Here is a 56,494-nt window from a genome sequence, read left to right as displayed (position 1 = left end):
ATCGCTGATCTTGTCGACGATGTGCGGGCGGCCTTCGGCCACCTTGTTCACCCGCTCCACCGGCAGGCCCTGTTCGGCGAGGTATTGCGCCGTGCCGCCCGTGGCGATCACGTTAAAGCCGAAATCCACGAGCTGCTTCACGGATTCGGCGGCACCTGCCTTGTCGCTGTCCTTCACCGATACGAACACCGTGCCAGACTTGGGCAGGACGCTGCCCTCGGCGATCTGCGACTTGGAATAGGCGGTGGGGAAATCGCGGTCGATGCCCATCACCTCGCCGGTGCTCTTCATTTCTGGCGTCAGGACCGGGTCGGAGCCGGGGAAGCGGGCGAACGGGAAGACCGCTTCCTTCACCGCCACCCAGTCCAGCTCTCGGCGGATCTTGGGCAGGTCGGCGAGCATCTCGCCCGCCATCACGCGCGCGGCGATCTTGGCGATCTGCGAGCCGCTGGCCTTGGCGACGAAGGGCACGGTGCGGCTGGCGCGCGGGTTCACCTCGATCAGGTAGACCTCGCCATCCTTCACCGCGAACTGCACGTTCATCAGCCCGCGCACCTTCAGCGCGTGGGCCAGTGCCTCTGCCTGGCGTTCCATCTCGTCGATGATGTCCTGCGGCAGGCTGTAAGGCGGCAGCGAGCAGGCGCTGTCGCCGGAATGGACGCCCGCTTCCTCGATGTGCTGCATGACGCCCGCGATCACCACGTCCTTGCCATCGCACAGCGCGTCGACATCGCATTCGATGGCATCGCGCAGGTACTGGTCCACCAGCACGGGGCTGTCGCCGGACACTTCCACGGCGGTGTTGATGTAGTTGATGAGTTGCGCGTCGCTATCGACGATTTCCATGGCGCGGCCGCCCAGCACGTAGCTGGGGCGCAGCAGCACCGGGTAGCCGATGCGATGCGCCACGGCGAGCGCTTCCTGCTCGGAATAGGCAATGCCGTTGTCGGGCTGCTTCAGCTTCAGCTTGTTGACCAGCTTGGCGAAGCGCTCACGGTCCTCGGCAAGGTCGATCGCATCCGGGCTGGTGCCCAGGATCGGGATGCCCGCCTTCTCCAGCGCGCCGGCCAGCTTCAGCGGGGTCTGCCCGCCGAACTGCACGATCACGCCTTTCAGCGTGCCCTTGGAATGCTCCACCCGCAGGATTTCCAGCACGTCCTCTGCCGTCAGCGGCTCGAAATAGAGACGGTCGGAGGTGTCGTAGTCGGTCGAGACGGTCTCCGGGTTGCAGTTGACCATGATCGTCTCGTAGCCCGCTTCGGAAAGCGCGAAGCAGGCGTGGACGCAGCAGTAGTCGAACTCGATGCCCTGCCCGATCCGGTTCGGACCGCCACCGAGGATCACCACCTTTTCGCGATCCGACGGCCAGGCCTCGTTCTCCGGTTCCCCGAAGCTGGGGGCCTCGTAGGTGGAGTACATGTAGGGCGTGATCGCCTCGAACTCGGCCGCGCAGCTGTCGATGCGCTTGTAGACCGGCAGCACGCCCAGCTTTTGGCGCAGCTTGCGCACCTCGTCCTCGCTGGTGGCGCCCGCCATGGCGCGCAGGGCATCGTGCAGCAGGCCGGAGCGCTTGGCCTGCGTCTCGGCAAGGCCGCCCGCTACACCCACGGAGCGCACGGCTAGGGTGGCGAGGCGCCGGTCGGAGAAGCCCATGGCCTTGAGACGGCGCAGTTCCTCGGCCGTGTTCGGCAGCCCCTCGGCTCCGATCATCTTCTCCTCGTAGATGATCTCCTCGATGTGGCGCAGGAACCACGGATCGTAAAAGGTGATCGCCTGCACCTCTTCCACGGTGAAGCCTTCGCGGAAGGCCTGGGCGATGTTGAGGATACGGTCCGGCGTCGCGCGCGAGAGCGCGGCGGTGATGACGTCGCGGCTCTTGCCTTCCAGCTCGGGCATGCGGTTGAAGCCGTCGAGACCGGTCTCGAGGCCCCGCAGTGCCTTCTGCAGGGATTCCTTGAAGTTGCGCCCGATGGCCATGACCTCGCCCACCGACTTCATCGCGGTGGAGAGGAGCGGTTCGGCGCCCTTGAACTTCTCGAAAGCAAAGCGCGGGATCTTGGTGACGACGTAGTCGATGGTCGGCTCGAAGCTCGCGGGCGTCGCGCCGGTGATCTCGTTGGTGATCTCGTCCAGCGTATAGCCCACCGCCAGCTTGGCGGCGACGCGGGCGATCGGGAAGCCGGTGGCCTTGGAGGCGAGCGCGCTGGACCGCGACACGCGCGGGTTCATCTCGATCACGATGAGGCGGCCGTCAGCGGGATTGACTGCGAACTGTACGTTCGAACCCCCTGTTTCCACGCCGATTTCGCGCAGCACCTGGATGCTGGCGGTGCGCATGATCTGGTATTCCTTGTCGGTCAGCGTCAGCGCCGGGGCCACGGTGATGGAATCGCCGGTGTGCACGCCCATCGGGTCGACGTTCTCGATGGAGCAGACGATGATGGCGTTGTCGTTCTTGTCCCGAACGACCTCCATCTCGTATTCCTTCCAGCCGAGCAGGCTTTCCTCGATCAGCACTTCGGTCGTGGGGCTGGCGTCGAGGCCGCTTTTCACGATCCGCTCGAACTCGGCTTTGTTGTAGGCGATGCCGCCACCGGTGCCGCCCATGGTGAAGCTGGGGCGGATGATGGAGGGCAGGCCGGTGCGTTCGAGCACGGCGAAGGCCTCTTCCATGTTGTGCGCGGTGCCGCTGCGCGCGCTTTCAAGCCCGATCTTGTCCATCGCATCGCGGAACCTGAGGCGGTTCTCGGCCTTGTCGATGGCATCGGCGCGGGCCCCGATCATCTCGACACCGTGTTCCTTGAGGACGCCCATCTCCTCCAGCTTCAGCGCGCAGTTCAATGCCGTCTGCCCGCCCATGGTGGGCAGCAGCGCATCGGGCTTTTCCTTGGCGATGATCTTGGCGACGATGTCCGGCGTGATCGGCTCGACATAGGTCGCGTCGGCGAATTCCGGGTCGGTCATGATGGTGGCCGGGTTGGAATTGACCAGGATGACGCGATAGCCGTCCTCCTTCAGCGCCTTGATCGCCTGCGTGCCGGAATAGTCGAACTCGCAGGCCTGCCCGATAATGATCGGACCGGCGCCAATGACGAGGATGGAGGAGATGTCAGTGCGTTTGGGCATTATTGGTCCCGTTGAGCAGAGTGGTAAACTTGTGGAATGTCTTTGGCCGGATAGCCGATTGGTTCGTATGACCAGCCGTCAAGGAAAGCCCCAACCTCCGAACCAATTGCGTCGAGTTCAGAAGCACGTTTCTTAAGCCATTCAAGGTTCGGCGATGCATGGTCCCAAACCTCAAAACTTCCGTATGACACAGTCACAAGCTCAGAAGGTGGCTCGATCACGCGACCGAACGCTCGTTTGACCGGATCATAAAAGGTCTTGTCAAAAGGATCGTCGAGAGAATTTTCTGCCTCAAGGCGCCAACAGAAACGATCTTGCGGTTCATGCGCTTTGGAGATTCTTTGGGCGGCAGCCAGTTCAACGCCACTCAAATCGAGCAGCTTCTCGACTGTTGGCCTTGGCGACGCGTTGCTCACCCCAACATCCCCACGAACTTCTCGAACAGGTAGAAGCTGTCCTGCGGTCCCGGCGATGCCTCAGGGTGATACTGCACTCCGAAAGCCCGCTTTCCGCTGATCGATATGCCGCAGTTGCTGCCGTCGAACAGCGATACATGTGTCTGCTCCACACCGTCAGGCAGGCTGTCAGGATCGACCGCAAAGCCGTGGTTCATCGAGGTGATTTCGACGAGGTCGCGGGTTTCGCCCCAGCTATCGCCCACGCGCTGAACCGGGTGGTTCGCGCCGCGGTGGCCCTGGTGCATCTTGGCGGTCTTCGCGCCCGCGGCGAGGCCCAGCATCTGGTGTCCGAGGCAGATGCCGAACAGCGGCATGTCCTTGTCCAGCAGCGCCTTGATCACCGGCACCGCGTATTCGCCCGTCGCCGCCGGATCGCCGGGGCCATTGGAGAGGAACACGCCGTCGGGCTTCAGCGCCAGGATATCCTCCAGCGAGGTCTTCGCCGGGACCACCGTGACCCGCGCGCCCGCCTTCACGAGATTGCGGAAGATGTTGTCCTTCGAGCCGTAGTCGATGGCGACGACGTGCGGCTTGCCCTCACGCTCCGCCTGGCCATAGCCATGCCCCAGCTTCCAGTAGCCGCCTTCCCAGTCCTCCTGGTGTTCGCGGCTGACCTGCTGGGCCAGGTCCATGCCTTCCAGCCCCGGCCATTCCTGCGCGCGTTGCAGCAGCGCGTCGATATCGAACCGGCCCTTGGGATCGTGCGCGATCACCGCGTTGGGTGCGCCCGACAGGCGGATGCGGCGAGTGAGTGCGCGGGTATCCACGCCCGACAGGCCGATCTTGCCGTTTTTCGCCAGCCATTCCACGAATTCGCCTTCGCTGCGGAAGTTGGACTGGCGCGTCACGTCCTCGCGAACGATGCAGCCCACTGCGCCTTCCACGCGGCTTTCCACGTCCTCGGTATTCGCGCCCACGTTGCCGATGTGGGGAAAGGTGAAGGTGACGATCTGCGCAGCGTAGCTGGGATCGGTCATCACTTCCTGGTAGCCGGTCATCGCGGTGTTGAAGCAGACTTCGCCCACCGCGCTGCCCACGGCGCCGAAGCCCCTTCCCCAAACGATGGTTCCGTCCGCCAGGACGAGAACGCCTGTCGAGCCTTGAGGTTGCGCGCGCGAAGAGGCGAGAAAGGCCATGGGGGCTCCCGTTGAATCAGTTGACCGGCAATGTGTGCTAAGTCCCAGCGGCTAGGGCCGGCAGGCGTTCCCGTCAAGCGGAACACTTGGCTTTGTGATGCATCGCGTTAATGGAGGGGCCAATTGATCCACAGGAAAGAACAGGAACCATGCTGAGGGACGACATCAAGGCCGAGACGGTCACCGCCATGAAAGCCAAGGACAAGGAGCGCACCGCCGCGCTGCGCCTCATCTCCGCCAAGATCAAGGACCGCGACATCGAGCTGCGCGGCAAGGACGCGGGCGACGACGATGCCATGGTGATCGACGTGTTGCAGAAGATGGCCAAGCAGCGCCGCGAATCGATCCAGATGTACGAGGAAGGCGGTCGCACCGAACTGGCCGACCAGGAAAAGACCGAACTCGCCGTGATCGAGGAATTCCTGCCGCGGCAGATGAGCGAGGCCGAAACGAAGGCCGCGATCGAGCAGATCAAGGCCGATACCGGCGCCGAGGGCATGAAGGACATGGGCAAGGTGATGGGCGAACTGAAGGCGCGCCACGGAACCCAGCTCGACATGGGCCGGGCCAGCGGCTGGGTGAAGGAATCGCTTTCGTGAGAAAAGTCGCGTTCGCCCTTCCCTTTCTCGGCATGTTGACCGCCTGCGGCTCGGAACCCCAGCCCGAGCCGACGCCATCTCCCACCCCCACCGTGGCGGGCCCCCGCACGCTTGTTGCATCCGGCTTCAACGACATGGAACTCGGCCCGCGGATTTCAGGCCCCCAGGGGACCGAGGTGGAAAGCGAGCTGGTTCTGGACGGGCGAGCGATTGCCGATATCGTCAGCTTCGTCACCTGTCCCGCCCCTGCCGAGGGCGATGCACCGGCCGAGGAGTGCGTGCCCGGCGAGCAGCCGGAAGACACGGTCTACACCTATGTCCACCGGGTGACGCCGAAGGAGATCGTCGATCCGCTAGACACGCCGGTCGCGTTCCGGACCACGCGCCGTGCCGCCGGCTTTGCCAACAATATCGGCTTCGATCGCACGCAGGCCGAGGCCGTGCTGGGCGAAGGCTATGTCCTGCGCGTGCAGGAGGACAATGGCGCGCTGGTGTGGCGCGTGGAGATGAGCGACGGGTGGACGGAGGGCGAGGAACTCACCTTCTTCTGGCAATCCACCCTCCCCCCTGACGGGCCGGCAGAAGCCTACGCCGTGGGCACGGAGAACGGCCGCGCGACAGGCACCGGCCCTTTCCCGCCGGAAGAACAGGACGAGGAAGAGATCTCTGGAGAAGGAGCCGGGGCCGACTAGCCGAATCGCCCGTTTGTGTGACACACTCGCGCAATGGCGCTTTCCCCCGCATGGCTGGATGAACTCAAATCGCGGATAACCTTGTCCGCGCTGATCCAGCGCACGGTGAAACTGCAGCGCGCCGGACGCGAGTGGAAGGCGTGCTGCCCGTTCCATTCGGAGAAGACACCCAGCTTCTACGTCAACGACCAGAAGGGGTTCTACCACTGCTTCGGCTGCCAGCAGCATGGCGGCGCGATCGACTGGATGATGGAGCAGCACGGCCTGCCCTTCATGGATGCGGTAAAGGAACTGGCGGCGGAAGCGGGCATGGAAGTGCCCACCCCCGATCCCCGCGCGGCACAGCGGGCCGAACAGCGCGCCACCCTGCACGACGTGATGGCCGCGGCTCAGGACTGGTTCGTTGCCCAGCTCGCTTCTCCTGCCGGGGCAGAGGCGCGCGCCTACCTGGAACGGCGCGGCATTTCCGAACACACCGCCCATCGTTTCGGCTTCGGCTGGGCTCCTGACGACAAGCAGGCCTTAAAAATGGCCCTCTCCCATTTTGACGAGGCCCTGCTGATCGAGGCGGGTCTGCTGATCGAGGTGGAGGACAAGGTCCCCTACTCGCGCTTTCGCGGCCGCGTTATGCTGCCGATCCAGGATGCACGCGAGCGGGTGATCGCCTTTGGCGGACGCATCCTGCAGGACAGGGACGGAGTCGCCAAGTATCTCAACAGCCCGGATACGCCTTTGTTCGACAAGGGCCGCACGCTCTACAACATCCACCGCGCCGCCGCTGCGAGTCGCAAGACCGCGCGCGTGATCGTGGCCGAGGGCTACATGGACGTGATCGCCCTGGCAGCGGCCGGGATCGAGGATGCGGTCGCGCCCATGGGCACCGCCCTGACGGAGCAGCAGGTCGAACTGCTGTGGCGCATGGCGGACAAGCCGGTGCTGTGCTTCGATGGCGACAATGCCGGACGCCGCGCCGCCATGCGGGCCGCCACGCGCGCCCTCCCCCTGCTGCGCCCCGGCAACTCGCTGCAGATCGTGCAACTGCCCGCAGGTCTGGACCCGGATGACCTGATCAAGCGCGACGGTCGCAAGGGAATGGACGCGCTGCTGGCAAATCCGATGTCGCTGCTCGATCTCGTCTGGGAGCACGAGCGCGACGCAGCCCCCCTCGCCTCTCCGGAAGACAAGGCCGGGCTGAAGGCGCGCCTGCTGGCGCACGTCGATGCCATCCAGCATCCCGACATCCGCTCGCTTTACCGCCGCGAACTGCTGGATCGCTATGGCGCGTTCGCCTTCCCGCCGCGCCAGTTCCGGAAGGACGGCGGCTTTCGCAAGAACGGACCCGTGCGCACTTCTCCGCAGGTTACGCAGCGTCTGCGGCAGGCGACTGCCGGGGCCTTTCGCGACGTGCTGGTTGCCGCCGTGCTTCATGGCCTGGCCCGCCATCCGCGCGAAATTCACCGCCATGCCGATGCCCTGTTGTCCCTCGATTGCGAAGGCGGGCCACTGGCTCGTTCGGTGAATTTTCTGCTCGATCATGCCCAAGAGCTTGAAGCCGCCGACAATTCGCCCATATCGGTTCACGACACCCTGCCGCCCGCACCGGATAACACCCGTTTCTCCTTCCTGATGGAAGGTCCCGATCCGGACGAGGCGAGGCAGGATCTGGCCGAAGCCATTGCCCTGCTGGTCGAAAGGCCAGCGCTCGATGCGGCAATTGCGGAGGCCACGCGTCGCTTCGATACAGACCCGGAGGGTGCGTTTGCCGAGCAACAGCGCCTGCGCAAACGAAAGCTGGAAATCGATTCGCGACTCGGGCAAATGACAAGGAAACGCGCCGCTTCAGAGGCGTTTGACACACAAGATCAGGCAGCCGCCGACAGGCAGGTCGCCGAACAGGAAACGGATTGACGCGCAAAATGGCATCCGAAGCCAAGACCAAGCAGAACGACGACGCCCCTCTGATCGACCTCAACGAGGCGTCGATCAAGAAGATGATCGCGAAGGCAAAGCGCAAGGGCTACATCACCTACGATGAGCTCAACGAGGCGCTGCCTTCGGGCGAGATGAGTTCTGACCAGATCGAGGACATCCAGTCCGCACTGTCCGACATGGGCGTGCAGATCGTGGAGAACGACGAGGAAGCGCAGGAGGAGGACGACGACGACGGTCCTGAAGAGATCGCGCCGACCGGCTCCGAATCGCAGGCTTCGGACAACAAGCAGAACGTCCCCGAAAAGAAGAAGTCGACCGCCGGCGAAGGCCGCACCGACGATCCGGTGCGCATGTACCTGCGCGAAATGGGCGCGGTGGAGCTGCTCAGCCGCGAGGGCGAGATCGCCATCGCCAAGCGCATCGAGGCCGGTCGCGACACGATGATCATGGGCCTGTGCGAAAGCCCGATCACCTTCCACGCCATCATCACCTGGTCCGAAGCCCTGAATTCCGAGGAAATGCAGCTGCGCGAGATCCTGGATCTCGACGCCATGCTGTCCAAGGAGCCTCCGGTCGACAAGATGGAGGAGGACAACGACGACGACAGTGGCGAGATTTCGGAAGAAACCGCCGGGCCGACCATTCGCGACGACGACGATGATGTCGACGACGACGAGGATGAAGACGGCGAAGAGGGCGAGGACGGCGAAGGCCGCAAGCGCGACGACGACGAGGAAGAGGACAACACCATGTCCCTCGCCCAGATGGAAGCCGCGCTGAAGCCCGATGCGCTGGAACGCTTCGCCCGCATCACCGACCTGTTCAAGAAGTTCGAGAAGCTGCAGGCCGAGCGCGTCGACGTGCTCGCGCGCGGCGAGGAATTTCCGCAGGCGAAGGAAAACAAGTACGAGAAGCTGCGCGAGGATCTTACCGCGGAAGTCGAATCCGTGCAGTTCCACGCCCAGAAGATCGAATACCTCGTCGACAATCTCTATGCGTTCAACCGGCGGCTGACCGCGCTCGGCGGCCAGATGCTGCGCCTTGCCGAAAGGCACAAGGTGAAACGCAAGGACTTCCTCGACGCCTACGTCGGCAACGAGCTGGACGATGCCTGGCTGACCGACCGTGCGAAGAAGGACAAGAAGTGGGCCGCCTTCGCCGAGAAGGAAGCCGACGCGGTGGAACGCATCCGCGCCGAGATCGCCGACATCGCCAGCCAGACGGGCATGAGCCTCGAGGAATTCCGCCGCATCGTGAACATGGTGCAGAAGGGCGAGCGCGAGGCGCGTATCGCCAAGAAGGAAATGGTCGAGGCGAACCTGCGCCTGGTGATTTCCATCGCCAAGAAGTACACCAACCGCGGCCTGCAGTTCCTGGACCTTATCCAGGAAGGCAACATCGGCCTGATGAAGGCGGTCGACAAGTTCGAATACCGCCGCGGCTACAAGTTCAGCACCTATGCCACCTGGTGGATCCGGCAGGCGATCACCCGGTCGATCGCCGACCAGGCACGCACGATCCGTATCCCGGTCCACATGATCGAGACGATCAACAAGCTGGTGCGCACGAGCCGCCAGTTCCTGCACGAGCAGGGCCGCGAGCCGACGCCGGAGGAAATGGCCGAGCGCCTTTCCATGCCGCTGGAAAAGGTGCGCAAGGTGATGAAGATCGCCAAGGAACCGATCAGCCTCGAGACGCCCATCGGCGACGAGGAAGATTCGCACCTGGGCGATTTCATCGAGGACAAGAACGCCATCATCCCCGTGGATGCGGCGATCCAGGCGAACCTCAAGGAAACCGTCACGCGCGTGCTGGCATCGCTCACCCCGCGTGAGGAACGCGTGCTGCGCATGCGCTTCGGCATCGGCATGAACACCGATCACACGCTGGAGGAAGTCGGTCAGCAGTTCTCGGTGACGCGCGAACGTATCCGCCAGATCGAAGCAAAGGCGCTGAGGAAGCTCAAGCACCCGAGCCGGTCGCGCAAGATGCGGTCTTTCCTCGATCAGTAACGGTATCTGCGTGTCGGACGTGAAGGATCTCGGTGAACGGCTCTACAAGGCTCTTGGATCGGGTGACATCGACACTTTGATGAACATGATGCACTCGGAGTTTCGCGGCGATCTCACCCCCGGCTTACCGCTGGGCCTTGGTGGAATTTTCGATGGCCGCGAAGCGATGATGCGCGATTGCTGGGGTGTCATCGGCGAGAACTTCGACATGCATTCGGATGTCGAGAGCCTTTCCGCCACCGAGGACAGTATCGTGGCCTTTGGCGTCTATCGTGGGACGGCGCGTGAAACCGGAAAGCCGATCGCGGCTCGCTTTGCCCACACGTGGCCTGTTCGTGATGGCAAGCTGATGGGCGTTCACCAGACCACTGATTCTGCAGCGTGGCATGAGGCGCTGACCGCCTAGGTCAGGGGAAGAAATTGCCCCGCCTGATCCTCTTCAACAAGCCGATGGGCGTGCTATCCCAGTTCACCGACCGGGGCAGCCCGACGCAGCGCGCAACGCTGTCCGACTTCATCGACGTGCCCGGCGTCTATCCCGCCGGAAGGCTTGACCGGGACAGTGAGGGTCTCCTGCTCCTTACCGACGACGGCAGGCTCCAGGCGCGCATTGCCGATCCGAAGTTCAAGCTGGCCAAGACCTATCTGGTGCAGGTCGAGGGCGAACCTGACGATGCTGCCCTCACCCGGCTCGCACAGGGCGTTGAACTGAAGGACGGACTCACCCGCCCCGCCCAGGCCGAAAGGATCGCAGATCCTGACCTTTGGCCGCGCGATCCGCCGGTGCGTTTCCGCAAGACGGTAGCCGACAGCTGGCTGCGCCTCACCATCCGCGAAGGCCGCAACCGGCAGGTTCGCCGCATGACCGCCGCCGTGGGCCATCCCACGCTGCGCCTGGTGCGCTGGAGGGTGGGCGACTGGAGCCTGGACGGCATCGAACCCGGCAAATGGTGCAATGCAGCAATCGAATGATGGACGCGCCGCCTCGCAGGTGACATAAGCCTGAGCCGGAGAGGAGAGGCCGGTCTCTCGTTCAGGAGCGTTCTCTCGTGTCAATTTCCAAACCCAAGGTCATCGCCGTCGTCAGCCAGAAGGGCGGATCCGGAAAGACCACGCTTGCCCTGCATCTCGCAACGGTCGCCGTGCAGAACAAGATGTCGGCCTGCGTCATCGACACCGATCCGCAGGCCACCGCTGCCGCCTGGGGCGACTGGCGCGGCGAATTCCTGCCCACGGTCGTCACCAGCCCGCCTGCGCGCCTTTCACGCACCATCGACAATGCTGGCCGCGAAGGCATGGATATTGTTGTCATCGACACTCCGCCCCACGCGGAGGCCGCCATGCGCGAAGCGGTGAAGGCGGCGGACCTGGTGCTGATTCCCACCCGTCCCCGCGCCTTCGACCTGCATGCGCTGGAAGGCATTGCCGACATGGTTAGTTTCACCGACACGCCGACCCACGTCGTACTGAACGGCGTACCGGCAGGCGCCACGAAGATGGTGGCCGACGCAAAGGTGGCGGCAAAGGAACTGGGGCTCGACACCTGCCCGATAACCTTTGGCGACAGGGCCGACTTCCACCGATCCTCGTCGAAGGGCGAAGTGGCCAGCGAGATCGACGCGGAAGGCAAGGCGGCGAAGGAGGTCAAGGCTCTCTGGAAGTGGGTGAAGAAGGCCCTTTCCTGAACAATTACAAAAATCCACACTCTCCCGGCGCTTGCGCGGGAACCACATGGGGGCATCGTGCGCTCTTGCCGCGTGAGGAGAGGAGGGACTTTTCCGTGAGCGTTACCATTGCCGATTGATTTCGAGGCATTGTTGGGCAGTTCGCCCAATCCTTATGTCATCATGGACCCGGATTTCACACTCGTCTGGATGAACGAGGCGTACCTGCGCGTGACCATGCGGTCGCGCGAGGACATTATCGGGCGCAAGATGTTCGACGCCTTCCCCAGCGACCCGGATACCGACAGCTTCCGCCAGCTCGATGAATCGCTTCGCCGCACGCGCGAGACCGGCGAGACGGACGAGATCGCCCTGATCCGCTACGACATCGCCCGCCCCGATGGCAGCATGGACGTGCGCTACTGGAGCGCCACGCACACGCCGCTGCTGGATGATGCAGGCAGGGTGGAATACATCCTGCAGCACACCGTCGATGTCACCGAACTTCACAACCTGCGCCGTCTGCGCGACGAGATGAACGTGGTCCGCCGCGCGGACGCGGTCGAAGCGCGCAACCGCAGTCTGCAGGCGGAGTGCCGCCGCATGACGGAAATGTTCGAGCAGGCTCCCGGCTTCGTCGCCGTGCTCGAAGGTGACGACCATCGCTTCCGCATGACCAACGAGGCCTATCTCGACCTTGTCGGGCGAAGGGACATCATGGGGCTGAGGGTGCGCGACGCCCTGCCCGAAGTCGTCGACCAGGGCTTCCTCGACCTGCTCGACCGCGTGCGCTCCAGCGGCGAACCCTATGTCGGCAGGCGCGAGATGGTGTTGCTGGACAAGGAGGCGGATGCCGAACCGGCCCGGCTCTACCTGAATTTCATCTTCCAGCCGATCTTCGCGGACGACGACAGCGTGACCGGGATCATGATCCAGGGCTACGACATAACCGAGGAAGTCGAATACGAACAACGCCAGCGTCTGCTGATCAACGAACTCAACCACCGGGTTAAGAATACTCTCGCCATCGTCCAGGGGCTCGCCAGCCAGTCGTTCAGCACGGTGGAAGGCACAAGGGGCGCGCAGGCAATCTTCAACGCCCGGCTGCAGGCACTGGCCGCGGCACACAATCTGCTGACCCAGACGAGCTGGGGTTCCGCGAGGCTGGCCGACATCGTTGCCAGCTCGGCCGAGGCGACCGCCGGGGACAAGATCGACCGCTTCGACATGGAAGGTCCCACGCTCACACTGCCCCCGCAGGTTTCGGTCTCGCTGGCCATGATCATTCACGAACTTTGCACGAACGCCATCAAGTACGGCGCCCTGTCGAACGAAACGGGGCGCATCGCGATCGAGTGGTCGATCATCGACGGAAAGGGAGATCGCAAATTGACACTGCAGTGGCGCGAAACCGGAGGGCCGCCCGTGGAAGAGCCCAAGCGTTCCGGGTTCGGCACCAGGCTGATCGCACGCGGACTTTCGAGCGAAGACGGCAGCGTGGACATGGATTTCCGGCCGGAAGGCCTTGTCTGCACGATCGAAACGGTCCTGCCGGAAGAGGCTCAATGACGATCGAGGGAAAGCGCTTCCTGCTTGTAGAGGACGAACCCATCATCGGCTTTGCTCTGGAGGACATGATGATCGACGCCGGGGCCGAGACCCGGTTTGCCTCCTCGCTGGATCAGGCGATGAAGCTCATCGCGTCCGAAGCATTCGATGCCGCCGTGCTCGATGTGAACCTGCACGGCCGCGAAAGCTACCCGCTGGCCCGCGAACTGCGCCAGCGCAGCGTGACGGTGGTCTTCGCGACCGGATACGGGGTCGAACCCCTGCCGGAAGACCTTTCCGAAATGGAGACCATCGCCAAGCCCTATGACATCGATGCCATTCGCGGCGCGCTGGAAAAGGCAGCAAACAAGGCGGGCTAGCCACCACAGCCACGCTTGTGGGGGAGAAAGCCTTTTTGCGCCCCTTTTCGGGTAGCGAAGAGCAGCCTGCATGATTATGTGCGGGACCATGAAGATTGCCATCGCCTCCGATCATGCCGCGCTCGACCTGAAAGCCGATTTGCGGGAATGGCTTATCGAACAGGGGCATGAAGTTGCCGACCTCGGCCCCGATACGGCCGACTCGGTCGACTATCCCGATTACGGCTACAAGATTGCCCAGGTCGTCGCGGAAGGCACGGTGCAGTTCGGCGTCGCGCTGTGCGGTTCGGGTCTTGGCATTTCGATGGCCGCCAACCGCAACCCGGGCGTGCGCTGCGCCATGGTATCCGAACCGGTTTCCGCGACTTTCGCACGCTCGCACAACGATGCGAACATGATCGCCATGGGCGCGCGCATGATCGGCCCGGAAATGGCCCGCGCCTGCGTTACCGCCTTCCTCGAAACGCCGTTCGAAGGCGGACGGCACCAGCGCCGCGTCGACAAACTGTCAAACCCGTCCTGAAGGACCATAGATGACCACCGCACCCCAAACCGCCGCATCGAACTCTGCCGACAGGGCCTGGCTTGACCGCTTCTGGAGCGACAGCCTGGAAGACGCCGACCCGGAAGTCGCCGCCATCATCGGCCGCGAACTGGGTCGCCAGCGCGACGGCATCGAACTGATCGCCAGCGAGAACATCGCCAGCCCCGCCGTGCTCGAAGCCTGCGGCAGCGTGTTCACCAACAAGTACGCAGAGGGCTATCCCGGCAAGCGTTACTACGGCGGCTGCGAATACGCGGACCAGGTGGAGACGCTGGCCATCGAACGCGCGAAACAGCTGTTCGGCTGCGATTTCGCGAACGTGCAGCCCAACTCGGGCAGCCAGATGAACCAGGCCGTGTTCCTGGCGCTGCTCAACCCCGGCGATACCTTCATGGGTCTGGACCTCGCCAGCGGCGGGCACCTGACGCACGGTTCGCCGGTGAACATGAGCGGCAAATGGTTCAACGCCGTGCCCTATGGCGTGCGGCGTGACGATAGCCGGATCGATATGGACCAGGTCCGCGCACTGGCGCACGAACACAAGCCCAAGCTGATCATCAGCGGCGGCACGGCCTATCCGCGCACCTGGGACTTTGCCGAATTCCGCAAGATCGCCGACGAGGTCGGTGCCTACCTGCTGGCGGATATCTCGCACTTTTCCGGACTGGTCGTGGGCGGCGTCCACCCGTCGCCCTTCCCACACGCCCACGTGGTGACGAGCACGACGCACAAGAGCCTTCGCGGCCCGCGTTCGGGCATCATCCTGTGGAACGACGAGGAACTGACCAAGCCGCTCAACATGGGCGTCTTTCCCGGCCTGCAGGGCGGCCCGCTGATGCACACCATCGCCGGCAAGGCAGTGGCTTTCGGAGAGGCGCTGCGCCCCGAATTCCGCACCTATGCACGCTCGATTACCGAGAACGCGAAGGCGCTCGCATCCAGCCTGTCGGAAGCGGGGATCACCATCGTCTCTGGCGGGACGGACAATCACCTGATGCTGGCCGACCTCACGCCCAAGGACGTGACCGGCAAGGCAGCCGAAAAGGGCCTCGATCGCGCCCTGATGACCTGCAACAAGAACGCCATCCCGTTCGAGCCGCGTTCGCCCTTCGTCACCAGCGGCGTTCGCCTGGGCACCCCGGCCGGCACGACGCGCGGCTTCGGCCCGGCGGAGTTCCGCAAGATCGGCGGCCTGATGGCCGAGGTTATCGACGGCATGGCACGCAATGGCGAAGAAGGCGATGCGCAGGTCGAAGAGCGCGTGCGACGCGAAGTGGGTGAACTGTGCGGGGCGTTCCCCGTCTATCCCGGGAGGTAGGACATGACCGATCCTGAAAAGCCGATCGACAATCGCATTCTCGCCGACGCCGTCGACGAGGTGAAGGCCATGGGCCGCGACGGGTTGGCACATCCCTCTTCCAAGCCGGTACTGGCCGGAGCCGCAGTCGGCGCCCTGGCGGCCGGTCTCCTGCCGGTCGTCACATGGCCGATCGGACTGGTCGCGGGCGCTGGATTCATGATCTACAAGCGGATCCGACCCTGACCCATGCGTTGCCCATTTTGCGCGCATGACGACAGCCAGGTAAAGGATTCGCGCCCCACTGAAGACAACACGGCGATCCGCCGCCGCCGCCAGTGCGAGGGCTGCGGCGCGCGCTTCACCACGTTCGAACGTGTCCAGCTTCGCGACGTCACCGTTCTGAAATCCACCGGCGAAGGCACCCCGCCCCGGCGCGAGAGCTTCGACCGGTCCAAGATCGAGCAGTCGGTCGCCCTGGCTTGCCGCAAGCGCGGGATCGAGCAGGAACGCGTCGACCAGCTCGTGTCCGGCATTCAGCGGCAGGTCGAGACAGCGGGCGACAGCGAAATCCCCTCCGCCCGCATCGGCGAAATGGTGATGGAAGGCCTGCGTCAGCTCGATCCCGTGGCCTACATCCGTTTCGCCAGCGTCTACCGCGACTTTTCCGAGGCCCGCGATTTCGAGGAATTCGCCAGCACCGTGAACCAGGCCGGCGGCGATGAGCGAAGCTGAGGCCCCTTCCCCCGTCATCGTCCTCGTTCGACCGCAGCTGGGCGAGAACATCGGCAAGGCGGCGCGGGCGATGCTGAATTTCGGCCTCACCGAGATGCGCCTCGTCGCGCCGCGCGACGGGTGGCCCAATCCCGCCGCGGGCCCGGCGGCAGCGGGGGCCGATATCGTGCTCGAAAAAGCGCAGGTGTTCGAGACCACGGCGGAGGCCGTGGCCGACTGCGCGCACGTCTATGCCACCACGGTGCGCAAGCGCGGCGTCACCAAGCCCGTGCACACGCCCGAAGAAGCTGCGCGCGAAATGCCTAGCCAGGCCGGGCGGAGTGCGATTCTCTTCGGGCCGGAACGATCGGGTCTGGAAACCTCCGACGTCGCGCTTGCCCGCGCGATCATCACCGCGCCCATCAATCCCGAGTTCGGTTCGCTCAACCTCGCGCAAGCGGTGATCCTGGTCGCCTACGAGCTGTCGAAGCACCGGCAACTGGCCATGCCGCCGAGGGAAGATCTCCTGCCGCCAGCGCCGCAGTCCGAACTGGACGGGCTGGTCGAGCACCTGGAGCGCATGCTGGAGCCGAACGGCTATTTCCTCCCGGCATCCCGCACCGAGGCGACGCGGCGTACGTTGCGCGGCGTGCTGACCAAGCCGGGCTGGAACCACCTGGAAGTGCGCACGCTGCGCGGAGTCCTCTCGTCGCTGGAACGCGAACCGCGAGAGGGCCGAGATTAACGCAGCGTTCATCGGCGAAAGAGGACCTTGCCGCTCTCTTGACCTGGGAGATTGCAGATGAGCCTGGCCCTTGCCGCCGCCGTTGTACTTGTACCCGTGGCACTGGACGATCCCCTGCTCAGTCGGGAGGATACCTTCATTTCCGAGCAAGCGGCCTCAGCCGTGGCGCAGGGCGAAGTCGAACAGCTGCACTGCCTCGATCTGCCGGAAAACCACCCCGATGGCGCTCAAGCCTGCCTGACGCACGGGGAGTGGCAGGCCGTGTTCGACCACGTTCGGCACGAGGAATCGGTCAAATGGCGCGAACGCGCAATTGGGTTGGCCCACTATTACAGCATGGGGGGCCGGTAAGGCCCGGATCGCGCCGGACATCGTGAAGTGCGCAAACACCTGGGTACCCTGGTCCCGGTGGAAGGATCGGGAAAACAGCGTCTTGTTGACCGCTATTGGCATATAGGACACAATGCGCTCACGAAATCAGCGGAATTCGCAGGCGGAAACCAGCCCTAGATCAGAGGTCCGGACACGGGCTCGATAACGGCCTGAGGGGAGATTGGCATGAGAAAATCGATTTTGGCCGCAGCCTTCCTGGTAGCTGGCGGATCGGTTGCCTTCGCTCAGGACGCGGACCGCGAGGGGCAGGAAGCCAAGACGACCCAGACCACCAACACCGAGAACCAGGACGCTGCCGAAGCGCAGGAAGACGAGGCGATGCAGGAAATCGTCTGCCGCCGCGAACGGGTGACGGGTTCTCTCACGCGCGTTCGGCGCACCTGCCTGACCCGCGCCGAATGGGCGCAGGTTGAGGCAAACACACGCGACGACATGATCCGCTCTGGCCGCAATGCCTCGGGTGGGAAGGAATGCGTGATGGACCAGTTCGGCGGTTGCTGACGGTTTTACGGGCGGCAACACCTCAGCGCCCCTCAGGTTGGAGGATTTGATGAACAAGTCGATTTTTGCAGCATTCCTGCTGGTGGCAGGCAGTTCGGCTGCAATAGCGCAGGACGCCGACCAGGAGCGCGAGGAAGCAACCAGCGTTCAGGCGGCAAACAGCCAGACCGAGGACGATGCCGCGGCGCAGGAAGACGAAGCTTCCCAGGAAGTTATCTGCCGCCGCGAGCGGGTGACCGGGTCGCTCACGCGCGTGCGCCGCATCTGCCTTACGCGGGCCGAGTGGGACGCGGTGGAAGCCGATACCCGCGACGGGATGATCAGTGCGGGTCGCAACGCCTCGGGCGGCCAGTGCGTCCCGGTGGACATGTCGGGCCGCTGCTGACACCCTTGACTTAATCGCGCGCACCGCTAAATGCGCGCCTTCGCTGAAATTGGCTCCGCACCCCGGTGAAGCGGCAGCCGCGCCTGGCAAATGGTCAGGCGGTGCGATGCCGGGTTGAATGGTCACCGATGGGGTGATCCAGCAATTTGAAGGATACGACTTATGTCGAAGCGCACGCGCGCCAAGCACAAACTCGACCGCCGGATGGGCGAAAACATCTGGGGTCGTCCCAATTCTCCGGTGAACAAGCGTTCCTACGGTCCCGGCCAGCACGGCCAGCGCCGCAAGGGCAAGATGTCGGACTTCGGTCTGCAGCTGCGCGCCAAGCAGAAGCTGAAGGGCTACTACGGCGACGTCACCGAAAAGCAGTTCCGCGCCACCTACAAGGATGCCACCCGCATGAAGGGTGACACCGGCCAGAACCTGATCGGCCTGCTGGAGCGTCGCCTGGACATGATCGTCTATCGCGCCAAGTTCGCGCCGACGATCTTCGCCGCCCGCCAGATCGTCTCGCACGGTCACATCAAGGTGAACGGCGTGAAGTGCAACGTGGCCTCGCGCCGCTGCGACGTCGGCGACGTGATTTCGCTGGGCGACAAGGCCAAGGAAATGGCCCTGATCATCGAAGCGCAGAGCCTGCCCGAGCGTGACATTCCCGATTACGTCGCCCAGGAAGGCAACGACTCGGTCACGTTCAACCGCGTGCCCTCGCTGGACGAAGTGCCCTACCCGGTACAGATGGAACCGAACCTGGTGGTCGAGTTCTACTCGCGCTGATCTCAGGCTCTTCCACACCAAAAGGGGCGGTCCTTCGGGGCCGCCCTTTTTCGTTTCGGTTCAGCGCTTTGGCGGGAACCGGAGGGAATTTTGAGCGTCCCATTTTTCGGCATGAGACAATACCGCTTCATCACCCCTCACCGGAAAGGCAAATGGTACGATCGCCTGTCGCAGGCGCAGGCGTTTGCAAACCGGATCGGGGCCGGGTTTCTCGACGCGAGCGGCCAATTCGTCCCCTATCGCGGGACCGTGCTGGAGATCCGCGGAAAGCCGTCGGACCAGGCGGGCTGGCGCTAGTTCAGGCTTGCACGCAGGAACGCCTCGGCCTCGCGCAGCATGGTGCTGCGGGCCTGGCCCTCCCACAACGAGTGACCCAGATCTTCGAAGCGGAGCAGACGGGCGCTTCGCCCCGCGTCCTTCAGCGCATCCTCCATGATTTCCGAATGGCGAATGGGTACAGGTTCATCCAGTTCGCCATGAACAAGCAGCACGGGTGCCGTGATCTCGTCGGCGCGACGGGCAGGTGAACCCGTATCGATGTGCGAACCGTTGCCCAGGAAATCGCTGATGATCGGGTAACTGGCATAGTTGCGGCTGTCGTCGCGCAGCTGGCCCAGATCGGTGACAGGCGCGATGGCCACCACGGCCTTGAAAAGGTCGCTTTCGATGGCGCTGGCCTGCAAGGCGGCATAGCCGCCGTAGGACCAGCCCAGCACAGCCAGTTTCGACGGGTCGGCCACGCCTTCGGCAATCAGCCAGCGACCGCCATCGGCCACGTCTGCGATGGCGGTCTGCCACGACTGGAACCCGTTCTCCATTTCCCAGGCAGTGCCGTACCCGGTCGAACCGCGGAAATTGGGCTGCAACACAGCATACCCGCTCTGGGCAAAGAACTGGGCCAGCCAGTCGAAGCCCCATTCGTCGCGAGAGGCCGGTCCGCCGTGCGGCATGACGATGGCCGGCAGGCCGCGCGCGTCGTCCATGCCGGGCGGCAGCGTCAGGTAGCCGGGAATTTCCACCCCGTCGCGCGCGGCATAGGTGACGGGGCGGACCCGCGAATGGTCCAGCCCTTCCAGTTCGCTGCGAAGGGGCAGGATCTGGTCCATGCGCAGCGTCTCGCGATCCAGCAGGTAGAGGATGCCGGGATCGGTATCGCCGTGCGCGAATACCAGGAGGCGGCGCTCATCGGAGCTCGCATCGAGAAATTCGATCAGCGGGTTGCCCGGCAGGGCATCCGTCAGGTCCTGCGCCAGGCTGCGCAGTTCGGGATCGAAGTATTCGTAATGACGCCTGTCCGTGGCGAACGTGGCCCCGACCACGCGATTGCTGCGCCCAAGCTGCAACACGCCGTCAATATCGTATCCGTCCCGTGACAACAGTTCCTCGATAGTGCCGCGCTGGTCCAGCGTGATCGAATAGAGCGAACGGTAGCCGTCCTTCTCCGCGGTGAAATAGGCGAGGTCGTTCTCGCCATCCACGCCGACGTAGAAGACGTCTTCCATATCGCGCTCGTGCTCCAGGGAATGGAATTCGGAGCCGCCCGAACCGCGATAGGAAAACTCGATATCGTCGTCGTAGATGCGCCCCCCGCTGCCACGGGAAATGGTGCCCATGATGCGGATGTCCCCGGCATCACCGGCAAGGTATCCGACCGATTCCATGCGAGGGCGCATCACCTGCTGCGAAGCGAGCGAGCGCAAGTCGATCTCGTCGACACCGACGCCTGCCTCCCCCCTGCCGGCGATGGTCCCGGTCTGCTTGCGCACGCCGGTGATGCTCTGCAACAGGATCGAATTCGGCTTGCCCGGCACATCCAGCAGCAGCACGCTGCCGTCGGACTGGTTGTAGCTCAGCGAGCGATAACGCGAATTGTCCATCTCGCGCACGCCGCTGCCATCGGCGGCAACCACCAGCAGGCGATTGAAGCCTATGCGGTAACGGCCGAATTCCTCCGTGCCGCGAAAATTGCAGACGAGATATTCCTCGCTTCCCCAGTCGCAGTTGGTGATGAAACCGTTGGTGTTGGAATCCACTGCGACCGTGCGCTGCGCACCGTCAGGCCCCAGTTCGATCACATGGATCATCTCTTCCATCGACTCGCCGGGAGTGACGAGGGCGATTCTCTCGCCCGATGGGGAAATACTGATATCCAGAACGCCGGGCCGGGCTCCGTAGCGATCGGCAAGGTCCGCTCCCTGCGCCAGGGCGGGTGGCCCCGCCAGAAGCCCCGCTACTCCCCCAAGAACACAGGCCGTCCGACGCCACTGCACCATATCGATATCCCCCCTTGCCCTCATGGTACTCAGGCAGGATCGTGGATCAAGTGGCGTAATTCTCTCTGAATTTCCGGGCGAAGGATGCCAGTTCCCCCCTCCCGATGGCATCGCGCATGGCCTGCATCAGCTGCTGGTAGAATGAAAGGTTATGCTCGGTGACCAGCATGGCCCCGAGGATTTCCGACGACTTGTGAAGATGGTGGAGATACGCGCGAGTGTAGTTGGCGCAGGTGGGGCAGGAACAGCGTTCGTCCAGCGGGCCAGTATCCTCCGCATGGCGCGCGTTGCGCAGGTTGACGGGGCCGTTCCAGGTAAACGCCTGCCCGTTGCGTCCCGACCTGGTTGGCAGCACGCAATCGAACATGTCCACGCCGCGCTCTACCGCGCCGACGAGGTCATCCGGCTTGCCCACCCCCATCAGGTATCGCGGCGCATCCTCGGGCAGCTGGCCCGGGGCATAGTCGAGCACGCCGAACATGGCTTCCTGCCCCTCCCCAACGGCCAGGCCGCCTATCGCATAGCCGTCAAACCCGATTTCTCGCAGCGCCTCGGCCGAGCGCGCGCGCAGGCTCTCGTCCAGCGCGCCCTGCTGGATGCCGAACAGGGCGGACGAGCGGGCGTGAGCGCCCCCGGCATCGAACGCCGCGCGAGATCGCTTCGCCCAGCGCATCGAAAGCTCCATGCTCGCCTCGATCTCCTTGCGCGGACGATCGGCGCGTGGACATTCATCGAAGCACATCACGATGTCGGAACCCAGCAGCCGCTGGATTTCCATGCTGCGTTCCGGGGTGAGCATGTGCTTGGAGCCGTCGATATGGCTGCGGAATTCCACGCCCTCCTCCGTCAGCTTGCGCAGGTCCGACAGGCTCATCACCTGGTAGCCGCCGCTGTCGGTCAGGATCGGGCGATCCCAGCGCATGAACGCGTGCAGGCCGCCCAGCCTCGCAACCCGCTCCGCCCCCGGGCGCAGCATCAGGTGGTAGGTGTTGCCAAGGATGATGTCGGCGCCAGTCGCCCGCACGTCCTCCGGTTTCATCGCCTTCACCGTGGCCGCCGTGCCCACCGGCATGAACGCCGGGGTACGAATCGTGCCGCGCTGCATGGCGATGGCGCCGGTACGCGCCTTGCCGTCCGTGGCGCTTACGCTGAACGCGAAGCGAGGGCGATCAGAAGCCATAGACGAGCGTGAACCGGGTAAGCGTATCGGTGCTGACGGCACCTGCAGGCGGATTGCTGTCGTATTCGATGGTCCACGAAAGCCGGGCGCGCAATTCGCCGGTAAGGCCCGCCTCCAGCCCCGTGGTGGCAGAAAGGCTGGTAGTGGACGAATCCACGATCACCAGCGCCTGTCCCCCGGTTTCGAGAGTGGAATTCGCATCCTGCGTCAGCTTGAGGGTGTCGGATATGTTCCAGTCGAAATCCAGGCCGAACAGCGCTGCAAGGCGGCTGGACTCGCTGCCGTCGACGAACTGCGTCACACGGTATGCGGGTCCGGCCTTGATCGACAGATCGATCTCGTCATCGTCGATTATCTTGTAACCGATGCCGCCTGAAACCGCATAGCGCGAGGAATAGCCCTGCCGCCGATCGCGCTCGTACTGCGCAAGGCCATAGGCGAACAGGCGTTCGTTGATCTGGAAGCGCGGTTCGTACTGAGCGAGGAACTGCTCGCGCGACGTGACGCCGTCCTGCCGGCGATAATCGGCGGTCAGGCGCAGGTGATGCTCCCAGTCGATCCCCTCCCGCTCCAGCTGCAGCGCGGCGGTGACGCCGAATTCGTCGGTATTGCCGGAAGACTGGAAAGCACCGATCTGCCCTTCCCCGCTCCATTCCTCGAACAGGCCGGCCTGGCGGATTTCCGCTTCCTTGCGCGCGGCCTCTGCAGCGGCGCGTTCCGATACGTCGGCCTGGTAGGCAGCCCAGATGGCATCGATTTCCTGGCCCTCGTCCGGAAAGGCGACGCGCGCGGTTTCGATCACGGCCTCGACCCGCTCCGCATCGCCCGATGCGATTGCGGCATCGATCATCGTGCGCGCGGCTTCGGGCAGGTCTTGTGCCGCAGCGGGAGAGCAAACCAGTGCCAGCGGCGTGGCGAAAATGGCAATCTTTCTCATGCGCGCTCCGCTAGCGCGTCATTCGCGCAATCGCCACCCTGTCTTGAAAATCCACCCGATAATGCCGACGCAGATCAGCAGGAAGACCAGTGTTGCCCCGAACGAGAGCCAGATGGGGAAATCCGAGGAGCCCAGGAACGTCCAGCGCAGACCGCTGACGAGGTAGACCACCGGATTGATCATCGCGACGGTCTGCCACGGCCCCTCCAGCGCACTGATCGGATAGAAGGTGCCGCCCAGGAACGTCAGCGGCATCAGCACCAGAAGGGGCACGATCTGCAGTTTCTCGAAGCCGTCGGCCCACAGTCCGATGATGAAGCCCAGCAGCGAGAACGATGCCGCCACCAGCACGATGTAGCCGAAGGCCAGCAGCGGATATTCGATGCGATAGTCCACGATCAGCGCGGCCGTTCCCAGGATGATGGCCGCGAGGATCAGCGATTTCACCGCTGCTGCTCCGACAAAGCCGATCAGCGTTTCGGCCACCCCCACGGGCGCCGACAGCAGTTCGTAGATCGCGCCGGTGAACTTGGGCATGTAGATGCCGAAACTGGCATTGCTGGAACTCTCCGAAAGCAGGGTCAGCATCAGCAGGCCGGGCACGATGAAGGCGCCGTAGTCGACACCGCCAAGGTCCATCCGCTCGCCCATCGCCGCGCCGAAAACAACGAGATAGAGCGAGGTGGTGATAACCGGTGAGAGGATCGAACCGAAGATCGTGCGGAACATGCGCATCAGTTCGTTCTTGAAAATGGCGAAGGCGCCGCGCGCGTTGAAGGTCATGCCTGCACCTCCGGTTCGTTGAGCAGGTCGACGAAGATGTCCTCCAGCGTGCTCTCGCGGGTTTCAAGGCCCGTATAGGCGATGTTCTCGCGCGCCATCACCTGGGCGATTTCCGCCACCTCGCGCTTGCCCTTCCCGGTCCCGTCGCCGCCCCGGTAGACGAGCGAAGTGCCGCCGTTTTCAAGGTGCAGCGGGTAGGACGAAACGGCAGCGGGCACCGCGGTAAGGGGGTCGTCGAAAGTGAAGAGCGCCTCCGTCCGGCCGAGCTTGGCCATGATCGCGTCCTTCTCGTCCACCAGAAGGATCTTGCCCTTGTTTATCACCCCGACCCGGTCGGCCATTTCCTCGGCCTCCTCGATGTAGTGGGTGGTGAGAATGATGGTGACGCCGCGTTCGCGCAGCATGCCGATCTGGCGCCACATGTCGCGCCGCAGTTCGACGTCCACGCCCGCAGTCGGCTCGTCAAGGAACAGCAACTGCGGATCGTGCGCCAGCGCCTTGGCGATCATCACGCGGCGCTTCATCCCGCCGGACAACTCGCGAATGGCGCTGTCCCGCTTATCCCACAGCGAAAGGCTGCGCAGTACTTCCTCGATGCGGTTCTCGTCCGGGGGGCAGCCGAACATGCCGCGCGAATAGCGAACCTGGCGGATCACCTTGTCGAACATGTCGAAGCTGAGTTCCTGCGGCACTAGCCCGATGTCGCGGCGCACGTGCTTCCACTGGCTCGCCAGATCCTTGCCGAAGACGTGTATCGTGCCGCCGGTGGGGCGCACCATGCCGCAGACAGAACCGATCAACGTGGTCTTGCCCGCCCCGTTCGGCCCCAGCAGGGCGAATATCTCACCGCGCTGGATAGTCAGATCGACGCCGTCGAGCGCCTTCACCCCGCCCTTGTAGATCTTTTCGAGGCCGCGGATGTCGAGAATAGGGTCAGGCATTCGGCGCAGATCAGCCAAGCTCCTCTGATTTGCAAGACGCATGTGGAGAAATTCGCTTGGCAAAGTGTTTTATCGTTGCAATACACTCAGCGGGACTGGGCGCAAAGTTGCGCCGAAAGAAGGAGCAAGATCTTGAAAATCAACACTCCCGTGTTCCGCATCGCGCTGGGCGGCGCTTGTCTGGCAGTCCTGCTCACCGCGCTCCGCTACTTTATCGGCGGATGGTATGACGATCTGCCAAACACGCTGGCCGGCTTCGGATCCGCCGCATTGGTCGGCGCGGCGCTGGGAACCTACGTTGCGCTCATGACGAAGAAGTACGGAAAGATGCGCGCGCTCACCCAACGACCCTGACAGGGCGCTCTCGTTCCTGCGCTGCAGTTCAACGTGGAGGCAGCAGCAGGCTGGAATCCCCGTAGCTGTAGAAGCGATAGCCCTCGGCGATCGCGTGGGCGTAGGCCGCCTGCATGCGCTCCGTCCCCATAAGGGCGGAGACCAGCATCATCAGCGTGGATTTCGGCAAGTGGAAATTGGTCATCAACCCGTCCACCGCGCGGAAGCGATAGCCCGGTGTGATGAAGATGTCGGTGTCGGCCGAGAACGGATGTATCGTGCCGTTCTCGTCCGCCGCGCTTTCCAGCAAGCGAAGACTAGTCGTGCCCACGGCGATCAGGCGTCCGCCCGCCTCGCGTGCAGCGTTCAGGCGGCCTGCCGTAGCGGCGTCGATCGTGCCGAATTCGGCGTGCATGCGGTGATCGTCGGTATCCTCGGCCTTCACCGGCAGGAATGTGCCCGCGCCCACGTGGAGGGTAAGCGTCTCGCGGCGGATCCCGGCCGCGTCCAGCGAATCCACCAGCCGATCGGTGAAATGTAGCGCGGCCGTGGGGGCGGCGACGGCGCCATCCTCGCGCGCGAACATGGTCTGGTAATCCTCGCGGTCCTGCGCGTCGGTTTCGCGCTTGCCGGCGATGTAGGGCGGGAGCGGCATGCGCCCGGCGCGCTCCAGCAACACCTCCACGGGCTCCTCGCCCTCGAAGGCCAGCGTGAAGCTGCCATCCTCGTGCCGGTCTTCCGCAATCGCCGTTACCCCGGCACCGAATTCGACCCGGTCGCCCGGTTTCAGGCGCTTGGCATTGCGGATGAAGGCCTGCCAGCGGCGCAGGTCAAGCCGCTTGTGCAACGTCGCGCCGATCCGCGCTTCGCCTCGACGGCCTTCCAGCTGGGCGGGAATGACGCGGGTGTCGTTGAACACCAGCACGTCACCGGAACGCAGCAGGTTCGGCAGGTCGAGCACGCCGCAATCCGCAAACGGCTCGTCACCGCGCACCACGAGCATGCGCGCCGCATCGCGCGGGCGCGCGGGGCGCAGCGCGATCAGCTCCTGCGGCAGGTCGAAATCGAAAAGGGCGACTTTCATGAAAGCCGGTCCCGATTACCCTGAGACTGTGGAAGGGCCCGCATGGGGCGGATGCATCACTCGACGGTGCTGCCGGTCAGCATGTCGAGAGTGATCCGGTCCGATGCATTGTCCGGCCCGGGCATCATCTGCTCCACGTTGTCGGAAGCGATGCTGGCCTGCAGGATGCGAGTGGGATTGCTGGGCGGCTCGCCCCGCTGGATCTCGTCCACCGCGGCCATGTTGGAAATCACGCGGCCAAGGTTGGTATAGCGGCGATCCAGCGCGAAGCGCGGATAGAACACGATGAAGAACTGGCTGTTGGCGCTGTCTTCGTCCTGCGCGCGCGCCATGGACACCGTGCCGCGCACGTGGGGAAGGAAGTTGAACTCCTCTTCCAGGTCGGGAAGCGTTGAGCCGCCCTGCCCCGTGCCGGTCGGGTCTCCGGTCTGTGCCATGAAGCCGTCGATCACCCGGTGGAACGGCACGCCGTCGTAGAAGCCGGAACGCGTGAGCATCTTGATGCGCTCCACGTGATTGGGCGCCCATTCTGGAACGAGGCGGATGGCCACGCGCTCTCCGGTCGACAGGTCGAGCAGGAGGATGTTCTCCCGGTCTTCCTGCATGTCGAAATTCACGCGGATGGGCAGTTGCCGGTTTTCCTCGTTCGTCGCATCGGTGCTTTCCACCGCAGGCGAAAGGGAAATGTCCTGCGCGGCGGCGGGTGCGGCGGTAAAGGTGAATACGGCAGCGAAGGCCGACAGCGCGATGTGGCGGATCATGGTCCCGTCCGAAAGTGATAGGTGATTTGCCATGCGGCCCTATCGTGTGGCTGCTGACAGTTCAATGAACATGTATGCGACTATAATTCGCCGCGCCGACCGATTTCGGCGACGCGCGCCGTAACCTGCTCCTTCACCGCGGGGCTGACGAAGGGCGAAATATCCCCGCCGTAGATTGCGATCTCCTTCACCAGCTTGCTGGCGATGGGTTGCAGCGATATATCGGCCATCAGGAACACCGTCTCGATGGAATCGTCGAGCTGCTGGTTCATCCCGGCCATCTGGTATTCGTATTCGAAATCCGCGACGGCGCGCAGGCCGCGCACGATCATGCTGGCCCCGACGTGCTCGGCGAACTTCATCAAAAGGGCGTCGAATCCGCGGATCTCGACGTTCTTCAGACCCAGCCGGTCGATCTCGGAGCGCATCATGTCCATCCGCTCGTCCGGCGTGAACATGGGATTCTTGCTCGGATTGGTGGTGACGCCGATCACCAGCCGGTCCACCAGCTTGGCGCCGCGCCGGATGATGTCGGCATGGCCCAGCGTGCAGGGATCGAATGTGCCGGGATAAAGGCCGATGCGTTCCGCCATCAGCAATCCCGCTCGACGATAAACCGCGCCAGCGCCCGGAGCAGGTCTGCTTCCTCGCCGTGACCCGCAAGGTGGCCGATGGCCTGTTCGGACAGCGCGTGCGCCTGGGCTCGCGCACCTTCCACGCCCATCAGCGAAACGAAGGTCGCCTTGCCCTGCCCTGCATCCTTGCGCAGCGCCTTGCCGGCCTTTTCCTCGTCGCCTTCCTCGTCCAGCAGGTCGTCCGCGATCTGGAAGGCGAGACCGATGTCGCGGGCGTAGTTGCGCAGGTGCGCCCTGCCGTCCGCGGGAACCTTGCCGAGAATCGCGCCCATTTCCACCGCCGCGCCCAGCAATGCGCCGGTCTTGAGCTGCTGCAGGCGGGTAACGCCATGCAGATCGAACTGCCGTTCCTCCGCCGCCATGTCCATCACCTGGCCGCCCGCCATGCCGTTATGGCCACTGGCCGCAGCCAGGGCGTGGACCAGTTCGGCGCGGATGAAGGGATCGGTGCTGACCATGGTGCCGCCCAGGATCTCGAACGCCAGCGCATGGAGCGAATCGCCCGCCAGCACGGCTGTCGCCTCGTCATACTTGCGGTGCAGCGTGGGCTTTCCGTGGCGCAGGTCGTCATCGTCCATGCAGGGCAAGTCGTCGTGGATCAGGGAATAGACGTGGATCGATTCGATCGCGCACCCGGCCCTAACGGCGGCATTGCGGCTGGCACCGTACATCTCCGCCACGGTGACGAGCAGCATCGGCCTCACCCGCTTGCCGCCGTCGATCGTGGCATAGCGCATCGCCTCTACCAGGGGAGCGCGGGCATCGTCGGGAATCGGCAGCAACTGGTCGAAACAGGCATCCACCTCGCGCTGGATGCGCTGCAAGCCCCTGCCGAGAACGTCGTCCGCCACAACCAGTCCCATCGCGCCTATCCTGCGTCGAAGGGCGCGGTGCCCGTCGGCTTGCCGTCGGGGCCGGCGACGATCTTCTCGATCCGTTCCTGCGCGGCATCAAGCCGGGCCTGGCAATGGCGACGCAGTGCCTCCCCACGTTCGTAGAGCGCGATGCTTTCGTCGAGCGGCACTTCGCCGCCTTCCAGCCTGCGCACCACGTCCTCAAGGCTTTTCAGGGCCTCCTCGAAGCTCATTGCCGAAATGTCGGAACCGTCCTGTGCCATGGGGCGACCATTGACGCTGGCAGGGCGCAGGGTCAAGTTGCGGCTCCTGCCGGAGAGCCATGATGACGTGGATTATCGCCTATATCGCTGCGGGCGTGGCCTTTGTCGCGCTGGATGCGGTGTATGTGCGCTGGGCGGCGGAGAGCCTCTACCGCCCCGTCGTCGGCGACATCCTCGCGGAGGAATTCCGCAAGGGCGCGGCGGCAGCGTTTTACCATATATATATCTCCGGAATGCTCTGGTTTGCGGTGCGACCGGGTGTGGAGGAGGGCAGCGTGGCCACCGCCCTGCTGAACGGCGCGCTGCTGGGCGGGCTTTGCTATGCCACCTTCGACCTCACCTGCCAGGCGGTGATGAAGGCCTGGTCCACCCGTGTCAGCGTAATCGACATCGCCTGGGGTGCCGCCGCCACGGCACTGGCCAGCGGCGCGGCGTGCTGGGCCGCGCTTCGGCTGGGCTGAAGGCGAGCGGTGAAAATCGCGCCCTCCGGGACTAGCGAAGCGCAAAGAGCGGGGCTAAGGCGCGTGCCATGTCAGACCATACGCCCACCATTACCCCCGAAGTCGTCGAACAGCATGGCCTCAGCGCCGAGGAATACGAGCGCGTCCTGCACGCACTTGGCCGCGAACCCAACCTTGTGGAACTGGGTATCTTCTCGGTCATGTGGAGCGAGCACTGTTCCTACAAGTCCAGCCGCTTTCATCTGAAGAAGCTGCCGACCGAAGCGCCGTGGGTGATCTGCGGCCCGGGCGAGAACGCGGGCGTCATCGATATCGGCGATGGCCAGGCCGCGATCTTCAAGATGGAGAGCCACAACCACCCCAGCTACATCGAGCCCTACCAGGGCGCGGCAACCGGCGTGGGCGGCATCCTGCGCGACGTGTTCACCATGGGCGCGCGCCCTGTCGCGAACGCCAATGCGCTGCGTTTCGGTCGACCCGATCATCCCAAGATGAAGCACCTGGTGCAGGGCGTGGTCGCGGGCATCGGCGGCTACGGCAACTGCGTGGGCGTGCCGACCGTGTGCGGCGAGACCAATTTCCACCCGGCCTACGACGGCAACATCCTGGTCAACGCCATGACCGTGGGCGTCGCCGATGCCGACAAGATCTTCTACTCGGCAGCAACCGGCGTCGGCAATCCGATCGTCTATGTCGGCTCCAAGACCGGGCGTGACGGTATCCACGGCGCCACCATGGCGAGCGCCGACTTTGCCGAGGATGCTGAGGCCAAGCGCCCCACCGTGCAGGTGGGCGACCCCTTTACCGAGAAGCTGCTGATCGAGGCCTGCCTCGAGCTGATGGCCACCGATGCCATCGTCGCCATCCAGGACATGGGCGCGGCCGGCCTGACCAGCTCCAGCGTGGAGATGGCCACCAACGGCAAGGCGGGCATTCGTCTCGACATGGACAAGGTGCCCTGCCGCGAGGAAGGCATGACGCCGTACGAGATGATGCTGAGCGAGAGCCAGGAGCGCATGCTCATGGTGCTCAAGCCCGGCAAGGAAGAGATGGCCGCGGCGATCTTCGAAAAGTGGGAACTGGATTTCGCCGTGATCGGCGAAGTCACCGATACGCAGCACATGGTTCTGGAATTCGGCGGCGAGGTCGTCTGCGACATTCCGCTGGGCCCGCTGGCGGCCGACGCTCCGGAATACGAGCGGCCCTACCTCTCGAAAGAGGATTACGCGAAGTGGGCAGGCATCGCGCCGATGACCAACCGCCCCGACAGCGACGACGTGGGCGCGGACCTGCTGAAGCTTCTCGCATCTCCCAACCTCGCCTCTAAGAGCTGGATTTCCGAGCAGTACGACAGCCAGGTGGGTGCCGATACGCTGCAGACCGGCGGCGATGCCGGCGTGGTGCGCGTGCACGGCACGAAAAAGGCGCTGGCGATCAGCACGGATTGCACGCCGCGCTACGTCCATGCCGACCCCTACGAAGGCGGCAAGCAGGCCATCGCGGAGGCCTATCGCAACCTGTGCGCGGTGGGCGCTCGTCCGCTGGCCGTCACCAACTGCCTCAACTTCGCCAATCCGCAGCGGCCGGAGATCATGGCCCAGTTCGTCCACGCGCTGGACGGGATGGGGCTGGCCTGCCGGGTGCTTGATTTCCCCATCGTGTCGGGCAACGTCTCTCTCTACAACGAGAGCAAGGCGACCGGCGGCGGGTCCGCGATCCTGCCGACGCCCGCGATCGGCGGCGTCGGCATCATCGACGACTACGACGCGATGATGACCATGGGCTTCAAGGCGGCTGGCGAGACGATCTACCTGATCGGTGCCGAAGCCTGGGCCACGCCCGACCCCGAACGATCCCACCTCGGCAAATCGCTGTGGCTCGATGTCGTGCATGGCCGTGACGAGGGCCGCGCCCCGCCCGTCGACCTGACGCTGGAGAAGAACGCCGGCAAGATCGTGCGCCAGCTGATCGCAGACGGCCTGGTGAGCGCGGTACACGACGTTTCCGACGGCGGCCTGGCCGTGGCGCTGGCCGAAATGGCTATGGCCGGAGGCATCGGTGCGAAGGTGGAGGCTAACGAAGCCTATACCGCCGCGCAGTGGTGGTTCGGCGAGGACCAGGGCCGCTATGTCGTCACCGTGCCCGATACCCAGGCGCTGAACCGCGCGCTGGCTGAAGGCACCGAGGACGAGGACACCGCCCGCGTCGGCTTCCGCCGCATCGGCACCACCGGCGGCGACAGCCTGCTGGGCGTTGCGCTGGACGACCTCAAGAAAGCCCACCGCAGCTTCTTCAAGGACTGGATGGAGGCGTGAGCGAAGGGCACCAGCCCTTCCCGCCTCTACCCGAACTGTCGGACGAAGCGCGCATTGCGCGCGCCCGCGCAGCGTTCGAACGCCTGAAGACGCGCCATTCGTGCCGCGCTTTCGCCGACACGCCCGTGCCGCGCGATGTGATCGAATATGCCATCCGCGCTGCCGGAACCGCGCCCAACGGGGCAAACCACCAGCCCTGGCATTTCGCCGTGATCGGTTCGGCGGACAAGAAGCGCGCCGTGCGCGAGGCCGCCGAGGAGGAGGAGCGCCGTTTCTATGGCGCGGATGGCGAGACGCCGAAGGCGAGCGAGGAATGGCTCGATGCCCTCGCCCCGATCGGCACCGATGCCAGCAAGCCGTTCCTCGAAACCGCGCCCTGGCTGATCGCCTGTTTCGCGCAGCGCACCGGCGGGATCGAGGAAGACGGCGAAACGCAGAACTACTACGTCAACGAAAGCGTCGGCATCGCCTGCGGCATGCTGATCGCCACCTTGCACGAAGCGGGCCTTGCAACCCTGACGCACACGCCTTCACCCATGGGATTCCTCCGCGACCTGTGCGGGAGGCCGAAGAACGAAAAACCGCTGATGATCGTGGTGGTGGGCCACCCGGCGGGCGAAGCGAAGGTGCCGGAGCACGCACTGAGGAAGAAGCCCCTCGGCCAGATTTCCAGCTGGCTCTAGGCCACCCAGTCCTCTTCCCGCACTTCCAGCAGCTTGAGCAGCGCGGTCAGGTCGCCGCGATCCACCCAGCCGTTTGCCGCGGCCCGCGCCTTCGGCTTGGCGCGGTAGGCGATGCCGTAGGTTGCGCTCTCGATCATGGGAATATCGTTCGCGCCGTCGCCCGCCGCCATGGTGACCGCGCCCTCGCCCAGCTTGCCGCGTTCTTCGCTGAGGACGTCCTTCTTCGTTCCGCTGTCGGTGATGCCGCCGACAAGGCCGCCGGTCAGCTTGCCGCCCGATACCTCGAGCCGGTTGCCGACCACCCGTTCGAACCCGATCTGCTCTGCCACCACGTCGGCGAAATGATGAAATCCGCCTGTCACCAGAACCGTGCGGCATCCCCGCGACTTGAGAGTGTTGACGAGCACCCGCGCGCCTTCGGTCGGGCGAATGCGTTCGTCCAGACATTGGGTGATGGCATCTTCCGAAAGACCATCCAGCAGAGAAACGCGTTCGCGCAGGGCAGCCTCGAAATCCAGTTCGCCCTGCATCGCGCGCTCGGTGATGGCTGCGATCTTTTCCTTCAGCCCCGCGTAGTCGGCCAGTTCGTCGATGCATTCCTGTCCGATCATGGTTGAATCCATGTCGGACACGAAGAGGTCGGGCACGCGGAATTCGTCGCGGGCGATTATGGCATCGCTGGTCTCGAAATAGCCGTCGAGTGCATTGCGCAGCGCCGCCACATCGTCGCCCGGGCTTTCCAGTTGCAGCACGTCGCCGCAGAAATCGAGCATCGCCGCGTGCGCAATGGGCACCTCCGTATCGGCCAGATCGGCAGTCATGGCGTCTAGCCGCCTTTCCAGTGTGGCGGGGTCTGCTATCAGCCGGGCAATGAGCAAGTCTGCAACTCCTGTCGGAAAACCGCTGGCGCTCATCGCAGGACCGACAGCCAGCGGCAAGAGCGATCTGGCGGTGAACCTGGCGCTGGCACTGGAACGACGCGGCACGCCCTCGGTGGTCATCAACGCGGACAGCGCGCAGGTCTATGCCGACTTGCAGGTCCTCAGCGCCCGGCCGAGCAGGGAGGAGATGCGCGGGGTGCCGCATCGCCTGTTCGGCGCATGGGACGGGGCGCAGCCCTGTTCGGCGGCGGACTGGGCCGATGCCGCCAAGCGCGAGATCGAGAACGCGCAGCTGAGCGGCGCCGTGCCGATCCTGGTGGGCGGCACCGGCCTTTATATACGCACGCTGCTGGAAGGCATCGCGCCCATCCCGGAGATCGACGAGGGTATTCGTGCACAGGTCCGCACGATGCAGGGCGAGGACCTGTTTGCCGCCGTGGAGCAGGAAGACCCTGTCTCCGCGGAAGCGCTTAACCCCGGCGACACCCAGAGACTGGCGCGCGCGCTGGAAGTGGTACGCTCCACCGGGAAGACACTGCGCGAATGGCAGCGGGTGAAGACCGGGGGCATCGGCCACGCAGTCACCCTCGCCCCGCTGATCCTGCTGCCAGACCGCGAATGGCTGTACGAACGCTGCGACCGGCGGTTTGCGCGAATGATGGATGAAGGCGCGGTGGAGGAAGTCGAACGCCTGCTGGCGCGGGGCCTCCATCCGGACCTGCCTGTCATGCGCGCCATCGGCGTGCCGCAGATAGCCGCTTGCCTGCGCGGCGACCTTTCCCGGGAGGAGGCTATTGCGCTGGGGCAGCAGGTGACGCGCAACTACGCCAAGCGGCAATATACCTGGCTGCGACACCAGCCACCGGAGGCCTGGACGCGTAAAGAGCCCATAAATGTCGATTTTGAGGCTGAATTTGAAATAATATTCTCGGATTAGGTGTTGACAAGACAGATTCTAACCCATATGCCCATCCCCGGTGAGTAGGAGAGGAATAGCCCGGCGCAAGCGATTGCGCCGGGTTAATCTTTTCAGGAACGCAGGAGAGTACCGTGTCCGATGAACGCAGCGGAGCTGCGATACTGGTGGAAAGCCTGGTGCGACAGGATGTCGAATTCGTCTTCGGCTATCCCGGCGGCGCCGTACTTCCCATCTACGACGAACTGTTTTCAGACTCGCGCATTCGACACATCCTGGTGCGGCATGAAGCGGGAGCCGCCCACGCGGCGGAAGGCTACGCCCGTTCCACCGGCAAGCCCGGCGTGGTGCTCGTCACCTCCGGCCCCGGCGCGACCAACGCCATCACCGGCATCGCCGATGCCTTCCTCGATTCAATCCCGCTGGTGGTGATCACCGGGCAGGTGCCCACCAACCTGATCGGCACCGATGCCTTCCAGGAAGCCGATACCATCGGCCTGACGCGCCACTGCTCGAAGCACAATTACCTGGTGAAGGACCCAGCGGACCTCGCCGCGACGATAGAGGAAGCCTTCGAGATTGCCTCCACCGGGCGGCCCGGTCCCGTGGTGGTGGACATTCCCAAGAACGTGCAGATCGCGACGGCCGAAATGCCCGAAGGCGCATCGCAGCGTCGCAAGCGCTACCAGCCCCGCACCGTCGCCGCGCCCGAGGAGATCGCCGAAGCGGTGGACCTCATCGCCAATGCGGAGCGCCCGATCCTCTACACCGGCGGCGGGGTGATCAATTCAGGCCCGGCGGCCTCCGCTGCCTTGCGCCGATTCCAGCAGCTTACCGGCGCACCGCTGACCTCCACCCTGATGGGCCTTGGCGCCTTCCCGGCAGACCATCCCGACTGGCTGGGCATGCTGGGCATGCACGGTACGCTGGAAGCCAACATGGCGATGAACCAGTGCGACGTGATGGTGTGCGTTGGCGCCCGCTTCGACGACCGCGTGACAGGCAGGTTGGACGCCTTCGCGCCCAATTCGAAGAAGATCCACATCGATATCGACCGCTCCAGCATCAACAAGGTGGTGCCGGTGGACCTTGGCATCGTGGGCGATTGTGGCACCGTGCTGGAACAGATGATCGAGTGCTGGGGCAAGCGCAAATCCGCCGATCTGGGCGAATGGAAGGCGCGTATCGCCGGGTGGAAAGCACGCGACAGCCTGGCCTATCCCCAGCGCCAGGATTCGCTGATGCCGCAGAAGGCGGTGGAAACGCTGTTCGCCATGACGAGGGACCGCGATCCCATCATCACCACCGAGGTGGGCCAGCACCAGATGTGGGCGGCGCAGTATTTCGGCTTCATGGGTCCGAACAAGTGGCTCACCAGCGGTGGCCTCGGCACGATGGGCTACGGCCTGCCGGCGGCCATCGGCGCGCAGCTGGGTAATCCCGATAGCCTTGTGATCGACATTGCGGGCGAGGCGAGCATTCAGATGAACATCCAGGAACTGGGCACCGCCAGCCAGTTTCGCCTGCCGGTGAAGGTGTTCATCCTCAACAACGAATACATGGGCATGGTTCGCCAGTGGCAGGAACTGACCTATGAAAGCCGCTATTCGAACAGCTATTCCGACAGCCTGCCCGATTTCGTGAAGCTGGCCGAAAGCTATGGCTGGAAAGGCATTCGCATCACATCAGAGAGCGAACTGGAAGACGGCATCCGCGCCATGCTGGAGCATGACGGTCCGGTGATGGTCGATTGCCAGGTGTCGAAGGATGCCAACTGCTTCCCGATGATCCCTTCGGGAGCGGCGCATACCGAGATGCTGCTCTATGGCGATCAGCACGGCGGCACGATGGCCGATGAAGCCAAGGCGCTGGTGTAGGGGTGCAGGGCAAATGAAGATCGAGCATCGCGAGGCCGAGCGCCATGTCCTGACTGTGGTCGTCGACAACGAGCCGGGCATACTGGCCAAGATCACCGGCCTGTTCACCGCGCGCGGATACAACATCGACAGTCTGACCGTGGCGGACATCTCCGAGGACCACGCCATCAGTCGCATCACCATCGTCACCGGCGGCCCGCCGCAGGTGATCGATCAGATCATGGCCCAGCTGGAGCGGCTGGTGCCGGTCCACCGCGTGACCGACCTTACCGAGGAAGGCCCGCACGTGGAGCGCGAACTTGCGCTGGTGAAGGTCAAGGGCACGGGCGACAACCGCGTGGAGGCGCTGCGTATCGCCGAGGTGTTTCGCGCCAGCGTGGTCGACACGACCACCGAGAGCTTCGTTTTCGAACTCACCGGCGCCAAGGACAAGATCGACAGCTTCATCGCGCTGATGCGCGGGCTGGGCCTTGTCGAGGTGGGCCGCAGCGGCATCGTGGGGATGATGCGCGGCAGCGAAGGGGCCTGAGGGCAAACCACCCCATTTGAATCATACCGCGGGGGGCCTATGCCCCTCTCAGTCAATCGAACGAGAAGAAAACAGGACGACCCATGAAAGTCTATTACGACGCCGATTGCGATCTCAACCTCATCACCGACAAGACAATCGTCGTGCTCGGTTACGGCAGCCAGGGCCACGCCCATGCGCAGAACCTGCGCGATTCGGGCGTGAAGGACGTGCGCATCGCCCTGCGCGAAGGCTCGGCCACGGCGAAGAAGGCCGAAGCTGCCGGGTTCGAAGTGCTGAGCAACGAGGAAGCCGCGAAGCAGGCCGATATCCTGATGGTCCTCGCCCCCGACGAGCACCAGGCCGCGATCTGGGAGAACGACCTGAAGGGCAAGATGAAGCCGGGCGCCGCCCTCGCCTTCGCTCACGGCCTCAACATCCATTTCGGCCTGATCGAGCCGCCCCAGGACATCGATGTCATCATGATCGCGCCAAAGGGACCGGGCCACACCGTGCGCAGCGAATACCAGCGCGGCGGCGGCGTGCCCTGCCTGATCGCCGTGCACCAGGATGCCAGCGGCAACGCGCATGATCTCGCCCTCGCCTATGCCAGCGGCGTCGGCGGCGGCCGTTCGGGCATCATCGAGACCAATTTCCGCGAGGAGTGCGAGACGGACTTGTTCGGCGAGCAGGCCGTGCTGTGCGGCGGCATCACCCACCTGATCCAGGCCGGGTTCGAAACGCTGACCGAAGCGGGCTACGCGCCGGAAATGGCCTATTTCGAATGTCTCCACGAGACCAAGCTGATCGTCGACCTGCTGTACGAAGGCGGCATCGCCAACATGCGCTACTCCATCAGCAACACCGCCGAATATGGCGACATCACCACCGGCCCGCGCATCATCACCGAAGAGACCAAGGCCGAGATGAAGCGGGTGCTTGACGACATTCAGTCGGGCCGCTTCGTGAAGAACTTCGTGCTCGACAACCGTGCCGGACAGCCGGAGCTGAAAGCCGCCCGCAAGCGCGCCGAAGCCCATCCCATCGAGCAGACCGGCGCCCAGCTGCGCGCCATGATGCCGTGGATTTCCGCCAACAAGCTGGTGGACAAGGAAAAGAACTAGGGCGCGCGCATGGCGGAGCACCGCATCTATTCGATGAGCTTTGCCAGCGTCTATCCGCACTACGTGGCGAAGGCAGAGAAGAAGGGCCGAACGAAGGCCGAACTCGACCGGATCATCGAGTGGCTGACGGGTTACGACGCGGCAGGCCTTCAGGCGGCAATCGACGACAAGCGCGATTTTCGCACGTTCTTCGAGCAGGCACCTGCCATGAATCCAGACCGGAATCTGGTTACCGGCGTGGTGTGCGGCGTAAGGGTGGAAGAAGTCGAGGAGCCGCTCATGCGCGAGATCCGCTATCTCGACAAGCTGGTCGACGAACTGGCGAAGGGCAAGGCGATGGATAAGATCCTGCGAAAGCCATAGGCCGCCGTGTCGTCTGCCTTCTCACAACCCACCCGGCTCCGCGCTCCACCTTCGCTTCGCCTCTAACAGGTGGACATTGTCAATCCGCCACGCCATCTTGGAACCTGCAATTTTCCACCTGGAGACTGTCAATGCGTAAGATCATTCTTGCTTCCACTGCCGCTGTCGGCCTTGCCGCCCTTTCCGTCTCGGCGCTCAATGCGCAGGGCGCTCCCGCTGCTGAAGAGATGGACACGAGCGCCATCACCTCGGGCACCTATTCCGCCGATCCTGCGCATACGCTGGTGGTGTGGAGCCTCGATCACCTTGGCTTCAACGACTACTTCGGCATCTTCGGCGACGTTACCGGCACGCTGGATCTGGATACCGACAATCTCTCCAACTCGTCGGTCGACGTCACCATTCCGATTTCGCAGGTCACCGTGGCCAGCGAAGGCCTGAAGGACCATCTCCTGCGCGCCGGCCAGGATGGCGCCGATCCCGATTTCTTCGGCCCCGATCCGGAGCCTGCCCGTTTCGTTTCCACCGCCGTTCACCAGACCGGCGACATGACCGCTCACATCGAGGGTGATCTTACCTTCAACGGCGTGACCAATCCCGTCACCATCCAGGCCGAACTGGCCGGCATGGGCACGAACGGCATGAACCAGAAGGAAACCGTGGGCTTCCACGGCACCACCACGATCACCCGTTCCGAATGGAACCTGGGCTGGGGCATCCCCTTCGGCCTTGGCGACGAGGTGGAGCTGGAAATCACCGCCGCGTTCGAGAAGGACTGATCGAATCCGGGCTGGCGCGGCACCTAGCCGAAGGTGCCGCGCCCTTCCTGCTGGACCTGTTAACCATTCGGCTGTAGTATCGCTTCCTATGACGACAGCATTCGGCCTAACCCTGCTGCTTCGACTTACACGCCCTTAGGCGTGCCATTGCTCCTGCCCGCTGCGGCAGGATCTCGCCTAAGGGCTTCCCTACATAACCGTTGAACAGCCCCCACCTGCACCAGGCGGCGGCGAACAGTCGAACAAGGCCGAAATCCGATGCCCATGCTCAGCGAACCGAGCGCGAAGTACCGCCCCTTCCCCCAGGTGGACCTGCCCGACCGGCAGTGGCCCACCCGCACCATCACCGCCCCGCCCCGCTGGCTCAGCACGGACCTGCGCGACGGCAACCAGTCGATCATCGATCCGATGGACCGGGTGAAGAAGACCCGTTTCTTCGACCTGCTGGTGGAAGTGGGCGTGAAGGAAATCGAGGTCGGCTTTCCCGCCGCGGGGCAGACGGAATTCGATTTCATCAGCTGGCTTGTGCAGTCCGGCAAGGTGCCGGAAGACGTTGTGGTGCAGGTGCTCACCCAGTCGCGGGAAGACCTGATCGCGCGCAGCTTCGAAAGCCTCGAAGGCGCGCATTCGGCCATTGTCCATCTCTACAACGCCGTAAGCCCGGCGTGGCGCGACATCGTCTTCCGCATGAGCCGCGACGAAGTGCGCGACATTGCCGTGCGCGGCGCGCAGCAGCTGGTGGACGAGGCGGCGAAGCGCCCCTGCACGAACTGGCATTTCCAGTACTCGCCGGAAACCTTCTCCACCGCCGAACTCGATTTCAGCCTGGAGGTTTGCGAAGCGGTGATGAAGGTCGTCGGCCCGACGAAGGAATGGCCGATCATTCTCAACCTGCCCGCGACGGTGGAAGCGGCGACGCCCAACATCTACGCCGACCAGATCGAATACTTCTGCCGCAATCTGCCCAACCGCGAGGCGGCGGTGATCTCGCTCCACACACACAACGATCGCGGCACCGGCGTTGCGGCGGCGGAGCTGGGCCTGATGGCCGGCGCCGACCGCGTGGAAGGCTGTCTGTTCGGCAATGGCGAGCGAACGGGCAACTGCTGTCTCGTGACCGTGGCGCTCAACATGTACACGCAGGGCGTCGATCCCCGCCTTGACTTCTCCGACATCGACAAGGTTATCGAGACGGTGGAATACTGTAACGAACTGCCCGTTCACCAGCGCCATCCCTATGGCGGCGAACTGGTGTTCACGGCCTTTTCCGGCAGCCACCAGGATGCGATCAAGAAGGGGTTCGAGGCCAACGACAAGCAGAACGACCGGCAATGGCGCGTCCCCTACCTGCCGATCGATCCGGCGGACCTGGGACGCGATTACGAAGCGGTCATCCGCGTCAATTCGCAGTCCGGCAAGGGCGGTTTCGCCTGGGTGCTGCAGCAGACCCAGGGGCTGAAACTGCCCAAGGCCCTGCAGGCTCATTTCTCCAAGCACGTGCAGTTCATGGCCGACGAGACAGGCCGCGAGATCAACGCGGCCGACATCTGGGATTGCTTCAAGAAAACCTATTATCTGCAGGTGGACACCCGCAAGTTCGCGCTCGTCGACTACGACGAGGGTCGCACCGCCGACGGCGACCGGGTGTTCACCGGCACGATCAAGGTCGATGGAGAAGAGCAGCGCGTATCCGGACGCGGCAAGGGCCTGATCTCCAGTGTGCTCGCCACCATTCGCGAGACCTACGGGCTCGATTTCGAAGTGCGCGACTATTCGGAGCATGCACTGGGGACGGGCGTCGATGCGCGTGCCGCGGCCTATATCGAGTGGGCCCTGCCCGACGGTCGCAGCGGCTGGGGCGTTGGGATCGACGAGGACGTGGCCACCGCCAGCGTGCGCGCGATCCTTTCGGCAGCCAACGGCGCGGCGCACGGGCCGGGAACGCAGCGGTTCTGACGCCGGGACGTCAGCCGGGCGGCTCGGTCGCTGCCCACAGCTGGTCGACCATCGCATCGAGGTGCGAGAAGTCCTGCCCCGTGTGAAACGGGTCCTTGCGGCTGAGCAGCAGCCGCCCGCGCCCAGCCTCCAGCAGCCTGCGCCGCAACGCGCGCTGCAGGAGGTCGAGCCTGGCAATCGCGTCGACCGCGGCGACGGTGGCATGGCGACGGGCCGTGCGCGACCACTCCCCCTCGATCTGTCCCACCCTTTCCAGCACCATCGCGTTGTAGTCTGCATGCGGACCGCAATGCAGCGGCAGCCCGGCCCGCAGTGCGGCGCCAGTGCTGGCGGGAAGCAGCAGGCCGTTGCGCCGAAAATCGTCGAATCCGATGCGATCCTTGCCGAGCTGCGCCAGCATTTCGCCCAGGCTGCCGGTGCCCAGCAATTGCCGTGGAAGCAGGTGGTGGCGCTGCATGTCGGGCTGATAGCCCGGCTGCTCACGCGTGTTCACCGCCCTGAACGGCAGTTTCGGCCTGCCGGCACGGCAAGGCGACACGCATTCCTCGCGGTCTACGTGGACTAGTGCGACCCGCTCCACACTTCGACCATGCCTGTCTGTTCGACAGGTTCAAGTCGCAATGTCTCGCCGGAAGGCCCTGAAAATGCGAAAGTTTGCGTGATCCGACCGTTCTCGATCATCCAGTTCAGCAGCCTCAGCGCGATCTTGGAGGCCTCTGCCCGGCCCGTCACCACTTCGGGCATCATGTGCAGTTCCTGCCCGGTGAAAAGCGAAAGCCCCTCGCTCCGCAGGCCGCCGTCTTCCGTCGGCACCAGTGCGGCAAGGCCAAGGCCCGGAAACGCGCCCCCGCCGATCCAGCTGAGGACGCTGTGGCGGAAGTAGGCCGCGTCGCTGACGGCGCGCGCCGGATGCCAGGCAACCGCGCTCACTCCGTCCAGTTTCGTCAGGTGGGCGGCGATCATGGCAAGGGTCCGCACGACGGGGAACATGGCTCCCCCGGCCGCAAGGTGGGGACCGGGCTTGATCAGCACCGGTTCTTGCCGGGCCACCTCGAAATCCGGCCCGGTGCCGTAGGTGTGAGGTGTTTCCGGCACCTGGATGGGAGACTGCGGCGCCAGGCCTTCGAGGTCGAAGGTCAATCCGTTGGCCAGCAGTTCAAGCCAGCCTTCCTCCTGTCCGCCCTCGCGGGAGGGGTCGAGGCTGATGGAAAATTCACCCGTGGCTTCCGCAAGGGCGCGCACGTCGACTGCACGTGGCCGCCGCCCGGGTGCAAAAAGCAGCGATACCGCCGATTTCATTCCCTCTGGATCAAGGCGCTCAGCGCTCGCGATTGCCTGTATTCCCTTCGTCCTTAAGCGAAATTTTGACGACAAAGCCGCGCCGGGTCGAGTCATTGTTGGTCATATGGTGTGCAACACTATGCCGCTATCGCATTAAATTAATGCACAAACCATCTGTCGAGAGTTCGAAAGGTACTGTTGGAGCCAGGGGCGCAACGCGCTAGAATCGCCGGATGGCAACCCGACCGGCAATCCTTGGCGTGGAACGTTCGCTGTCCGGCAAGGCCTGGCGGTGGCGGGGCGGAAACATGCAGATGGATGGCGATATCCATGCGCTGGGCCACGATATCGTCACCCAGCTGCTGCTGTCGCGCGGCGTCTCCATCGAAGAACTCGACAAGCACCGGCAACCTTCCCTGCGCGAATTCCTGCCTGATCCCTCGCAGTTCAACGACATGGACCGGGCGGCAGAGCGCATTGCAGAAGCCGTGCTCTCGCAGGAAACGATCACGATCTACGGCGACTACGATGTCGACGGCGCCACCAGCTCCGCCTTGATGATCCGGCTGCTGCGCATGCTGGGCCACGATGCGCGCCACTACATTCCCGATCGCCTGCTGGAAGGATACGGGCCCAGCGGAGAGGCGCTGCTGAAGATTGGCGAGGAAGGCTCCAGCCTGATCGTCACCGTCGATTGCGGGGCGATGGCGCACGAGGCTCTGGGCCTGGCCCACGATGCCGGGATCGATGTCATCGTGGTGGACCACCACAAGTGCTCCCCCGATCTTCCGCGCTGCTTTGCCCTCGTCAATCCGAACCGTTTGGACGAGAACGATCTGGCCGCCTCGCACGGACACCTTGCCGCCGTCGGCGTGGCTTTCCTGTTGGCCGTTGCCGTCGTGCGGACCCTGCGCGAGCGCGGATTTTTCGACGGGCGGAGCGAGCCCAACCTGATTTCCCTGCTGGATCTGGTGGCGCTGGGCACCGTGGCCGACGTTGCCGCGATTCGCGGGCTGAACCGTGCTTTCGTGGCGCAGGGCCTGAAAGTGATGGGCAAGCGCGACAACATAGGGATGGCAGCATTGATCGATGCCAGCCGCCTGAAGGCCGCGCCCAAGTGCAGCGATTGCGGATTCGCGCTGGGTCCGCGAATCAACGCCGGCGGACGCGTGGGAGAAGCGACGCTGGGCGTGCGACTGCTCACGACGCATGACCCGGACGAGGCCCGCGCGATCGCCGAGCAGCTATCCACCTTGAACGAGGAACGCCGCGCCATCGAGGCTGTCGTGCAGGAAGAGGCCGAGGCGCAACTGGCCGCCCAGCACAATCGCTCGGTAATCTGCGTGGCCGGCAAGGGCTGGCACCCCGGCGTGATCGGCATCGTCGCGGGTCGAATCAAGGAGAAGACCGGCAAGCCAAGCCTCGCCCTCGCCCTCGATACGAAAGGCGGCCAGGGAAAAGGCTCAGGTCGCTCCATTCCGGGTGTCGATCTGGGCGCAGCCATCATCGCCGCGCGCGAGGCCGGGCTGCTGGTGGCAGGCGGCGGCCATACCATGGCGGCGGGAATGACGATCGACTCCGGCCGACTGGACGAGTTCGCCGACTGGCTGGACGAAAGGCTTGCCGCGACGGTTGCCCGCGCAAATGCGGAGCAGACGATGCTCCTGGATCTCTCGTTGGCACCCGGTGGCCTGACGCCCGAACTGGTCGAGACGCTGGAGGGGGCTGGCCCCTATGGCGTCGGCTGGCCCGGGCCGAGAATCGCGGTGGGCCCCGTTCACATCGTGAAGGCGGATATCGTGGGCAACGATCACCTGCGCGTGATCGCCGCCGGGCAGGACGGGCGAAGCCTGAAAGCCATCGCGTTCCGGGCTGCCTCCAGCGAAATGGGCCAGTCGATTCTGCACGGCGCGAAGGGCCGGCGGCTGTGGCTGGCAGGACGGGCGAAGATCGACGATTGGGGCGCCCGGCCCGCGGCAGAAATGCACCTGGAAGATGCCGCCTGGGCGGACTGATGCCGATAGCGGAGATAATGTTGCGAGGAGGGCTTGACCGCACGCCCCCATGCCCCTAATTGCGCCGCTCCATCGCGCGTGGCCCCTTCGTCTAGCGGTTAGGACGCGGCCCTTTCACGGCTGAAACACGGGTTCGATTCCCGTAGGGGTCACCAGCGATGGATTTGCCTACCAGCATGCATGGCAACCTGCCAGGCCGAGCTATCGGCCACGGCCCCTTCGTCTAGCGGTCAGGACGCGGCCCTCTCACGGCTGAAACACGGGTTCGATTCCCGTAGGGGTCACCATCACTCTCGCAGCGCATCCATGCGGGGATGATTTTCCCTTATTGCTGGAAACCGTAATAATTCTCGCGCATGAGGCCTTCCCATGAAAGGCTTGCGCATCCCGATTGCTGGAGTAGCCCTCGCCGTGGTCAGCGGCGCAGTGCTGATGTTCTCCGGCGTGGGCGTAGGGCTGGCGCTGGCCTTCATCGGCGTGTGGATCCTATCGTTCTGGCTGATTCCCCCACCCCCGCCGGAACCGCGCAAGGCGCCGCAGGAGGCCATGCAGATCACCCGGTCGGGCATGCGCGACCTGATCGAGCATTCCGGCCTTCCGCTCCTGTTGCTGGACAACAATCGCATCATCGTGGCCAACGTGAACGCGAGGGAAGCCATCGGCGCTCACATCATCGGTCAGGACGCGCGTGTCGCGCTACGCCATCCTGCAGCGGTGGATCTGCTCTCGCGCCCGGGCGGCGGCAGCGTCACCGTGCAGGGACTGACCGGGCCGAGAAGCAACTGGCAGATGACCAGGCAGCAGATCGACGAGCGCTATTCGCTGATCGAACTCATCAACCGCACTTCCGAAGCCGATATCAGCCGAGCGCACACCGATTTCGTGGCCAATGCCAGCCATGAACTGCGTACGCCGCTGGCCTCGATCATCGGCTACATGGAAACGCTGGAGGACGAAGGCCAGGATATCGACCCGAAGCAGGCGAACCGCTTCTATTCCACGGTCCTGCGCGAAGCTCGTCGGCTGCAGACGCTTGTCGACGATCTCATGTCGCTGAGCCGGGTTGAGGCCGAAAAGCATGACCAGCCTCGCGAAGCCCTGCTGCTGGCACCCCTGGTGCGACAGGCGTCCCGCGACGGCGCTGGCCTGGAAAGATTCGAACGGGTGGCCATCACGATCGAGGATGATGACCTTTCAGTGCGTGGAGACACGCGCCAGCTGGAACAGCTGGTTCGCAACCTAGTGGACAACGCGCTCAAATACGGCGGCGAGGACAAGCCCGTCGAGGTCACTCTGCAACAAGGCCAACGCGACATGGCCGTGCTGACCGTTCGCGACCACGGGGAAGGCATAGCGCCCGAACACTTGCCGCACCTGACCAGGCGCTTCTACCGGACGGACCCCGGGCGCAGCCGTGCTGCCGGCGGCACGGGTCTCGGCCTCGCCATCTGCAAGCATATCGTGGAGCGCCATCGGGGCCGCCTGGATATCGACAGCAAGCTTGGTGACGGCACTACCGTCACGGTACGACTGCCGCTGGTCCAGACCGGCGACTAGCCAGCGCCACCTTTATTTCACACAAGTTGTCGACAGGTTTTCCCCAAGTTGGGAAGGCTGCGGCACGTCCTGTAACAAAGGCGTCATAAACAAGTCATAGCGGGCACACACTTTCGCCACAAAAGTGAAATCTGATTGTCATGAAAAAGCTTGTCGCCAGTGCCCTCCTGTTCGGAACCGCCCTCTCCCCGGCGGTTGCCCAGGCGCAGGAAACCCTTACGGTCGAAGAACAATTGGCCGTGCTTCGCGCCGAGGTCGAGAGACTAACGCAGCGCGTGCAGGAACTCGAATCGACTCCGCCAGCCCAGTCCTCGGCGGCACCGGTTCAAGCTTCGGCACCGTCCGCGGCTCCGCAGCCCCTTGCCTCCGCCACACCGTCCGTTGAGACCGATACGCCCCTGGCGGTCGGTTGGAGCGGCGCGCCGGAATTCGAGGCCGAGGGCGGATGGTCGTTCAAGCCTTTCGGCCGCCTGAACATCGATGGCGGCTTTGTCTCGTCCCCCGAATCGACGGGTCGCCCCGACGGTTTCGGCAGCGAGATCCGGCGTGCCCGCCTGGGCATGAGCGGCGATATCCCCGGCGGCTTCGGCTACAAGGTGGAAGTGGACTTCGCCGGTGACGAAGTCGCCGTGACCGATGCGATCATCACCTATGACGACGGCCCCCTCGCGCTGACGGTTGGGCAGCACAACAATTTCCAGTCGCTGGAAGAACTGACGAGCAGCCGCTGGTCGTCCTTTATCGAGCGGGCCGCATTCACCGATGCGTTCGGGTTCGAGCGGCGCCTTGGCGTTTCTGCCGAGGTCGACATCGGCGAGGTCGTTATGCTGCAGGCCGGTGTCTTCACAGACAACATCGCCGACCTACCCGGCGATACGTGGAGCGGCGATGCCCGCATTGTCGCCAGCCCTCAGATCGGCGATGCGCAGCTGCATTTCGGCGGCTCGGTGCATTTCACCGACGTCGCCGATGGAGAGACCGTGCGCTATCGCCAGCGCCCGCTGGTGCATTTCACGTCAGAGCGCTTCATCAACACCGGCGACTTCGGCGCGACGAGCGAATTCGGCGCCGGGATCGAAAGCGGCTTCATCAGTGGTCCGTTCCACGCCGTGGGCGAAGCCTTCTGGCAGACCGCGAACAGGCCTGCCCCCGCGATGGAGGATGCGACATTCTTCGGCGGCTATGCCGAAGCCGGCCTTTTCCTGACGCCTGGCGACAGCCGCGGCTACAAGGGTGGCAAGTTCGATCGCACGCGTCCCGCAAATCCGGTGGATGAAGGCGGAATGGGTGCGCTGCAGGTCAATGTCCGCTACGACTACCTCGATCTCAGCGATGCCGACGCGGGAATCATCGGCGGCGAACAGAACGGTTATTTCGCGTCGCTAGTCTGGGTGCCGACCGACTACACCCGGCTGACCGTCAACTACGGCCGTCTGGAATACGACGATGCCGTTCATGCCGCGGCGAATGGAAGCCGCGATTATTCCGTCGACGTATTGGGGATGCGGGCGCAGATCGATTTCTAGACAATTCCGCAAATTGCCGGCGACACTCGTGACAAGCGGTCACGTACCGAACTCGCGATTGTCGCAATGGCGTCATACAGTAGACCTAGCGGTCTGCCATCTGAACCGAAATGAGGAACATCATGACATTCAAATTGCGTAATGCCGCTTCGGCGCTTGCCCTTGTGGCACTGGCCGCTTGCAACAATGCCGGCGGCGGTGCCGACACGCGCGATTCCGTTCGCGCCGTCGGCTCGTCCACCGTCTATCCCTTCGCGACCCGCGTGGCGGAAAGCTTCACCCGCAACCACGATTTCGCCTCGCCGATCATCGAATCGACCGGGACGGGTGGCGGCATGGCGCTGTTCTGTCAGGGCGTGGGGCCGGAAACCCCCGACATCGTTAACGCTTCGCGCCGCATGAAGCCGAGCGAGTTCGAGACCTGTCAGCAGAACGGCGTGGAGAACATCACCGAAATCCAGGTCGGCCTGGACGGGATCGCCTTCGCCAGCGCCACCGACGGCATCGATTTCGACCTGACGCCGGAGATCGTCTACGAGGCGATCGCCGCCAACCCCTACGGCGAAGAGCAGACCAACGAGATGTGGAGCGACATCGACCCGTCGCTGCCGAACAAGCCGATCCTGGTCTACGGCCCGCCCTCCACCTCGGGCACGCGCGATGCGCTGAACGAACTCGTGCTGCTGGTCGGCTGCGAATCGGGTGAAGGCATGGCCGAACTCGAAGAGCAGGACGAGGACCGTTACGAAGCGGTCTGCACCGAACTTCGCAACGACGGCGCCTATGTCGAGCAGGGCGAGCAGGACAACCTGATCGTGCAGAAGATCGAAGGTAACGCCGACGCGATCGGTATCTTCGGATTCTCCTACCTCGAGGCCAATTCCGACCGCGTTCACGGCCTGACCATGAACGGTGTCGAGCCGACCTACGAGAACATCTCGAGCTTCGACTACGTCGGCGCCCGCCCGCTGTACATCTACGTCAAAAACCAGCACCTGGATGCCATTCCGGGCCTTCGCGAATTCGTCGCGGAATGGGCGAACAACTGGGGATCGGGCGGACCGCTGGCCGAGGTGGGTCTTGTGCCAAATCCTGAAGCCGCTATGGCGCGCAGCAACGCAGCCGCGAGCGACTTTACGCCGCTCGCCGCCTCCGACCTCGACTAGGGAAGCAACCAAGCGGAAATGTCGGCCAGCACCCTGATCCTATTGGTCCTCGGACTGGGGCTGGCCGGCTGGCTGGTCGCACGCTCGCGCGCCGCGATGTTTCGCCGCGCGAGCGCGAACAATCGTATCGCGTCCCTGCCTGTCTACCACGCCTGGTACGCCGCTCTGTGGATCGTCGTGCCGACGATCGTCTTCGCCCTGAGCTGGGCGCCGATTTCCGAACAGCTGATCCTGCAGCATGTGCTGGCCAGCCCGTCTGCGGAAAATCTGCCCGCCTTCGGCATGCAGCGCGATACCATGCTCTCGGAAGCGCGGGCCGTCGCCACGGGCGCTTCCGCGGGCGTCTTCAACGCCGATGCCGCTGCATTGGTCGAACCCTTCGAAGAGGCGATCTTCCGCTATCAGATCATAGGCTTCGTGGTCACCCTGCTGGTGGCTGGCTGCGGTGCCGCCTTCGCATTCCTGCGGCTGAAACCCGATTTCCGCGCGCGGACGCGGGTGGAACGCGCGGTGCTGACGACGCTGCTGATCGCCTCACTCGTGGCGATTCTCACCACGCTGGGGATCCTTGCCAGCCTGGTGTTCGAAACCGTCCGTTTCTTCACGATGGTATCGCCGATCGATTTCCTGTTCGGCACCAACTGGTCGCCCGATCCCATGAGCAGCGCCAGTAATCCCGACGGCGACCGCTACGGCGCGATCCCGCTGTTCTGGGGCACGCTGTTCATCGGTGCGATCATCGCCATGATCGTGGCCATTCCGCTGGGCATGATGAGCGCGATCTACCTCAACCAGTATGCCGCGCCGCGGGTGCGCACGTGGATCAAGCCCGCGCTGGAAATCCTCGCCGGTGTCCCGACGGTGGTCTACGGCTATTTCGCCGCGCTCACCATCGCCCCGGCGATCCGCGACATCGCCCTCTCGATGGGCATCTCCAACCCCTCGAGCGAAAGCGCGCTGGCCGCGGGACTGGTGATGGGCGTGATGATCATTCCGTTCGTGTCCTCCATGGCCGACGATTCCATCGCCGCCGTGCCGCAGGCGATGAAGGACGGATCGCTGGCCATGGGCGCGACACAGAACGAAACGATCAAGCGCGTCCTCGTCCCCGCCGCGCTGCCGGGCATCGTTGCCGGCATCATGCTGGCGATCAGCCGTGCCATCGGCGAAACCATGATCGTGGTGATGGCGGCGAGCTTTGCCGCCAACCTGTCTGCCAACCCGCTGGAGGCGATGACCACGGTGACCGTGCAGATCGTCGCCCTGCTCACCGGCGAAGGCAGTTTCGACCATCCTGCAACGCTTGCCGCGTTCGCGCTGGGCTTCGTCCTGTTCATGGTGACCCTGGTTCTCAACATCATCGCGCTGCGCGTCGTGAAGAGGTTCCGCGAAGCCTATGAGTGAGACTGTCCACAAGGTGCGGCCAACGCGCACGCCGGCGTTCGAAGCCCGACTGAAGAAGCGTTATGCTGCGGAGAGGCGATTCAAGATCGCCGGTCTTTCCGCGATCGTGTTTTCGGTAGCCGTCCTGCTGTTCCTGTTGATCACCATGACGATCAACGGGATCGGCGGATTCCAGCGCGCCGAACTGAGCGTGCCAATCGATTTCACGCAGACCGGCCTCACGGTGAACCCCTCCATCGGAGACGAGCGCGCGATCGAGCAATCGTTGCGCAACCAGGGGCTTCCGGATCTCGTGCAGTTCAGCGCCGAAAGGGCGCTGGGCGAGGAAGCCGCGGCCCAGCTGAACAGCGAGGCCTGGCGCATCGTCGCGGAGGATCTCGCCGAGGACCCCTCGCTGCTGCGCGGACAGAGCACCTTTTCGCTTCCTACTACCGAATCGCTGGCAAGTGCGCTGGCGGGTGACGGTAATGCCGATCTCCAGCCGCTTGCCCAGCGGCTAGCGGAAGAAGGCGTGCTGGCGGACCGGTTCGACAGCGGCTTCCTCGAGCGCTCCGACGCGACGGACCCGCAGCTCGTGGGCATCTGGGGCGCGCTGAAGGGATCGATCCTGACCATGATCGTAACCCTCGCCCTGGCCTTCCCCATCGGCGTGCTGGCGGCCCTGTATCTCGAGGAATATGCGCCGAAGAATCGATGGACCGACCTGATCGAGGTGTCGATCAACAACCTGGCCGCTGTGCCATCCATCATCTTCGGCCTGCTGGGCCTCGCCGTCTTCCTGTGGATCTTCCCCAGCTATCGCTCCGCGCCGCTGATCGGAGGCATGACGCTTGCGCTGATGACGATGCCGGTGATCGTGATTGCCGGGCGCAACGCCATCAAGGCGGTGCCGCCGTCGATCCGCGACGGTGCGCTCGCCATCGGTGCCTCACCCGTCCAGGTGGTGTTCCACCACGTGCTGCCGCTCGCCCTGCCCGGCATCCTGACCGGCACGATCATCGGCATGGCCCGCGCGCTGGGCGAGACCGCCCCGCTGCTGCTGATCGGCATGCGTGCCTTCGTCGCCAGCCCGCCCGACGGGTTTACCGACAACGCCACGGTTCTGCCGATGCAGATCTTCCTCTGGTCCGACGAGATCGATCGCGGTTTCGTCGAACGCACAAGTGCGGCGATTATCGTGCTATTGATATTCCTGCTGCTGATGAATGGCCTCGCCATCTATCTGCGCAACCGATTCGAGAAGAAATGGTAATGTCCGATACAGCCGAGTCCCCCCTGGCGAACCAGGCGCAGAAATCGCTCGAACACGAAAACGTCCAGACCGGCGAGCCCAAGATGCGGGCGCGCGGCGTGGACGTCTACTATGGTTCGAAGAAGGCGATCGATAACGTGGACATCGACGTCTACACCGAATTCGTGACGGCCTTCATCGGCCCTTCCGGCTGCGGCAAGTCCACCTTCCTTCGTGCGCTCAATCGCATGAACGACACGATCCCTTCGGCTCGCGTCACCGGGTGCATCGAGCTGGACGGCGAGGATATCTACGCCAGCGGCATGGACGTGGTGCAGCTCCGCGCCCGCGTGGGCATGGTGTTCCAGAAGCCCAACCCCTTTCCCAAGTCCATCTACGACAACATCGCCTATGGCCCCAAGATCCACGGCCTGGCGGAAAGCAAGTCGGACCTGGACGAGGTCGTCGAGCAGAGCCTGCGCCGCGCGGGCCTGTGGGAAGAAGTGAAGGATCGACTGACCGATTCCGGCACCGCGCTTTCGGGCGGACAGCAGCAGCGTCTCTGCATTGCCCGCGCCATCGCGGTGGATCCCGAAGTGATCCTGATGGACGAGCCGTGCTCGGCGCTCGACCCGATCGCCACGGCCAAGATCGAGGAGCTGATCGACGAACTGCGCGGCCGCTACGGCATCGTGATCGTCACCCACTCGATGCAGCAGGCCGCGCGCGTCTCGCAGCGGACCGCGTTTTTCCACCTCGGCAATCTGGTGGAATATGGACACACATCAGACATTTTCACTAATCCTGTCGAGAAGCGCACCCAGGATTACATCACGGGACGGTACGGCTAATGGTAGAGCATACAGTAAAGGCCTTCGACGAGGACATCACGCGCCTGCGCGGCCTGATCGCCGAGATGGGCGGACTGGCCGAAGTCGCGATCCAGCAGGCCCTGCACGCCCTCGTCCAGGGTGACGAGGATCTCGCCGCCGAAATCGTGGAGCGCGATGCCAAGCTGGACGCGCTCGAAACCGAAGTGGACGCCATGGCCGTCCGCATTCTCGCCCTGCGCGCGCCGATGGCTGACGACCTGCGCGAGATCGTGGCGGCCCTGAAGATCGGCGGCGTGGTGGAGCGCATCGGCGACTATGCCAAGAACATCGCCAAGCGTGTGGGACGGATCGAAGGCCGTACCCGGTTCGAGCCGCTGCTGCTGCTGCCCGCCATGGGCGAAGTTGCAGGGGAAATGGTGCACGACGTACTCACCGCCTATGCCGCCCGCGATCCGGTGGTCGCGCGCGAGGTGATCGAGCGCGATGCAAAGGTGGACGCGTTCTACGACAGCATCTTCCGCAACCTGGTGAGCCACATGGTCGAGAACCCGGCCACCATCAGCAGCGCCGCGCAGCTCTTGTTCGTGGCCCGCAATCTCGAACGCATCGGCGACCACGCCACGAACGTTGCGGAGATGGTCCACTATTCGGCAACGGGCTCCTATCCCGACGACATAGAGCGGTAATCCACAGGCGATTGACGCGGCGGGTCGGTTTGCAACAAATCTGACACAGAAGTGACATATTGCAGGGCCTGAGGCACTTTCGTTGGTGCTGCCATCCCAAGGGGACCCTAGATGTCGACGCCCAAATTGCTGTTGGTGGAAGACGACACGGCGCTGGCCGAATTGCTGGAATACAGGTTCGAAAGCGAAGGCTACGACGTTCGCGTCAGTTCGGACGGTGACGACGCCATGATCATGGCATCGGAGGACCCGCCCGATCTCGTCATCCTCGACTGGATGATCGAAGGCACCAGCGGCATCGAGGTGTGCCGCAGGCTGCGCCGCGACAAGGCGACGGCCCACGTGCCCATCATCATGCTCACTGCGCGAGAGGCCGAGGATGATCGCGTGCGCGGACTGGAAACAGGCGCCGACGACTATGTCACCAAGCCGTTTTCTCCCCGCGAATTGCTGGCCCGTGTCTCGGCGGTGCTGCGCCGCGTGCGCCCTGCCCTCGCCGGAGAAACGATCGAGGCAGGCGACCTCAAGCTGGACCCTGTGGCTCACCGGGTGGAACGTCGCGGCCGGCAGTTGCAGATCGGACCGACCGAATACCGGCTGATCAAGTTCTTCATGGAACATCCGCGTCGCGTTTTCTCCCGCGGGCAATTGCTGGATGCGGTCTGGGGCACCGGCAGCGAGATTGAGGAGCGCACCGTCGACGTGCACATCCGGCGGCTGCGCAAGGCCATCGCGGTCGAAAACACCCGCGACCCCATTCGCACCGTCCGCTCGGCGGGTTACGCGCTGGAGCCAGTCTGATCTTCGCTTCGAGGGGCGCTGGACTAGGCTCAAACCCCTAGTTTTGCGAAACTTTGTTTCGCCCTATGCCGGAATTACAACCGTTCGCCGCTTAGGTGGCGCGCGCTGGAACGCAATAAGCGACCATGCAGTTCGAGATCACACACGTTGATAATCAAATGCCCCTTGCGAGGAACCAAATGAAGAAAATTGTCGCGAGCACGATCGCTGCGGGTCTTGTCGCCGCCACCGCTTTCACGGCCACCGCCGCGCCGGTCCTGCGCGATGCCGCTGCCGTCACACAGCCAGAGCGTCTCGGTGAGGATGACGAAGGCGATGCGGGTACCGTTCTGATCGTGCTGGCCGCGTTCGGCGCGGCTGCCGGGATCGTGAGCACCGTAGGTGGCGGAGACGATGGCGAGATACCAGAGCTCGAGGTTCCGGTAAGCCCATAGGCGGCGCAAACATTCAAAATGCTCATGCCCCCGCTTCGGCGGGGGTTCTTGTTTACGCCTCCGTCAGCGGCATGCACCGAATGCAGGCCTGCGCCCCTGGTCAAAGTGCAGGTGATCTTCGTGCGCCGCGTTGTAATCGGGTGAGAGCACGGTGCCGAAACTGGCGCAGGCCGCGTCGCGAGCCGCGACGAGGAAGCGTCCCTCCTCATCGGTGCTGTCCCAGTCCGCAAGCACGGAAATTCGCTGGCCGTTCTCCAAGACGAACGCGGAGATATCGATGGCATTGCCGGTGGCATGCTCGCTCCACGGCGCATCGGCGTCTCCATACATGCGGCGGCAGCTGAAGGTGCCCAGTTGCTCCACGCGCTCGACCCGGCTGCCGAACATCGTTTCCGCCAGCGGCTGCACGTCCTTTTCCAGCCACAGAACCAGTCCGGCGGCAACCGGACAGGTCATTTCCGGGGCGTTCGGGACGAGAGGCAAGTCGCCCAGCGTCAGGCGGTCGTCACGGCGGCACTGGCCCGTACCCGTGGCGGAAAGGCCATTGAAGGCGACCTGGCTGCGATCCAGCACGTCGCGGCAGTGTTCGCTGTCGCCGATCAGGCCGGCCAGCTTGGTCTGCGTGGCCCAGCCGCGTTCGTGGCGCAGGTCTAGCGGGGCCCAGGGGTTGTGCTGCGGATTTTCCGCCAGGAACACGCGAACGGCCAGCAGCAGCGCCAGCACGACAAGGGCGAAGGCCAGTTTGCGGTCATCCTTCGGCGGTCTGGGCCAAGTGCGTTTGCGCGCCATCCTCAATGAAAGTCGCGGGACCTGGGAATGATCCTCACGTTGCGCGGATGGCTTCTGGTGTTGGGCAGCTGGTCGATCATGTCGCGCGGCCGGATGGCGGCATTGGCAGGATCCTCCGATCCGCTACGCAGGTCGTCGCGCGGGTTCAGCCTGCCCTGCAGCGGGCTGTTCACATGGTCGGCGCGGGCGACAGGTGACTTCAGCAGATCGTCCGACAGGTGATGCAGTTGCTGCGTCGCATCGGTCATGTGATGGGCGATCACGTGGATGACCTCGTCGTCGTATTCCACGCGCCCGCGCACCTCCATCAACCGCGATCCCATCACCACGGTGCGCTGCTTCTCCTTGAGGTCGGGCCAGACCACCAGGTTGATGACGCCCGTCTCGTCCTCCAGCGTGATGAAGCAGACGCCCTTGGCGCTCCCCGGGCGCTGGCGGATCAGCACCACGCCGGCCACCTGCACCATGGAGCGGAACTTGCGGTCGCGCAGGTCGCAGGCGCGCACGAAGCCGCGCTCTGCCAGGCTGGCACGCAAAAACGACATGGGGTGCGCCTTCAGGCTGAGGCGGGTGGTCTGGTAATCGGCCACGACTTCCTCGCTGAGCGGCATCTTCGGCAGGATCGCCCTGCCCCGCTCCGCGCCTTCGTCCCGCTCGTCCGCATGGGCGAACAGCGGCAGGTCCGCCCCGCCCACCAGGCTGCGCGCATCCCACAGCGCCTGCCGCCGCGACATGTCCACCGAACCGAAAGCGTCGGCGCTGGCCAGGCGTTCGATGTGCCCCACGGGAATACGCGCCCGGTCACGCAGCTCGGCGACGTCCGCGAAGGCCCCGCCCTCGGCACGCGCGGCGACAAGCGCGGCAGCGACGTGTTCGGGCAGGCCGTCCACCTGCCGCAGTCCCAGGCGCAGTGCGATGTGGCGATCGAGGCGGCCGCCGCTCTTCTCGTCATCCGCCCTGCCGATCACCTCCAGCGTGCAGTCCCATTCGCTGCGGTTCACATCCACCGGCAGCACCTCCACCCCGTGTTCGCGCGCATCGCGCACGATCTGGGCTGGAGCGTAGAATCCCATCGGCTGCGAGTTGAGAAGGCCACAGGCGAAGGCGGCGGGAAAGTGGCATTTCAGCCAGCTGGAGACATAGACGAGATGCGCGAAACTGGCCGCGTGGCTTTCGGGAAAGCCGTATTCGCCGAAGCCGCGGATCTGGTTGAAGCAGCGCTGGGCGAAGTCGCGATCGTATCCGCGCGTCACCATGCGCTCCACCATCATGTCCTGCAATTCGTCCACCATGCCGCGGCTGCGGAACGTCGCCATGGCCTTGCGCAGGCGGTTCGCCTCGGCTGACGAGAACTTCGCCGCATCCAGCGCGATCTTCATCGCCTGTTCCTGGAAGATCGGCACGCCCAGCGTGCGCTCGAGGATGCTGGAAAGCTCGTCGGGCGGGCCGTGTTCGGGCGATGGCGCAGGGATCTGCACTTGCTCAGCGCCCCGGCGGCGCTTGAGATAGGGGTGCACCATGTCACCTTGGATCGGGCCGGGCCGCACGATGGCAACCTGGATCACCAGGTCGTAGAACTCGCGCGGGCGAAGGCGCGGCAGCATGTTCATCTGCGCGCGGCTTTCCACCTGGAACACGCCCAGCGAATCCCCCTTGCGCAGCATCTCGTAGGTCTCCGGGTCCTCGCGCGGCACGCTGGCCAGCGTCAGCCGGCGATCATGGTGATCTTCCAGCAGATCGAGGCACTTCCTGATGCAGGTGAGCATGCCCAGCGCCAGCACGTCCACTTTCAGGATGCCCAGCGCCTCGATATCGTCCTTGTCCCATTCGATGAACGTGCGATCCGGCATGGCGCCGTTGCCGATGGGCACGGTTGCCGTCAGCGGTCCGTCGGTCAGGATGAACCCGCCGACGTGCTGGGAAAGATGGCGCGGCATTCCAACCATTTGCTCGGTAAGCTT

The 56,494-nt window shown here is 64.2% G+C and carries 58 protein-coding genes and 2 tRNA genes (2 of these 60 running past the window's edge); 42 read left to right on the top strand and 18 right to left on the bottom strand.

Annotated elements, in window-relative coordinates; genetic code table 11:
• The 3 genes in view from carB to carA are tightly spaced (each overlapping or abutting the next) and all read right to left on the bottom strand, a layout consistent with a single transcriptional unit that may run on beyond the window.
• A protein-coding gene (carB, locus tag AAA989_RS14445; protein WP_338244745.1) for a carbamoyl-phosphate synthase large subunit crosses the window boundary here: on the bottom strand, positions 1 to 3,126 show its 5' portion. 198 nt of this gene lie to the left of the window's left edge; only the first 3,126 of its 3,324 coding nucleotides appear in the window; it begins with the start codon at positions 3,124 to 3,126; the stop codon falls past the left edge of the window.
• Positions 3,126 to 3,542, bottom strand: coding sequence for a hypothetical protein (locus tag AAA989_RS14440; protein WP_338244742.1), 417 nt, complete (start codon positions 3,540 to 3,542; stop codon positions 3,126 to 3,128). The genes carB and AAA989_RS14440 overlap by 1 nt, the downstream gene beginning before the upstream one ends.
• Positions 3,539 to 4,720 carry a glutamine-hydrolyzing carbamoyl-phosphate synthase small subunit gene (gene carA / locus AAA989_RS14435; RefSeq protein WP_338244740.1) on the bottom strand — a complete coding sequence of 394 codons (1,182 nt, stop codon included), beginning with the start codon at positions 4,718 to 4,720 and terminating at the stop codon, positions 3,539 to 3,541. The genes AAA989_RS14440 and carA overlap by 4 nt, the downstream gene beginning before the upstream one ends.
• A gap of 149 nt (positions 4,721 to 4,869) precedes the next feature.
• Between carA and AAA989_RS14430 the strand changes: the two genes are divergently transcribed.
• The 19 genes from AAA989_RS14430 (at position 4,870) to AAA989_RS14340 (ending at position 19,200) form a co-directional block, all read left to right on the top strand.
• On the top strand, positions 4,870 to 5,319 hold the full coding sequence (locus AAA989_RS14430; protein WP_338244738.1) for a GatB/YqeY domain-containing protein: 450 nt from the start codon (positions 4,870 to 4,872) through the stop codon (positions 5,317 to 5,319).
• Complete coding sequence (locus tag AAA989_RS14425; protein WP_338244736.1) at positions 5,316 to 6,011, top strand: hypothetical protein; 696 nt, start codon at positions 5,316 to 5,318, stop codon at positions 6,009 to 6,011. Before AAA989_RS14430 ends, AAA989_RS14425 begins: the two co-directional genes overlap by 4 nt.
• 33 nt (positions 6,012 to 6,044) lie before the next feature.
• Complete coding sequence (gene dnaG / locus AAA989_RS14420) at positions 6,045 to 7,919, top strand: DNA primase (RefSeq protein ID WP_338244734.1); 1,875 nt, start codon at positions 6,045 to 6,047, stop codon at positions 7,917 to 7,919.
• Between the two features lie 8 nt (positions 7,920 to 7,927).
• Positions 7,928 to 9,955 (top strand): RNA polymerase sigma factor RpoD, encoded by a 2,028-nt coding sequence (gene rpoD, locus AAA989_RS14415; RefSeq protein WP_338244732.1) that lies wholly within the window; start codon positions 7,928 to 7,930, stop codon positions 9,953 to 9,955.
• Between the two features lie 10 nt (positions 9,956 to 9,965).
• Positions 9,966 to 10,361, top strand: a complete 396-nt coding sequence (locus AAA989_RS14410; protein ID WP_338244730.1) for a nuclear transport factor 2 family protein — start codon at positions 9,966 to 9,968, stop codon at positions 10,359 to 10,361.
• A gap of 14 nt (positions 10,362 to 10,375) precedes the next feature.
• On the top strand, positions 10,376 to 10,927 hold the full coding sequence (locus AAA989_RS14405) for a pseudouridine synthase (RefSeq protein ID WP_338244728.1): 552 nt from the start codon (positions 10,376 to 10,378) through the stop codon (positions 10,925 to 10,927).
• Positions 10,928 to 11,004: 77 nt separating this feature from the next.
• Positions 11,005 to 11,640, top strand: coding sequence for an AAA family ATPase (locus tag AAA989_RS14400; RefSeq protein WP_338244726.1), 636 nt, complete (start codon positions 11,005 to 11,007; stop codon positions 11,638 to 11,640).
• Positions 11,641 to 11,748: 108 nt separating this feature from the next.
• A complete protein-coding gene (locus tag AAA989_RS14395; protein ID WP_338244724.1) occupies positions 11,749 to 13,188 on the top strand; it encodes a sensor histidine kinase in 1,440 nt (479 codons plus the stop codon).
• Positions 13,185 to 13,547 (top strand): response regulator, encoded by a 363-nt coding sequence (locus tag AAA989_RS14390; protein ID WP_338244722.1) that lies wholly within the window; start codon positions 13,185 to 13,187, stop codon positions 13,545 to 13,547. Before AAA989_RS14395 ends, AAA989_RS14390 begins: the two co-directional genes overlap by 4 nt.
• Positions 13,548 to 13,635: 88 nt before the next feature.
• On the top strand, positions 13,636 to 14,070 hold the full coding sequence (gene rpiB, locus AAA989_RS14385) for a ribose 5-phosphate isomerase B (RefSeq protein ID WP_338245564.1): 435 nt from the start codon (positions 13,636 to 13,638) through the stop codon (positions 14,068 to 14,070).
• A gap of 10 nt (positions 14,071 to 14,080) precedes the next feature.
• Entirely contained in the window at positions 14,081 to 15,409 is a 1,329-nt protein-coding gene (gene glyA, locus AAA989_RS14380) for a serine hydroxymethyltransferase (RefSeq protein WP_338244720.1), read from the top strand.
• Positions 15,410 to 15,412: 3 nt separating this feature from the next.
• Positions 15,413 to 15,634, top strand: a complete 222-nt coding sequence (locus AAA989_RS14375) for a hypothetical protein (protein WP_338244718.1) — start codon at positions 15,413 to 15,415, stop codon at positions 15,632 to 15,634.
• Positions 15,635 to 15,637: 3 nt separating this feature from the next.
• Complete coding sequence (gene nrdR / locus AAA989_RS14370; RefSeq protein ID WP_338244717.1) at positions 15,638 to 16,123, top strand: transcriptional regulator NrdR; 486 nt, start codon at positions 15,638 to 15,640, stop codon at positions 16,121 to 16,123.
• A complete protein-coding gene (locus AAA989_RS14365; protein ID WP_338244715.1) occupies positions 16,110 to 16,847 on the top strand; it encodes an RNA methyltransferase in 738 nt (245 codons plus the stop codon). The genes nrdR and AAA989_RS14365 overlap by 14 nt, the downstream gene beginning before the upstream one ends.
• A 57-nt stretch (positions 16,848 to 16,904) precedes the next feature.
• On the top strand, positions 16,905 to 17,198 hold the full coding sequence (locus AAA989_RS14360) for a hypothetical protein (protein WP_338244713.1): 294 nt from the start codon (positions 16,905 to 16,907) through the stop codon (positions 17,196 to 17,198).
• 207 nt (positions 17,199 to 17,405) lie between these two features.
• On the top strand, positions 17,406 to 17,741 hold the full coding sequence (locus AAA989_RS14355) for a hypothetical protein (RefSeq protein WP_338244711.1): 336 nt from the start codon (positions 17,406 to 17,408) through the stop codon (positions 17,739 to 17,741).
• Between the two features lie 49 nt (positions 17,742 to 17,790).
• Entirely contained in the window at positions 17,791 to 18,126 is a 336-nt protein-coding gene (locus AAA989_RS14350; protein WP_338244708.1) for a hypothetical protein, read from the top strand.
• A 162-nt stretch (positions 18,127 to 18,288) separates the two neighbouring features.
• Positions 18,289 to 18,903, top strand: coding sequence for a 30S ribosomal protein S4 (gene rpsD / locus AAA989_RS14345; protein ID WP_338244706.1), 615 nt, complete (start codon positions 18,289 to 18,291; stop codon positions 18,901 to 18,903).
• Positions 18,904 to 19,014: 111 nt separating this feature from the next.
• Entirely contained in the window at positions 19,015 to 19,200 is a 186-nt protein-coding gene (locus tag AAA989_RS14340) for a hypothetical protein (RefSeq protein ID WP_338244704.1), read from the top strand.
• On the opposite strand, the gene AAA989_RS14335 is transcribed toward AAA989_RS14340, so the two are convergent.
• From AAA989_RS14335 to AAA989_RS14315, 5 genes are read right to left on the bottom strand one after another with little or no spacing between them, the layout of a single operon-like run.
• Positions 19,197 to 21,176, bottom strand: a complete 1,980-nt coding sequence (locus AAA989_RS14335; RefSeq protein WP_338244702.1) for an alpha/beta hydrolase family protein — start codon at positions 21,174 to 21,176, stop codon at positions 19,197 to 19,199. The two genes, AAA989_RS14340 and AAA989_RS14335, sit on opposite strands and share 4 nt — an antisense overlap.
• A 46-nt stretch (positions 21,177 to 21,222) precedes the next feature.
• Complete coding sequence (gene tgt / locus AAA989_RS14330) at positions 21,223 to 22,356, bottom strand: tRNA guanosine(34) transglycosylase Tgt (RefSeq protein WP_338244701.1); 1,134 nt, start codon at positions 22,354 to 22,356, stop codon at positions 21,223 to 21,225.
• On the bottom strand, positions 22,346 to 23,293 hold the full coding sequence (locus AAA989_RS14325; protein ID WP_338244699.1) for a DUF481 domain-containing protein: 948 nt from the start codon (positions 23,291 to 23,293) through the stop codon (positions 22,346 to 22,348). The genes tgt and AAA989_RS14325 overlap by 11 nt, the downstream gene beginning before the upstream one ends.
• 18 nt (positions 23,294 to 23,311) lie before the next feature.
• Positions 23,312 to 24,076 (bottom strand): ABC transporter permease, encoded by a 765-nt coding sequence (locus AAA989_RS14320; protein ID WP_338244698.1) that lies wholly within the window; start codon positions 24,074 to 24,076, stop codon positions 23,312 to 23,314.
• Positions 24,073 to 25,017, bottom strand: a complete 945-nt coding sequence (locus AAA989_RS14315) for an ABC transporter ATP-binding protein (RefSeq protein ID WP_338244696.1) — start codon at positions 25,015 to 25,017, stop codon at positions 24,073 to 24,075. The genes AAA989_RS14320 and AAA989_RS14315 overlap by 4 nt, the downstream gene beginning before the upstream one ends.
• A 132-nt stretch (positions 25,018 to 25,149) precedes the next feature.
• On the opposite strand from AAA989_RS14315, the gene AAA989_RS14310 reads away from it, so the two are divergent.
• Positions 25,150 to 25,371 (top strand): hypothetical protein, encoded by a 222-nt coding sequence (locus tag AAA989_RS14310; RefSeq protein ID WP_338244694.1) that lies wholly within the window; start codon positions 25,150 to 25,152, stop codon positions 25,369 to 25,371.
• Between the two features lie 28 nt (positions 25,372 to 25,399).
• Here the strand turns inward: AAA989_RS14310 and queA are convergent, their stop codons facing one another.
• The 5 genes from queA to AAA989_RS14285 all read right to left on the bottom strand — a co-directional run bounded on the left by queA (position 25,400) and on the right by AAA989_RS14285 (position 28,947).
• Complete coding sequence (gene queA, locus AAA989_RS14305) at positions 25,400 to 26,434, bottom strand: tRNA preQ1(34) S-adenosylmethionine ribosyltransferase-isomerase QueA (RefSeq protein WP_338244692.1); 1,035 nt, start codon at positions 26,432 to 26,434, stop codon at positions 25,400 to 25,402.
• A 56-nt stretch (positions 26,435 to 26,490) separates the two neighbouring features.
• Positions 26,491 to 27,195, bottom strand: coding sequence for a peptidylprolyl isomerase (locus tag AAA989_RS14300; protein ID WP_338244690.1), 705 nt, complete (start codon positions 27,193 to 27,195; stop codon positions 26,491 to 26,493).
• 80 nt (positions 27,196 to 27,275) lie between these two features.
• Positions 27,276 to 27,788, bottom strand: coding sequence for a pantetheine-phosphate adenylyltransferase (coaD, locus tag AAA989_RS14295; RefSeq protein WP_338244688.1), 513 nt, complete (start codon positions 27,786 to 27,788; stop codon positions 27,276 to 27,278).
• Positions 27,788 to 28,693: a polyprenyl synthetase family protein gene (locus AAA989_RS14290; protein ID WP_338244685.1), complete on the bottom strand. Its 906-nt coding sequence runs from the start codon at positions 28,691 to 28,693 to the stop codon at positions 27,788 to 27,790. Before AAA989_RS14290 ends, coaD begins: the two co-directional genes overlap by 1 nt.
• 5 nt (positions 28,694 to 28,698) lie before the next feature.
• On the bottom strand, positions 28,699 to 28,947 hold the full coding sequence (locus AAA989_RS14285) for an exodeoxyribonuclease VII small subunit (RefSeq protein WP_338245562.1): 249 nt from the start codon (positions 28,945 to 28,947) through the stop codon (positions 28,699 to 28,701).
• 59 nt (positions 28,948 to 29,006) lie between these two features.
• Between AAA989_RS14285 and AAA989_RS14280 the strand changes: the two genes are divergently transcribed.
• The 3 genes from AAA989_RS14280 to AAA989_RS14270 all read left to right on the top strand — a co-directional run bounded on the left by AAA989_RS14280 (position 29,007) and on the right by AAA989_RS14270 (position 32,406).
• Positions 29,007 to 29,408 (top strand): DUF2177 family protein, encoded by a 402-nt coding sequence (locus AAA989_RS14280; RefSeq protein ID WP_338244684.1) that lies wholly within the window; start codon positions 29,007 to 29,009, stop codon positions 29,406 to 29,408.
• Positions 29,409 to 29,476: 68 nt separating this feature from the next.
• Positions 29,477 to 31,723, top strand: coding sequence for a phosphoribosylformylglycinamidine synthase subunit PurL (purL, locus tag AAA989_RS14275; RefSeq protein WP_338244682.1), 2,247 nt, complete (start codon positions 29,477 to 29,479; stop codon positions 31,721 to 31,723).
• Positions 31,720 to 32,406 (top strand): nitroreductase family protein, encoded by a 687-nt coding sequence (locus AAA989_RS14270; protein WP_338244679.1) that lies wholly within the window; start codon positions 31,720 to 31,722, stop codon positions 32,404 to 32,406. Before purL ends, AAA989_RS14270 begins: the two co-directional genes overlap by 4 nt.
• On the opposite strand, the gene serB is transcribed toward AAA989_RS14270, so the two are convergent.
• Positions 32,403 to 33,227 (bottom strand): phosphoserine phosphatase SerB, encoded by an 825-nt coding sequence (serB, locus tag AAA989_RS14265; protein ID WP_338244677.1) that lies wholly within the window; start codon positions 33,225 to 33,227, stop codon positions 32,403 to 32,405. The genes AAA989_RS14270 and serB overlap by 4 nt on opposite strands.
• 49 nt (positions 33,228 to 33,276) lie before the next feature.
• Here serB and miaA point away from each other — a divergent pair, with 49 nt between their 5' ends.
• From miaA to leuA, 7 genes are all read left to right on the top strand, one after another.
• Positions 33,277 to 34,224, top strand: a complete 948-nt coding sequence (gene miaA / locus AAA989_RS14260; RefSeq protein ID WP_338244676.1) for a tRNA (adenosine(37)-N6)-dimethylallyltransferase MiaA — start codon at positions 33,277 to 33,279, stop codon at positions 34,222 to 34,224.
• A 113-nt stretch (positions 34,225 to 34,337) separates the two neighbouring features.
• Positions 34,338 to 36,080, top strand: a complete 1,743-nt coding sequence (gene ilvB / locus AAA989_RS14255) for a biosynthetic-type acetolactate synthase large subunit (protein ID WP_338244674.1) — start codon at positions 34,338 to 34,340, stop codon at positions 36,078 to 36,080.
• A 13-nt stretch (positions 36,081 to 36,093) separates the two neighbouring features.
• A complete protein-coding gene (gene ilvN, locus AAA989_RS14250; protein WP_338244672.1) occupies positions 36,094 to 36,609 on the top strand; it encodes an acetolactate synthase small subunit in 516 nt (171 codons plus the stop codon).
• Between the two features lie 83 nt (positions 36,610 to 36,692).
• The gene (gene ilvC / locus AAA989_RS14245; RefSeq protein WP_338244670.1) at positions 36,693 to 37,712 is read left to right on the top strand and encodes a ketol-acid reductoisomerase; all 1,020 of its coding nucleotides are present in this window, start codon (positions 36,693 to 36,695) and stop codon (positions 37,710 to 37,712) included.
• A gap of 9 nt (positions 37,713 to 37,721) precedes the next feature.
• On the top strand, positions 37,722 to 38,075 hold the full coding sequence (locus AAA989_RS14240; protein WP_338244668.1) for a DUF2200 domain-containing protein: 354 nt from the start codon (positions 37,722 to 37,724) through the stop codon (positions 38,073 to 38,075).
• A gap of 131 nt (positions 38,076 to 38,206) precedes the next feature.
• Complete coding sequence (locus AAA989_RS14235; protein WP_338244666.1) at positions 38,207 to 38,854, top strand: YceI family protein; 648 nt, start codon at positions 38,207 to 38,209, stop codon at positions 38,852 to 38,854.
• 258 nt (positions 38,855 to 39,112) lie between these two features.
• Positions 39,113 to 40,810, top strand: a complete 1,698-nt coding sequence (leuA, locus tag AAA989_RS14230; RefSeq protein ID WP_338244664.1) for a 2-isopropylmalate synthase — start codon at positions 39,113 to 39,115, stop codon at positions 40,808 to 40,810.
• Between the two features lie 10 nt (positions 40,811 to 40,820).
• Here leuA and AAA989_RS14225 read toward each other — a convergent pair whose 3' ends face one another.
• A complete protein-coding gene (locus tag AAA989_RS14225; protein ID WP_338244662.1) occupies positions 40,821 to 41,303 on the bottom strand; it encodes an AHH domain-containing protein in 483 nt (160 codons plus the stop codon).
• Between the two features lie 68 nt (positions 41,304 to 41,371).
• A complete protein-coding gene (locus AAA989_RS14220) occupies positions 41,372 to 42,052 on the bottom strand; it encodes a hypothetical protein (protein ID WP_338244660.1) in 681 nt (226 codons plus the stop codon).
• A 272-nt stretch (positions 42,053 to 42,324) separates the two neighbouring features.
• On the opposite strand from AAA989_RS14220, the gene recJ reads away from it, so the two are divergent.
• From recJ to AAA989_RS14160, 12 genes are all read left to right on the top strand, one after another.
• Positions 42,325 to 44,106 carry a single-stranded-DNA-specific exonuclease RecJ gene (gene recJ, locus AAA989_RS14215; protein ID WP_338244658.1) on the top strand — a complete coding sequence of 594 codons (1,782 nt, stop codon included), beginning with the start codon at positions 42,325 to 42,327 and terminating at the stop codon, positions 44,104 to 44,106.
• 80 nt (positions 44,107 to 44,186) lie between these two features.
• Positions 44,187 to 44,261, top strand: a tRNA-Glu gene (locus AAA989_RS14210).
• A gap of 57 nt (positions 44,262 to 44,318) precedes the next feature.
• Positions 44,319 to 44,393: transfer RNA gene (locus AAA989_RS14205), tRNA-Glu, on the top strand.
• An 82-nt stretch (positions 44,394 to 44,475) separates the two neighbouring features.
• Complete coding sequence (locus tag AAA989_RS14200; protein WP_338244656.1) at positions 44,476 to 45,663, top strand: sensor histidine kinase; 1,188 nt, start codon at positions 44,476 to 44,478, stop codon at positions 45,661 to 45,663.
• Between the two features lie 140 nt (positions 45,664 to 45,803).
• Positions 45,804 to 47,189, top strand: a complete 1,386-nt coding sequence (locus AAA989_RS14195; RefSeq protein WP_338244654.1) for a porin — start codon at positions 45,804 to 45,806, stop codon at positions 47,187 to 47,189.
• Between the two features lie 122 nt (positions 47,190 to 47,311).
• Positions 47,312 to 48,355 (top strand): substrate-binding domain-containing protein, encoded by a 1,044-nt coding sequence (locus AAA989_RS14190; protein WP_338244652.1) that lies wholly within the window; start codon positions 47,312 to 47,314, stop codon positions 48,353 to 48,355.
• 18 nt (positions 48,356 to 48,373) lie between these two features.
• Positions 48,374 to 49,759 (top strand): phosphate ABC transporter permease subunit PstC, encoded by a 1,386-nt coding sequence (gene pstC / locus AAA989_RS14185; RefSeq protein ID WP_338244650.1) that lies wholly within the window; start codon positions 48,374 to 48,376, stop codon positions 49,757 to 49,759.
• Positions 49,752 to 51,011: a phosphate ABC transporter permease PstA gene (pstA, locus tag AAA989_RS14180; RefSeq protein WP_338244649.1), complete on the top strand. Its 1,260-nt coding sequence runs from the start codon at positions 49,752 to 49,754 to the stop codon at positions 51,009 to 51,011. Before pstC ends, pstA begins: the two co-directional genes overlap by 8 nt.
• Before the next feature lie 83 nt (positions 51,012 to 51,094).
• Entirely contained in the window at positions 51,095 to 51,841 is a 747-nt protein-coding gene (gene pstB / locus AAA989_RS14175) for a phosphate ABC transporter ATP-binding protein PstB (protein ID WP_338245560.1), read from the top strand.
• Positions 51,841 to 52,509, top strand: a complete 669-nt coding sequence (phoU, locus tag AAA989_RS14170; protein ID WP_338244647.1) for a phosphate signaling complex protein PhoU — start codon at positions 51,841 to 51,843, stop codon at positions 52,507 to 52,509. Before pstB ends, phoU begins: the two co-directional genes overlap by 1 nt.
• 111 nt (positions 52,510 to 52,620) lie before the next feature.
• Positions 52,621 to 53,310, top strand: coding sequence for a phosphate regulon transcriptional regulator PhoB (gene phoB, locus AAA989_RS14165; protein ID WP_338244645.1), 690 nt, complete (start codon positions 52,621 to 52,623; stop codon positions 53,308 to 53,310).
• A 179-nt stretch (positions 53,311 to 53,489) separates the two neighbouring features.
• Entirely contained in the window at positions 53,490 to 53,744 is a 255-nt protein-coding gene (locus tag AAA989_RS14160) for a hypothetical protein (RefSeq protein WP_338244643.1), read from the top strand.
• A gap of 63 nt (positions 53,745 to 53,807) precedes the next feature.
• Here the strand turns inward: AAA989_RS14160 and AAA989_RS14155 are convergent, their stop codons facing one another.
• The gene (locus AAA989_RS14155) at positions 53,808 to 54,533 is read right to left on the bottom strand and encodes an extensin-like domain-containing protein (protein ID WP_338244640.1); all 726 of its coding nucleotides are present in this window, start codon (positions 54,531 to 54,533) and stop codon (positions 53,808 to 53,810) included.
• Between the two features lie 2 nt (positions 54,534 to 54,535).
• Positions 54,536 to 56,494, bottom strand: the 3' portion of a protein-coding gene (locus AAA989_RS14150; RefSeq protein ID WP_338244638.1) for an error-prone DNA polymerase. The gene runs 1,563 nt beyond the window's last position; 1,959 of the gene's 3,522 nt are visible here — the last part of the coding sequence; the start codon falls outside the window, past its right edge — the gene reads right to left on this strand; its stop codon occupies positions 54,536 to 54,538.

Origin of the sequence: Aurantiacibacter hainanensis, from assembly GCF_036321025.1 — a bacterium.
In the GTDB taxonomy this organism is placed as follows: domain Bacteria; phylum Pseudomonadota; class Alphaproteobacteria; order Sphingomonadales; family Sphingomonadaceae; genus Alteraurantiacibacter; species Alteraurantiacibacter hainanensis.
Note: the sequence above shows the minus strand (reverse complement) of the source record. Positions and strands in the feature narration are given on the sequence as shown.

Coding starts and splice junctions, on each gene's coding strand:
- carA (WP_338244740.1), bottom strand. CDS start 4,720: ATGGCCTTTCTCGCCTCTTCGCGCGCGCAACCTCAAGGCTCGACAGGC.
- AAA989_RS14430 (WP_338244738.1), top strand. CDS start 4,870: ATGCTGAGGGACGACATCAAGGCCGAGACGGTCACCGCCATGAAAGCC.
- dnaG (WP_338244734.1), top strand. CDS start 6,045: ATGGCGCTTTCCCCCGCATGGCTGGATGAACTCAAATCGCGGATAACC.
- rpoD (WP_338244732.1), top strand. CDS start 7,928: ATGGCATCCGAAGCCAAGACCAAGCAGAACGACGACGCCCCTCTGATC.
- AAA989_RS14390 (WP_338244722.1), top strand. CDS start 13,185: ATGACGATCGAGGGAAAGCGCTTCCTGCTTGTAGAGGACGAACCCATC.
- rpiB (WP_338245564.1), top strand. CDS start 13,636: ATGAAGATTGCCATCGCCTCCGATCATGCCGCGCTCGACCTGAAAGCC.
- glyA (WP_338244720.1), top strand. CDS start 14,081: ATGACCACCGCACCCCAAACCGCCGCATCGAACTCTGCCGACAGGGCC.
- AAA989_RS14375 (WP_338244718.1), top strand. CDS start 15,413: ATGACCGATCCTGAAAAGCCGATCGACAATCGCATTCTCGCCGACGCC.
- nrdR (WP_338244717.1), top strand. CDS start 15,638: ATGCGTTGCCCATTTTGCGCGCATGACGACAGCCAGGTAAAGGATTCG.
- AAA989_RS14365 (WP_338244715.1), top strand. CDS start 16,110: ATGAGCGAAGCTGAGGCCCCTTCCCCCGTCATCGTCCTCGTTCGACCG.
- AAA989_RS14360 (WP_338244713.1), top strand. CDS start 16,905: ATGAGCCTGGCCCTTGCCGCCGCCGTTGTACTTGTACCCGTGGCACTG.
- AAA989_RS14355 (WP_338244711.1), top strand. CDS start 17,406: ATGAGAAAATCGATTTTGGCCGCAGCCTTCCTGGTAGCTGGCGGATCG.
- AAA989_RS14350 (WP_338244708.1), top strand. CDS start 17,791: ATGAACAAGTCGATTTTTGCAGCATTCCTGCTGGTGGCAGGCAGTTCG.
- rpsD (WP_338244706.1), top strand. CDS start 18,289: ATGTCGAAGCGCACGCGCGCCAAGCACAAACTCGACCGCCGGATGGGC.
- AAA989_RS14340 (WP_338244704.1), top strand. CDS start 19,015: ATGAGACAATACCGCTTCATCACCCCTCACCGGAAAGGCAAATGGTAC.
- AAA989_RS14335 (WP_338244702.1), bottom strand. CDS start 21,176: ATGGTGCAGTGGCGTCGGACGGCCTGTGTTCTTGGGGGAGTAGCGGGG.
- tgt (WP_338244701.1), bottom strand. CDS start 22,356: ATGGCTTCTGATCGCCCTCGCTTCGCGTTCAGCGTAAGCGCCACGGAC.
- AAA989_RS14325 (WP_338244699.1), bottom strand. CDS start 23,293: ATGAGAAAGATTGCCATTTTCGCCACGCCGCTGGCACTGGTTTGCTCT.
- AAA989_RS14320 (WP_338244698.1), bottom strand. CDS start 24,076: ATGACCTTCAACGCGCGCGGCGCCTTCGCCATTTTCAAGAACGAACTG.
- AAA989_RS14315 (WP_338244696.1), bottom strand. CDS start 25,017: ATGCCTGACCCTATTCTCGACATCCGCGGCCTCGAAAAGATCTACAAG.
- queA (WP_338244692.1), bottom strand. CDS start 26,434: ATGAAAGTCGCCCTTTTCGATTTCGACCTGCCGCAGGAGCTGATCGCG.
- AAA989_RS14300 (WP_338244690.1), bottom strand. CDS start 27,195: ATGATCCGCCACATCGCGCTGTCGGCCTTCGCTGCCGTATTCACCTTT.
- coaD (WP_338244688.1), bottom strand. CDS start 27,788: ATGGCGGAACGCATCGGCCTTTATCCCGGCACATTCGATCCCTGCACG.
- AAA989_RS14290 (WP_338244685.1), bottom strand. CDS start 28,693: ATGGGACTGGTTGTGGCGGACGACGTTCTCGGCAGGGGCTTGCAGCGC.
- AAA989_RS14285 (WP_338245562.1), bottom strand. CDS start 28,947: ATGGCACAGGACGGTTCCGACATTTCGGCAATGAGCTTCGAGGAGGCC.
- AAA989_RS14280 (WP_338244684.1), top strand. CDS start 29,007: ATGATGACGTGGATTATCGCCTATATCGCTGCGGGCGTGGCCTTTGTC.
- purL (WP_338244682.1), top strand. CDS start 29,477: ATGTCAGACCATACGCCCACCATTACCCCCGAAGTCGTCGAACAGCAT.
- serB (WP_338244677.1), bottom strand. CDS start 33,227: ATGACTGCCGATCTGGCCGATACGGAGGTGCCCATTGCGCACGCGGCG.
- miaA (WP_338244676.1), top strand. CDS start 33,277: ATGAGCAAGTCTGCAACTCCTGTCGGAAAACCGCTGGCGCTCATCGCA.
- ilvN (WP_338244672.1), top strand. CDS start 36,094: ATGAAGATCGAGCATCGCGAGGCCGAGCGCCATGTCCTGACTGTGGTC.
- ilvC (WP_338244670.1), top strand. CDS start 36,693: ATGAAAGTCTATTACGACGCCGATTGCGATCTCAACCTCATCACCGAC.
- AAA989_RS14240 (WP_338244668.1), top strand. CDS start 37,722: ATGGCGGAGCACCGCATCTATTCGATGAGCTTTGCCAGCGTCTATCCG.
- AAA989_RS14235 (WP_338244666.1), top strand. CDS start 38,207: ATGCGTAAGATCATTCTTGCTTCCACTGCCGCTGTCGGCCTTGCCGCC.
- leuA (WP_338244664.1), top strand. CDS start 39,113: ATGCCCATGCTCAGCGAACCGAGCGCGAAGTACCGCCCCTTCCCCCAG.
- recJ (WP_338244658.1), top strand. CDS start 42,325: ATGGCAACCCGACCGGCAATCCTTGGCGTGGAACGTTCGCTGTCCGGC.
- AAA989_RS14200 (WP_338244656.1), top strand. CDS start 44,476: ATGAAAGGCTTGCGCATCCCGATTGCTGGAGTAGCCCTCGCCGTGGTC.
- AAA989_RS14195 (WP_338244654.1), top strand. CDS start 45,804: ATGAAAAAGCTTGTCGCCAGTGCCCTCCTGTTCGGAACCGCCCTCTCC.
- AAA989_RS14190 (WP_338244652.1), top strand. CDS start 47,312: ATGACATTCAAATTGCGTAATGCCGCTTCGGCGCTTGCCCTTGTGGCA.
- pstC (WP_338244650.1), top strand. CDS start 48,374: ATGTCGGCCAGCACCCTGATCCTATTGGTCCTCGGACTGGGGCTGGCC.
- pstA (WP_338244649.1), top strand. CDS start 49,752: ATGAGTGAGACTGTCCACAAGGTGCGGCCAACGCGCACGCCGGCGTTC.
- pstB (WP_338245560.1), top strand. CDS start 51,095: ATGCGGGCGCGCGGCGTGGACGTCTACTATGGTTCGAAGAAGGCGATC.
- phoU (WP_338244647.1), top strand. CDS start 51,841: ATGGTAGAGCATACAGTAAAGGCCTTCGACGAGGACATCACGCGCCTG.
- phoB (WP_338244645.1), top strand. CDS start 52,621: ATGTCGACGCCCAAATTGCTGTTGGTGGAAGACGACACGGCGCTGGCC.
- AAA989_RS14160 (WP_338244643.1), top strand. CDS start 53,490: ATGAAGAAAATTGTCGCGAGCACGATCGCTGCGGGTCTTGTCGCCGCC.
- AAA989_RS14155 (WP_338244640.1), bottom strand. CDS start 54,533: ATGGCGCGCAAACGCACTTGGCCCAGACCGCCGAAGGATGACCGCAAA.